This is a genomic window from Amycolatopsis pigmentata, from assembly GCF_042684065.1.
Taxonomy (GTDB): domain Bacteria; phylum Actinomycetota; class Actinomycetes; order Mycobacteriales; family Pseudonocardiaceae; genus Amycolatopsis_E; species Amycolatopsis_E pigmentata.
Map to the genome: position 1 here is coordinate 1 of NZ_JBHUKR010000002.1, position 57671 is coordinate 57671.

Genomic DNA, 57671 nt, shown 5'->3' on the forward strand with positions numbered 1-57671 from the left:
GCGACAAGCACCCACTGTGAAAACCCAATACACGATCAAACCACCAACACAAAGTCAAACTGCGCGAAGTGCGGCCGCGCCCCAACCGGACCCGGCGGTGTCCTCTGCCCCGCCTGTCGCCAGGCAATAGAGAACAGGTCAGCCAGCAGCTACTACGACAACCTACTCTAAGCCGCCAGATAAAAGCATGTTCAAGAGCTGGCACTGCGCACCAGCACAATACTCTTGCGAGTGGCCGCCACGCTGCGCCTTCGGGAACCCGGCTGTCGAGGCTGCGTGCTATGACTGGTCAGTTCCGACGCCTTGGTGCAGATGAAAGTGTTTACGTCCCGGGTGTAGTCCTCCCAACCGTCGTACCGAAAGTCGGCGTGCTGGACCTCTCGGTCGATCACGTGGAGTGCGGGCGAAGGGATGGTCGCTCACTGTGGCACGGTTCTAGCCGCAACCTCAAAGTCAACCGGGGTATCAAGTCTGTTAGACGAGCATGTTTCCAGCGTGGTCGCAATCCAATCAGACGAAACTGCCTTGAAGAGGTCTCGATGGACACTTACTATAGCCACCTGTGCATGCTCGGCAGCACACTGAAGATGTTCCAGCGCGGCAATCACAATTCCTGAATTCAAGAAACTCGTGAATCCATCGAGCAGCAGAAAGGTCGGCTCAACGCGCGCGTGGTATCGAGCATGAATGCCCGCTAGTTCCAGGAGAATTAGTGATTGCAGATTGCCGCTCAACTGAGCGCCGGTCGACTCCCATTTGCGCCCATTAACCTCCACGGTCCAGTACACCTGCATGTTTTCGTAGCGAACATCTCTTACTAAGTTGCTTTGACTTGAAAAAAGATCAAGTGTTGCCTTCATTGACGACACACTCAGGTCAAATAGTTGAGCGAGATGAACAATGTTGCAGACAGCGCCTGGCCGCGGTTCCCCTAGCAGGATTGTCTTATATGGTCGCACAACATAGGGTACAGGAACGCCATCTAGAATGTGAGTGACGTCGCCCGCGCGCCCCCTTGTGGCAACATCATGAGTATGTGGGTCAAACCATCGCACTGCCATGTCGACATCCCGACTACGTGACATATTTGCTACGTGATCAGGGTAGGCTACGCTTGCAATGAGGCGGGTTAGGACTGTCTTCCCGCTAGCATTGGGTCCGGTAATGAGATTCCGCATGCCGAGGTCGAATTTTCGGCCCTCTAGCGACGTGACTGGCGCAGAATTGACCGATATAGACTCAACAAGTCCAATATGATGCAGCGCTCCACCGTTTACCTCGGCAGCCTTTCGAGCCTCGTGCAGCCTCTTCCACGCTCTGAGTTGAGCTGCCGAATAAATACACCCACCATCCGAATCAATGGATTTGCCATGAGCAAAGCAACACCAAATCCCATTCTCAGGCTCGCTACGCTCCGCGACGGATAGACCACCCGTTCCTCGCGGACCTTCCGGCGACGCCGCGTAAATGTGAGCAGCCACGCCAATATTCACTGTCTGCCGCGACCCCACCCCCGGACCGATCGTCAGCCGCCCACAGTTCAGAATAGAACATTGATATCCGGCCCTCTCCGCCATTATTCTCTTGGTGGCTGCAGAGAATTCCGCCCTGACGCTCACTCTCGGCCCCTTCCTTGAACCGGTCGCACATTGTACGGTGAATGAACGACAAGAGGTCCATCAAACGTTGACACGGCCAGTGCTGGAGTCAAGGTCTCTGTGCGATGACGGCAGACGCAAGTGCTACGCATCCAGGGAATCGACTGAGCGCGCATGTATGAAGGCTATCCCGCTCCACGCGGGTCCCCTCGTAGCCGTTCACCGATAGCTGTCCGAAGAACACCGGGGACGACATCGTCGCGCAGCGTTCCGACTAGTACCGGCTCGTGTGCCGTGACGTGCTGGAGCGCAGCGTTGAGCGCCGGTGCACCGCGCTCATCGGTGAGGGCGGTAATGATGGCATCGACGTCTCCCTCGCTCGCTGTGCCACGTTTGGTGATGTTTCGAATCGACACGGCTGCTTGTCGTACCTTGGCCAGGATCTCCTCCGGCGCGGGGTAGGTCGTGACTTCATCCTCGAAGTCGGGCCAGCCGTCGGGCAGCGCCGACGGTGGCTGGCTGCCCGGCCGTTTCCGGACGCCGCGAAGTCCGCGTGTGGCCGTTCGCGCATGGATCTCGGCGGCCACGGAGCCGATCAGCGCTTGGAGTTGCTCAGCAGTTGTGCGTGCGGTCCCCGATGTGCCGAGCGCATCGCGTAGTGCCTCTTCAATGGCCTTCCGTTGCTCGTCGCCGGTATCAGCAAAGCGCACCAGCACCCTAGCCACCGCTGGGAGATCGGGGGGCGTGGGCTCATGCAGGATTCGAAGTCCGCATCGGATCAGCCGGTCCCGCCAAATTGGGAGTGATCGGGCCATGCCGTCATCAACGAGATCGAGAGCTAACCGAGGTCCGACAGGCACGATGTCACCCAAGCGACCGCTGGCACCTTTATCTATCGACTCCACGAGTTCGACAGCCGCCCGATGCTCGTGGTCTTGGGGCGTAGAGAACAGGCGACCAGCCGCGAAGATCCACGTATTCCGCCAATGGGGGCTGGGGGCAGCGATCCGCAGACGTGTCGTGACGACGTCCAGCGGCCCCGTCGTGAGGTACGTGGCCGCCATAAGTTCCTGCAGTGATCGCACGTCGAACCCATAGCCGTGATCGCCGCGGGGCGCGATGAGCACAAGACGGTGTGTAGCAGATGTGAGGATCTTTGCATGCAAGTCCGCATCCGCGCCAGACGGCTTGAAACCGGCGTCATGAAGCACTTGCCAGGTCAGGTCCTCCAACTCCTGACCCGTGAGCGTCGCATGAGAGCGGTCACCAGCTTCGCTGCGCACCTGGAGTTCAAAGCCAACGCGCGCGTGCAGTTGCTGGATCTGCTGTCCATGATTCTGGAGAATCCAATGGAATCCGGATTGTTTGTCTCGCTCCCGCTTGAAGACGGTGTCGTAATAGCCCCAGAACAGGCTGAACCGGTCGGGTGCGAGCTGACCAGCAGCACCCATAATGATCGTCATGATGAGCACCTGAAGCGGCGTACGCAGCAAGTTTTTCAGCGCGTCGTCCTCGGCCGCTCGGGTCAGTTGCCGGACAACTTTCTCGAATCGGTCGAGATCGTTCCGCAGTCGTACCCTCGTCACCAAGGTGCCGTAGGACACCGCTTCGGGGGGTTCAAGATAGTCCAGATCGACACGCTCAAATTGTGTAGGAGCAATGTTCTCTACATAGCCGATCGGCCGGGTGGTGAGAACGACGAAGACATCGCAATCATCGGCCTCAGCAGTGGTGACGAACTCGGTGACCCGCTGAATCAACCGCTTTCGTACCGCCGGTTCGGTAACCTCGTCAAGTCCATCCAGGACCAGGAACCATGGCCATTGCCTCATCCAGGAGACAAGCGCTGATGGCTTGACATCCCCCAGATCTGAACGCTTAGATACCCGCTCGGCAAGATACCTGATCAGCGTCGAGTCTTCATTGAAACCGTTTTCTTGGGCATACTCGGCCAGGTCAATGCGCATCGCCCACCGCCGATGACGGGGTAGCGACCTGCCCATCCGATTGAGCGCGTCTTCCGTGCCAGAGATAACCCGCACATGGTCCCCGCTCAGATCACTCGCCCCAGCGAGCATAGCAGCCCGGTAAACTTGGACGAGAAATTTCGAGATCGTGGTCTTCCCATTACCGGGAGCACCCGCGACAACAAGGTGACGCGGACCGCGGCGTACAGTTAACTTGGGTCTCAACATGCGCTCACCCCGATCAAGCACATTCCCAATGACACTGGCACGTTCACCCCCATTTCCAGAAGTCACCGGCAGATCAATGACGACCTCATGAACAGGTATGCCACTGCCATCCCCACTGCCAGCCTCATCAAAGTAGATGGCACTTTCGCCTATCAATGTCGTCCGAGCGTGCGCCCGAAGGCCCGGCCCAAGTTGCTCGATTGGCAAAGCGTTGGTGAACTGTGTCAGGTGAGCGAACACGTCTGCAGCGGTCAAAAAGCCGGGGAAGGCATTCCGGACACCCTTGTATCGTGTCAGCAGTATCTTTATCTGGTTCTCATCCCACACGCGCCACTTCTGGATTTTCGATATTCGAGCATGCCTCGCCCTGCGCTCGGAACCGTCGTCTACATCGTGACTTGAGTCTTCGAGCTTGTCGATGTAATCCTGAATAGCCTTGCGCAGCCGGTCATGTCCACCTGCCCCAGGTACCGGAGTCAGCGGAACGTTCGTGACCACGACGAGAAAGTCCGGGACGGGGTTTCTGCCTGATTTCGGGTCGGCCCACTCGTCAAGTTCCTTGCGGATTTGGCCCCACAGCCAGCTCGCGTCGTCTTCCGGGCGCGAAGACAGACGCGCCTTGTGCTTGACCTGAAAGACAGTGTACCCCTCCCACACCTCACCGGTCCCGTCTTCAGTCGCTTTCCAGACAAGCGGACCGTCGTGGTACAGGTCCCGGCCACCATCCCGGCCCGCCCCCATCACCTGGACACCAACGCCAAACGACTCCAACACAAGAGCAGCCGCTAGATCTTGAAATCCGATCGGCCCCAGTTGCTCCAGGTTGTAACCCATCACGCCCGCTGTCCTTCCACCGATCGGTGCTCCCGTCGACCACCGACGCCCCAATGATCAATCTACGCCCCGCGCCCTCGCGGATGTCATTAATCCCGAGGAACTGGCACAGTTGGTCTGCTTGTCTCAGGACCGAGGTCGCAGTGATCACGCCCGTTTACAAGCATGCCCAGGGAAGCCAGTTCACGATCCCTTTTTCCGGAGAGACTCTCCGGAAAAACCACGTGGGGGAGGCCCAGGATTCCTCAAACTCGGCCCGGGCCAGCAGTTGCTTCCAGTTCCTCCAGCATGTGCTCACCCGCTGGGAGGCTTCCTCGGGCACGGCGTCACGGCTCTGCTTCCTCGGGTGTCGGACTCGACGATACCCGCCGCTGTCGCCTGGTCGTCCCTGCTGGCGGCGCCCCGCCGCGCCGGGCCTGGTGACTGCCGGATCTCATCGGCAGATCTCAATAAGGACCCGAACACAGGCGGGCGCCCCTCGGGCGCCCGCCTGTGTTAATCAAGCAGATAGCAATGGCGGCTCGTTCTCGCGGGGCTCGGCTTCCGGTCGTTGTTCGGATCGGATCAGGGCGACGAGCGTTCTCGATCGGGCGGCACTGACGTGGAGGCGCTTGCGCAGCGTCTCCGCGGAAATCGGCCTGCGACACGTCGCCCAGTGCCGGGCATCCTCGACACGAGCCCGGGCAAGCAACTCGTCCTCGGCAGGTTTCCCAGACACCGGAGCCCGGTCACGCCGCACGTCTCCGGTGGCCACGGTGAGCAGTGGTGAAGGGCGGGCAGACACGTCCAATTCGCCCTGTCGCTCTGCCCCCGTGGTGATTGCCTGCAGCAGGCCGGGGCCGACTTCTGCCCATCCCATCAACAGCAGCGGCCCGACCGCGTCGAACAACGCCCGGCCGATATGCCCAGCGATCAGGGGCTCGGCCACGTTCAACGCCAAGGTCACGACGCTGGCACCCAGCAACAGCCGCCGCGCCGGCTTCAACACCTCGCGGCCGACGCCGCTCAGGGCGAGATGCCGGGTCGCGACCAGCAGGCCCAGCACCGTCAAATCCAACGCCGGTGCCACCAACGGCGCAATCCACACCGGAACACCGAGCCGAAGGGCGAGGTCGAGCACATTGCCGAACCCGAAGAGGAACGTCAGCCCGACCACCGTTGCCATGATCACCGATACCGACCGGACCGTCATGTCTGTGTGCCGGGGGTTAGGCATGTTCACCGATCCCCATCCGCAACTGGGTTTCCTGGGCACGTTCGGCCGCGGCGCTCGCGCCGTAGTGCCGCGGCATGTCATCCGAGGTCCAGCCCAACAGCAACATCAGATCGCCGGTGTCGCCGCCGCGGCGCTTCCACTCATGGGCGAAGTTGTGCCGCCACCGATGCGCATGCACCCCGGACAGCCCCGCCGCCAGGCCCCGCCGCTTGATCATGATCTTGATTCCGTTCGGCGCCAGCCGCCGGCCACCACGCTCGGCCAGCCACAGGTCCGGCAACTCCGCCTCCTTCCGCTTGGCTCGCGCCCGCAGATACCGGCTGATCGCCCGCGCGGTCTTCGGCCCGAACCGCACCCGCCGGTCCCGGTTGCCCTTGCCGCGATACCGAACCGAATCGGTGTCGAGGTCCACATCGTCGAGGAGCAGGTTGCCGACCTCTGACAGGCGGGCACCGGTGTTGTAGTACAGCCGGATGATCGCCTCGTCCCGGAGCCGCACGAAGTCCTTGCCCTTGCACGTGCCCAGCACCTTGGCGGTGTCGTCATCCTTGATCACGGGGATGAGCTTCTTCTGCGTCTTGGGCTGCTTCACCCGCTCCATCGGCGAGCGCTCGATGTCCTGCTCGTCCACCAGCAGCCACTTAAAGAACTGCTGCAACCCCTTGTGCTTGTTCAACGCCGTCGACGCCGAGCGGGTCTCGATCATCCAGCCCTGGAACGCCTCCACATGCGCCTTCGTCACCGCACAGGGGTCGTCCGCCGCCTCGTCGGCGTCAGGGTCCGGCGAGTACTCCTCCAGATACCGAGCCAACTGGGCGGCGGCGAGCAGGTAGTTGTAGCGGGTGGTCTCCGGGTGATTGGCCGACCGCAACGTGCGGTCCCAGTCCCGCAGATACCCGGCCCACGTCGTCGACAGGCCGAGCGTGAGCTTGTTCAGGTCCAACAGAGGCATCGGTGAAACCCTCCGAGTCAAGGCGTCCATGAGCGGCGTGCTCGACCTCGAAGAACTCACCAAGATCACAAAAAGAGGGCTTCCACAGGCTCTGACCTGCGAAAACCCTCTCGACCGTCGGGACGACAGGATTTGAACCTGCGACCCCTTGACCCGCGCCGATCGAACACCCCCGCACCGAAGCCGGATCACCAGACCGTGCTGGAGAACGCCGCGCAGGACCGGGCGATCGTCGCCAAGCAACGCGGCCCGCAATACGAAACCATCATCCGCTACGCGGTCGCTACCCTCCTACCCGCCGACTTCGCCCCCGCCGACCGGACAATCGTGCGCGACCATCTGCGCGGACGGGCCCACGCGATCGCCAGCGCGTTCGCCACCTTCACCGAGCACAACTACTACCGCCGCGGGAAACTCCGCCACCCGATCCGCGCGGTAGCCGAGCGGCGCCTCGCCGCCGGTGACCTGCTCTCGGTTCCGGAACTGGCCGCGCTCGCGCACGTGCCCACCGACGAGAGCATCCCCGGTCTGCAACGCGCGGGCGCCAAGGCCGTCCCACCCCCACCCGGCATTCCCGCAGACGGCGACGGGATCAAACCCATCGGGATCACCGACTCCGGCCATCCCCGCCCGGTCGGGTTGCAGGTCGCCGACGCCCGGCATCACGTGCACATTCTCGGCGCCACCGGATCCGGCAAGTCCGAACTGATGGCGCGCATGATCCTCGACGATGCCGACGCCGGCCGCGGACTGGTCGTCATCGACCCCAAGGGTGATCTCATCCAGGACATCCTGATGCGGCTACCGATCCGGCTCGGCGAACGGGTAGTGCTCTTCGACGCCACCAGCCGCACCCGCCCGCCAGTGCTCAACCCCCTGGAGGGCGAGGACACCGCCCGAACTGTGGACAACCTCGTGTCGATCTTCGCCCACGTCTACGCCGCCAGTTGGGGGCCACGTACAGAGGACATCCTGCGCTCCGCCCTACTGACCCTGCGCGCGCTGCCCGGCACCCCGACCCTGGAAAATCTGCCCAAGCTGCTCACCGTGCCCGCGTTCCGCCGTCGCGCCCTCGAGGCGATCAGCGACGACGTCCTGCGCGGCTTCTGGACCTGGTACGACGAGCTCTCCGAGGCCAGTCGGGCCCAAGTGGTGGCACCGCTGATGAACAAACTCCGCGGCCTGCTGCTGCGCCCCTTCGTCCGCGGCGCCCTTGCCGGAGGAGAATCCACAGTGGACATGGACCGTGTGCTCGATGGACAGATGTGCCTCGTGCGCCTCAGCAAGGATGCGCTCGGCATGGATACCGCGCGGCTGCTTGGGTCCATTGTGGTTGCGCGCACCTGGCAGGCCGCCACTCGCCGCGCCCGTATCCGCCAACGCGACCGCCGCGACGCCGCCTTATACGTCGACGAGTGCCACAACTTCCTCAATTTGGCCTACCCGCTGGAAGACATGCTCGCCGAAGCCCGCGGCTACCGGCTATCCATGGTGCTCGCGCACCAATACCTCCGCCAACTCCCGCGCGAACTCGAAGAAGGCACCTCCACCAACGCCCGCACCAAAATCATCTTCAACGCCTCACCCGAGGACGCCCGACACCTCGCCCAACACACGATGCCCAGGCTGTCTGAGCATGATCTGGCCAACCTCGGCCGCTTCCACATCGCCGCCCGCCTCGTGCTCGACAGCGAAGAAGCACCCGCTTTCACCGCCCAGACCCAGAAACTCCCACCGGCGATCCCTGGCCGTGCCCGGAAAATCCGGCACCTCGCCACGATCAAAACTCGGCCAACGACCATTCCCGGCAGCGAGAACACCGATCCGCCGACCGCGCACGACCCACGCCGCGCCGCCTAAACGAGACCGCCGATCGTCACACGGAAAGGACCATCCAGTCATGGCATCCATTCCTGCGCCCCAGCGCGCGCTGCGCGGCCACCGCGCCCAGCGCCCCATGCCGCGTGTCCGGAATTCGGCCGAGCATCATGCTTGGCTTGCTCAGCACCTCACGCCCCGGGATCGATGGTTGGTGCGGATGATCTTCGAACACAAGGTGTTCACCACCCACCAGATCATCGACCTGTGCTTCCCCAGCCGCCGCGCGGCCAACCTACGGCTGCACAACCTGCACCAGTGGGGTGTCCTGCACCGCTTCCAGCCCCACCGCGACAGCGGGTCCCACCCCATGCACTACGTCCTCGACACCGCCGGGGCCACCCTGCTCGCCCACGAACACGGCCTGGAACCCGCCGCCCTGCGCTACAGCCGCGACCGCGAAATCGGCCGCGCCTACTCCCTCCAACTCGCCCACACCGTCGGCTGCAACAGCCTGTTCACCACCCTCGTCCGCCACGCCCGCTGCGCCGGCGCCACCGGCGAGCTCACCGCGTGGTGGTCGGCCGCCCGTTGCGGCCGGCACTGGGGCGATATCATCACCCCTGACGGCTACGGCCGCTGGCGCCAAGCGGGCCGGGAACTCGAATGGTTCCTCGAATTCGACTTCGGCACCGAGCAACTCTCCCGTCTCGCTAACAAACTCACCCGCTACGAACAGCTCGCCACCACCACAGGCATCACCACCCCCATCCTCATCTGGCTGCCCACGCTGGAACGCGAAGCCACCGTCCGGCGCACACTCGCCGACACCCTCCGCGCGCTCGACCACCCGGACCGGGTTCCCGTCGCCACCACCAGCGCCCCAGCCAGCGCCGATCCGCTCGACATGACCCAACCCCGGTGGCTCGGCGTTGGCGACACCGGAACCGGCGGCCGCGTCGCTCTGGCCGATCTCCCTGCGCTCTGGCCTGGGCTCATGCCACCGGCAGCACACGCACCGGATACCCGCGGGCTCGGTCTACCGGTCGAGAAACGCGTCGACCTAGCGCCGCCGCACCCGATGCCACCACCCCAACCCGCCTACCGAGGCTTGAGGTGACCCGTCCTCATGGGCAAGGCCGCCGCCATCGGGACCGCCCTCGTCGCCACGGTCATCCTGTTCATCGCTGGCGGCGCGATCGCCGTCATCCAAGCCCTCCTCGGCAGCAATACCAACGCGACCGCCTGCACCGTCACCGGAACCACCGCCTCCCAGATCGGCTACGAGCCCGAACAACTCGCCAACGCCGCCACCATCGTTGCCGTCGGCAAACAACTCGGCGTGCCCGAACACGGCTGGGTCATAGCGATCGCCGCCGCCCTCCAAGAATCCGGACTCCGCAACCTCGACCACGGCGACCGCGACAGCCTCGGCCTTTTCCAGCAACGCCCATCCCAAGGCTGGGGCAACCCCGACCAGATCATGAACCCCGCCTACGCCGCCACCCAGTTCTACCGCCATCTGCTCGCCATTCCCGGATGGCAGAACATGAGCGTCACCGAGGCCGCCCAAGCCGTTCAGCACTCCGCCACACCCGACGCTTACACCGAGCACGAACCCGTCGCGCGCTACCTGGTCGACCTTGCGCAAACCGCCACCTGCATCAACGGCGTTTCCGGCACCGGAGACTGCACCAATATTCAAGCACCCAACCCCGCCGCACTCGCTGCGATCAATTTTGCCTGCGGTCAAAGAGGATTGCCCTATGTCTGGGGCGGCAATGGCGCTGACGACGGCGGTTTCGACTGCTCTGGCCTGACGAAGGCCGCCTATGCGGCAGCAGGAATCACGCTACCACGAACGGCACAGATGCAATATGATTCAGGTGCACGAGTCCCAGATGGACAACCGCTGCTGCCAGGCGATCTTGTCTTCTACGGCACCCCCGCAAACATTCACCACGTCGGTCTGTACATCGGCGCGGGTAAGATGATCGATGCGCCGACGTTCGGACAGTCAGTGCAGATTGAGCAATATCAATCCGGAGAATTCGCTGGGGCAACGCGCCCAATTGACTTGAGCAATCGTCCAGGGTGACCAGTGGCCTTTACCAATTTGTGGGGTGGTCGTCGAATGCCCGGCTCATGACCTATCCAGGAGCCGGTCAAAGAACTCCGAGACTGTGTTTGCAGCGCGATCTTCGCCGAGCTCGTAGCCACTGAAGCGGTAGACCTCGTAACCGGCCAATCGGAGGTCACGATCGCCGCGTGTGGTCTTGCTGTAGATGCGCGGGCTCGGCTGACGGGCAGAGGTCGTGTAATGCTGCTCCCCGTCGACCTCAAGCACGACTCGCCTCAGCCTCGGCAACAGCATCAGGAAATCCATGCGCTGGTTGAGATAGGCGTCCTCCCCTCGTTGTCTTCGCGAGACTGGGTCCCAGTGCAGCCAAACCTCGGGCAACAACGCGAACAGCGGGTCGTGGTCCTTCGCGTAGTCGTAGTACGCGACAAGAAGAGCACGCTGGGCCGGTGACACGTCACTGCAGACACTCGTCAGACGTCGCCAAAGCTCACGTTTGGCCTGCTCAGGTGGGACGCCCTGGCGTCGCGACCACCACGACTCGACGTCACGCCAGGTCAGACCGCGTTCAGTGACGGGTACGTCGTACGCGAGCACGCTGTCATCTCCGGTGAGTACCTCGATGCTCTGATCGAGTACGTCGCGTACCCGTAGACTCGGCTTACCGTGCTGGCCTGCAAAGAGGATGAGTTGGGCTGGGCGAGGGCGTGTTCCCGCAGCGACGATCGTGAAGTCCGGGTAGCCATCCGTCGTGCCGGACTCCACGATCTTCAGGCCAGCACGGGCAAGAATCGGTGAGATCGCCGCGGCCAACTCACGTTGTCGCGCCTCCTTCGGGTTCACCGAACCGGACAGCAGTCCCTCAAGGAACAGCACGAACCGGCGATCTCCGCCGTCGAGAGCACCGATTTCTTTGAAGAACTCCATGGTCGTCCAGTCGCCGGGGTTCCGGATCATGTGCTGGACGACCGACTCGTAGGGGTCCTTCCAGTCGAACGACCACTCGGGCGAGGACAGCACCCAGTGACGCTTGACCAGGTCGAGCAACTTGTCGGACTCCAACCAGATCGCATCAACCTCGTCCAGCGCCTCGGCGACTTCGCGGCGGGTCCGGACGGTGATCGACGGCCAGTTCTCTCGTGACCAGAGCAGATCCTCGACCCGGTTCTTCAACTCGATCGTCAGATCGCCATGCTGGAGGAAACGAGCGCACACGGCGTCGTATTCGCTCGGTGCGATGGCCTCGAAGGCCAGGTCGAGCCGCTGCCGTTTGGACAGTGACTTCACGGCATCGGCGGGCGACGGGTCCGGATGCTGTGCGGGTATGGCCAGACGCAGAGCCCCACCCACTGTGTCCAGATCGACGTGCCGGAGATAGTGCAGACTCGACACGAGTTCGCGGACCAGGTCACGGGCCTCGATGTCTACCGCAATCGGATCGCCTGCCATTTCAGACCCCAGCCCCGCGCCGACGAGCGGATACGGCATCCAGTCCAGCCGGTCGCATCAATATGGTCAGTTTAGTCTGAAGGCTCGACAAGTTCGCCGTCTTCACCATGACCTCATCGTGCACCGTGACCGGCGTCGAGCGTGAGCCACCTTCGGACCCGACGTGGTCAGCCGCGACTGTATGCAGCCTGCCCGAGGTCGACCGCCGGACGACCGACACCGAGGGGGTCACCGATACCCTACGGCTGGGTCGATGCAGCGAGGAAGGGGGCCGACCCGATGAAGATCACGACGTTGCGGCTGAGCAACTTCCAGTCCTTCGGTTCACAACCGAAGGCGATCGATCTCGATGATCTGACGTATGTTCTCGGTCCGAACGGCTCGGGCAAGACCACTGTCCTGGAAGCGCTGTCGCGGCTGTTCAGCCCGCTGGAATCTCAGCGGAAAATTCGCCTTGAGGACTTCCACGTGCGCGTCGACCAATCCGCGGACGAGGTGCAAGCCGCGGAGCCGACCTTATGGCTAGAGGTGGATATCGAGTTCCCGGAAGCAGGTGCGGACGGGCAGCATGCGTCGGTTCCACCGAACTTCTGGCATATGGCGATCGACACCGCCGATGGGGTTCCGCGGACCCGTGTGCGGCTGACTGCGTCGCTGGCCCCGGACCGTGTCGTCGACGAGAAGATCGAGTACGTGCTGGAGGCGGACGGGACGGGTGAGCCCACTCGCTGTGCCGACATGTCACGGTATGACCGCGGGCACATCGAGGTGCACTACCTTCCCGCTCGTCGGGACCCTGCCGATCACGTCTCGTACACGACGGCGTCGCTCATCGGACGGACGCTCCGGGCCGCTGACTGGACTACGGAACGCGAGACGCTGAGCGGCCTCACCGCTGAGATCACCGCATCGCTCGGCAAGAACACCACCGTGTCGAGCATCGGCGTTCGACTCACCGACGAGTGGCACGGGCTGCACCACGGCGCGTACTTCAAGGACCCATCGATCGCCTTCGGACGAGGTGACCTGGAGGGTGTACTGCGCCTGCTCACCGTGACCTTCTCGCCCACGCACGACGGGGCGCCGCTGAGTTTCGAGCGGCTGAGCGACGGACAGAAGTCCTTGCTCTACATCTCGCTCGTGCTTGCCTGGCAATCCCTGGCTCGGCGGGTCAACAACGGCGAGGAGACCTCCGTCGACGCCGACCGCCTGCGCCCACCCGTGCACACCGTCATCGCGCTCGAGGAGCCCGAAAATAGCCTCGCACCGCAGTACCTCGGTCGGATCATCCGCCAGCTACGCGGTGCGTGTGCACACGGTGACGTACAGTCCCTCATTGCCACGCATGCACCCGCTCTGTTGCGCCGTGTCGATCCCGGCTCGATCCGCTTCTTGAGGCTGAATACTGTCCGGGAGACGACCGTCCACCGCATCGTCCTCCCCGAAGGTGACGAGTCGGCCGCCAAGTACGTTCGGGAGGCGGTGCAGGCCTACCCCGAGTTGTACTTTTCCCGGTTCGTCGTGCTCGGTGAGGGCGACAGCGAGCAGGTGGTCCTGCCCCGTGTCCTGGCGGCTGCCGGCATCGCCGAGGACGACGCATCCGTATCGGTGGTCCCCTTGGGCGGCCGGCACGTAAATCACTTCTGGCGCCTTCTCAACGAGCTAGAGATCCCGCATGCGACACTTCTCGACCTCGACGCTGGCCGCTTCCACGGTGGCTGGGGACGGGTGCGCAATGCGCTGAAGCAGATCAACGCCGTCCGCCCACAGACCTACACGGACGAGCAGATCAGCAACCTTCCCAAGTGGAATGACGACCACGACTTCCCAACACTGGTCGACCCCGGCTTCGAAGACGGGCACGGGCCCGTCGAGGTTCTGGAAGGGCAAGGCGTCTTCTTCTCCCACCCGGTCGACCTCGACCTGATGATGCTGGCGGCATACCCCGGTGCCTACGACATCGACCCTACCGAGCCGTGCGCGTCGACCGCACCTGACCAGGACACCATCGTGGCTGTGCTCGGAAAAAGTCACGTGAACGAAGACCGCCTCCCCGAGGACGTCCTGGCGCTCTTCGACGACTACCACGACAAGTTCGATCTCGGTAGCAAGCCCGCTGCGCACCTGGCCGCTCTCGCTGCCCTGAATGATCAGCAGTTGCTGGCTGACCTCCCCGACGTGCTTGCTCGACTGGTCGAACACGTGCGCACGAACCTCGCTGGGCTGCCGGAATGATCCGCCGCGATCAGTGGCACCCGGTCGACGGCCTTGTCCTCGAACCAAACGCGATGTCGGCTGTCACCATGCCAGACGAGAACGTCGTCGTCGCCGCTGGACCTGGGGCCGGGAAGACCGAACTGCTCGCCCAACGGGCGGACTTCCTGCTACGTACCGGACAGTGCCCCTACCCGCGCAGGATCCTGGCGGTGTCCTTCAAGGTCGACGCCGCCCGCAACCTGCGAGAGCGAGTCCGCCGTCGCTCTGGCTCACGGCTCGCGGCCAGGTTCGACAGCTTCACCTTCCACGCCTTCGCCAAGCGCGTGATCGACAACTTCCGGCCCGCACTGACCGGATACAACGCCCTCAACCCGGACTACCGGATCGATCCCGACACCCGGATCGAGGGTGAGCAGATCACCTTCTCCGACCTGGTTCCCCTGGCGTTGGAGATCGTCGAGACCAACGCCTACGCCCAAGGAGGCATCCGCCAGACATACAGCCACGTGTTCCTCGACGAGTTCCAGGACTGCACCAGCCAGCAATACCAGCTGATCAGGGCAGCATTCGGCCACGCAACAGCCGTCCTGACTGCAGTCGGCGACACCAAGCAGCGGATCATGGCCTGGGCTGGCGCACTGGACGGGGTAATGCAAACCTTTGCCGAGGACTTCTCGGCCCGGCCGCTTCCTCTGTACCAGAACTTCCGCTCGGCGCCCCGGCTGCGACGGATGCAGAACCGAATGATCGCGCAGATGGACCCCGCGGCTGTCAGCCCCGACGAGGAGCTGGCCGGAGACGACGGCGTCATCGAGGTGCTCGACTTCGACACCGAACACGACGAGGCACTGGCTGTCGCGGACCTCATCCACGACTGGCTCCACCAGGGTGTGCCATCACGCGAAATCGCCATCCTCGTGCGCCAGCAGCCGCATCTGGTCGCGGCAGCGCTCGGCAGGAAGCTCGTAGACCGAGGAATTCCCTTCCGCAACGAGCAAGAGAGCCAGGACCTCACCGCGGAACCAGTAGCTGCACTCGTCTTCAACTTCATCCGCGTGATCGCCGACGACAGGCAGCCCGACGCGTATACCGAACTCATGAGGGTCGCCAACCGATCGAGCGCATCCGAGGACGAGGCATCACGCTTGGACAGCCAGTTGAAGCGAATGGTCGGCACGACCCGAACGACCGTACGCAGCCCCAAGTTCAAGACCGGAGAGCCTGCTGCATGGAAGACCCTCGTCCACGAGTTCCTGCAACTGGTGTCACGACCGGTTCTGACCGCCTTGTCGACCGGGTACCAGCAGGGCACACGGCTCGACGACCTGATCGAGCAGGCACTTGAAGCTTTCGACCGGGAGCTTGCCGTTGACGGAGACGCCGTCCAAGCACTCCAGCGCCTTTCAGAGGTAGACGCTATCCGGTTCCTGACCATCCACAAGTGCAAGGGCCTGGAGTTCGAGAAGGTCGTGGTCCTCGGGATCGAGGAGCAACTCTTCTGGGATCCCACCACGGCGACGTCCGAGTTCTTCGTCGCGATATCCCGCGCGAAGCAGCATCTTGTGTTGACTCACACCAAGCACCGCGATCGACCAAAGGGACCCACGAAAAGATGGGACGAATGGCGTACACCACACCAAGGGTTCTTGGACTTCGCCCGCGAAGGCTAGTGTGATGTTCAGTAGTAATTGCCGGGTTGGGGCAGCCTTGATCCTCTCCATATAATTTCCGAATATTCGATCGAGTCGATATGCCAACTCTGCTCGGGTGAGGAATTTCGGGGACAATGACTCTAGGGCGGCGCCCCGCCGACCGCGCATATGAGCACCTGGACCAGGAGCCAGACCCCAGGCAGGCGACGGCGACACGTGGTGGCGTTCCTTGGCTGCTGGGCAGTGCGCTAGACTTGAGATCCGCCCACCCTCAGTCGGTGAGCGGTGTTGGATGCCCGGCGGGTGAGTTGCTGCGCCTCTACGGAGGTGTTCACCCGCCGGGTCTAAATAGTGAAGCGTAATTCCATCTTCTGAAACCAGAGGAAATACAGAGCATTTTCATCGATCAGAAAATATCCATCGGGAACACTACAGTTGGCCCTCGAAAGACACATTACATGACCTTCCCTGCATAAGTGTGGAAACAGGTCTATGGGTGTCCACGGAGCACGCTACAGAGGTTGAATGGTTGGGGTTACGGTGGTTCCAGGCCGGTGTGGGTGAAGAAGGCGTCGAGGAGTTCGGGTCGGTATTGGATGCGTTTGAGCCGGTTTTTGATCACGGTGACGAGGTGGTCGATCCCGTGGACGATGAGGTTGCCCAGGCTGCGTTTGATGTGGGACCAGACGTGTTCGATGGGGTTGAGGTCGGGGGCGTAGGCGGGAAGCCGGATGACGTGCAGCCAGTCGCGTGCCGCGATCAGCTCGCGCATCGCCGCGCTGATGTGGGTGTTCAAATTGTCCCAGATCAACACGATGGGGCCGCCCAGTTGCTGGTGTGCTGCGTCGAGCAAAGCGGCGTAACCGGCCTCGGCGAAACTACGCCGCTCACCCTTACGGCCGCGGTGAGTACGGATGCGATAAATCAACCGGGACCGCCGGCCGGGCTTGAGACACACCAGCCCGGCGACCGAGATCCGGCCGGATCCCTTGCCGGACACCGGAACCTGCGGGGTGTGTCCGCGACGGCCCCAGGTGCGGGCTTTCGGCGGACGCAGAGTCTGACCGGCCTCGTCCTCGAAACACAGCCAGGCGCCCTGCTCCGCCGCTACCGTTTTCCTGCCGGCCACGTCTCCTTCCGCCACGTGGTAATCGCTTGGTCGTCGCGCTCCGCTGCCCCGCCGGAACCTGGGGCGAGAACCCCATGCGGTGCAACAGATACGACACCCCGCGCAGGGTGTAGCGGACATGGAACAACCGGGCGATCAGATCAGCCACCCGCGCCAGCGTCCAGCGTTGATCCTCACCGAACCCATACGCGGCAGGACCGGCCTCCAACGCCCGCGCCAGCCGGGCCCGCCGCTGCTCATCCAACTGGCAGGCCGATCCGCTCGGGCCCTTCGACACCAACGCCTCCGGGCCACCCTCACGCCACCGGCGCCGCCACACATACACCGCATTGGCCGACACCCGCAGCCGCTGCGCGATCTCGCGGACCGGTATCTCCTGGGCGAACCACTCGCCCGCCTGCAACCGGACCGACTCCCGTTTGGCCCTGCCCTGCTCGGTCAGGCCACCTCCATCCGCGTACCTCATCCACCCCTGGGTAGATCATCAGCCGATCACGATCAACGAGGACACGCCGATCAGGCCAAGATCAACCCCGACGCTTCAACCTCTGTAATGGCCCGGGTCATCATCAGTAGTCAGGTGACCAGTCGTAAGGTCATGGCAACGCGGCGAGCGTCCTGCGGGCTGCCATCGGTCCCACTCCTGGCGCTCGAGGTGATCGAGAAGAGCCTGTTCGGCCGCGGTGATCGCGTCGGGCCAACTCTCGCCGTGGGATTCGCGCTCTTGCGCGACATCCGCCACGGCTTGAGCCCGGGGTGAGAGTTGCCAGCCGAGGGCATGGAACAACTCGGTGGCACTGGGCTCGGCCAGGTAGGTGGCGGTGACGGCGTCGACGTGCAGGTCCGCCGCGGCGTGCCCGAGCAACGTGGTCGGGTATCCGTCGATGAACAGCGGAGTGTCATGAGGCAGCCACCCGGGCAGCGGCGTCATCTCCGATGGTTGACGGTGTGCGACATAGCGCAGGACAGCAAGCAGGGCGGCGTCACCGAGTCGACGGTCGGCCTGGGTGTCGTCGAGTTGGCGTGCCAAGCGAGCAGCGGTCTCGACGGCGTCACCCCATACCCAGGATTCTTCGAACTCCTGTGAGAACTGCGCCAGACGCAAGGCTTTCTCCGTCAAGGAGAAACCGCATTCCCGGTAGACAACGTCGACACCTTCCATACAGAGGGCGCCAAGCGTGTCGGCGGTAACGCCGAGGGTGTGCAGCACGTGGCCGTGCAGGTCCACAGGGCTACCGTGTTCGGTGAAGTAGGAAAACACCTCGGCAGGGAGGCGAGTTCGCCGCTGGGCGCCCATCTGGTTGACGGCATAACGCAAGCGGCCATACAACTCAGAACATCCTAAAATTCGCGCAGGCATTACATGTCCTTTATGGATTATCGAATGGGATGTTGACTGGAAGCGGTTCAGGTGACAAGGAATCCGTCGGTGCACACGGTCAGGAAGGTGATAAACGGCTCGGTTCTATAGGACGTAGCCATTGATCAACTTCTCTGAGGGTGATGTTGGCCGGTGTCGGGCAAACGGCACCGCCGACATGGGGCGTGCGACGGTGAAAGGTGGTGACCAGACGGGACCTGGTCACGCGACCGCGGCGGGCACGGCGCGCTGCGCAACATCGACGGCGTTGCTGTCCGTGTCGACCGTGGCCGGTTGACGCGGCGCCCGGTCGAGCCGTTCGAGGATGGCGTCCGCGACAGTGAGCACGCGCTCAGCCGAAGCACGGGCGGTGTCGCGATCGGCGGCCCATCCGACCGCGTACGGCACGGAGTAGGCCAGGGTGTCGAGGCCGCAGATCGCGGCCACGATGCACGCCACCGATTCGGCCTCGACTTCTCGCAGCGGGCGCGGGGTGTCGGTGCGGGTTTCGTGGTCGCACAGGATGTGCGCCAACTCGTGCGTGAGCGTCTTGGCCGCTTGAGCGCAGTCGACGTCGGCGCGTACGGTCACACGCCGCTCAGCCCAAACGGTCTGCCCGAACGCGCCGCCACAGTCCCCCGGCTCGATCCGGTAGCCGCGCGCGGTGATCTGCGCTGCGATCCCGTCCCAGAGCCCGGCGGGGGCGTCGCCGGACAACTCAACCGGCAGCGGCGGAGCCGGCCGATTCGCCGCCGGATCGCCCTGTAGCTGGGAGACATCAACGACGGGCACCAGCATGAAGCCGGACAGTGCGGCTTTCCCCGACGTCTCCTCATCGCTGGTGGAGTCGCTACCGTCGTCGGCATCGAGCATGCGAAAGCGAGGCTTCCAGATCTTGATCTTGTGAGTACCCTTGCGCATGTACCCGTACCCCTCTTTCCGCCACTCCGACAGCGGGCGAACGTCGGTGGCTTCCGGGCATTGCTGCAAGATCATGATCAGATTGTTCAAGCTGTAGCGGCGAAGCCACGCGCGCGAGGTGATCAGTTGCTGCCAACCGTCAGCGGTCATGAGCTTGTCCACGCCGTCGAGTAACTGTTGCCGGGCGGCCGACAATCGTTCGGCCCGTTCCTCAGGCGACAGCGTGCGGCGGGAGGTCCGGCGGTCGGTAGACGCGCGGCGCTTGGGTGTGCGAGTCATCGCAGTCACTTCTCCTCAGGGGTGGGTGCGGTGTTGGGTGCGGTGTGGCGAATCGGGGTTGCTGTCCCGAGACACCACACAAGTAATGTCGCTTGTGGACGGACGCGGGCTCAGTCCTGGGGTGCGCGGACCGGCACGATCACGTGGCAGAAGGCGGCACGGTCGTTGATCCCGTCCGGAGTGTCGGTGAGCAGCACGGGACGGGTGACCGTCGTTTGGGTGTGCAGGGTGACCGTCTCGCCGGTGAAACTGGTGAGGGCATCGGCGAGATACGCGGGCTTGAACCAGAACGCCGCCGGGTCAGTGATCCCGTCAACGGTGGCGGCTTGCTCGGGTGCGGCCACGGCGTCGGCGTGGTGGCCGAGCACGGGTGCGACCGACAGCGACTCACGGGTGACCGTCAAAACAATGTGCCCGTCACGGTCGCGTTTCGCATCCAACACGGCCGCCGCGCGTCGTGTCGCTGCCAACAGCGCGGCACGGCCGGTCTGCACGGTGCCGGCCGCGGTCTCGGGAATGAACGTCTGATACGGCGGCATCTCGGCGTCGAGCGTCCGAACCGACACGATGACATCGCCACATGCCAGCGATACGACCGACGGACTCGCGGCGTCGTCAAACCCAAGGTGCACGCGGTCACCGCCGAACCGTTTGACGACTGGCGCGACCAGGTGCCCGGGAACCAGTGCGCTGGCTGTCTGCACCGTGCGCCCCGTGGATTTGGCGGGCAGGGGCGCGATTGCCAGTCGATACCGGTCGGTGGCGGCCAAGGTGACCGCATCGGCGGTGATCTTGAGGTTGATTCCGGTGAGCATGGGCACGGTGTCGTCGGTGCCGACGGCGATCATCACGCGCGCCATCTCCTGGGTGAACCGTTTTCGCTCGACAGACGCGACAGGCCGCGCGACATCCGGGATCGTGGGGTAGTCCGCGGCGGGGAAACTGGTGACCGGCATCGTGTACCCGGCAAGATCAACTACTGCGGTGCCGTCATCCAGAATGCGGACAGTAACCGGCAATGCGTCGGCGTCCCGCTTGCGGGAACCCTTGACCAGAGCCCCGAGTAACCTGATGAGTTCACTGTGATCAACAAGCACGGTACCCGCGGCCTGCACCGCACCTGGCACGCGAACGGTCACGGCGGTCTCGTAATCGGTGGCGCTGACCGTGAGGTGACCGTTACGAGCCTGCAGCAGTACACCGCCCAGAATCGGCAAAGGCGGCCGCTTGGGCACGACCAGCCCGACGGTCGTCAACGCGTCGGCCAGGGCGGCGCGATCGGTGGTGAAGCTCAGCCGGGCAGCCGACACGGTGCGCACGGTGGCCGGACGGTCGGTGGTGATGGTCATCTTGAATACCTCCGTAGATCAACAGTGGTGTGAATGAGCGGAAAGAGGGTGCGGCGGCACGGTTCAGGCCGCACGCAGATGGCGCGCCGGAGCGTAGGGTCCGACTACAAAGGTGCCACCGTGCAGCGGTGTTAGTTCCTTGTGCGGCAACGGTTGCCCCGCATACGGGGTGTGCATGATCAAGTGACCCGCAAGGTTGCTGCCGACGTCATCAGGTACGCGCCGTATCGTGAAGGTGAACGCACCACGAGGGTCGCCGACCGAAATGGACACCGTGACGGAGTCCTCCGACTCGTCGGTGTGCACCGCGGCACTGTTGCACCACGACAACGGGATTCGTTCCGGATCGTGCGGGCCCTCGCCACTGTCCGGGTCGATCTCCCCGACCGGTTCGAAGTCGGCGCATGTAGCCTCGCCCGATGCGGTTTCGTAGCCGTCCGGCGATTCGGTCAACTCTTCACCGCAAGCGCGGCAACGGTGCGTCGCGGAGTCGGTGTTGAATTCCAGGCAGACCGTGCCCGGCATCTCATCGCATAACTCGGCGGAGTTACCGTCGACAGACAGTGCAGCAAACATCACAAACCTCATAAGGCATAGAGAACGGAATAAAGATCAGAGGAGGCCCGCGGGCACGCCCTGGAAGTGACCTGCCCGCGGGCGACAGGAATCAGAAGATCATGAAACCGACGCGGCCGATGCGGCATGCCGGGCACGCAACGGTGTTGGTGGTCTCGTCGATACCGTCGGCGTCGTCGAAATCCCAGGGGGCAGTATCGCAGTCGTCGGGCTCGAAATGCCACGAATCAGCGTAGGCCAGCCACCGAGCACCACACGCCTGACAACCTGCGGCACACTCCGACGCGTCGAAACCCTCGAGCTCGAACACGACGCCGTCGGGGTCACCGTCCATACCGGCAACGCCGACCAGCTCACTGGTGTAGTCGCCGATTTCGCCGACCAGGTACCACCCAGCAGGCACTATGTACGACCGGCCGGTGATCTCCCACCGGTCGGCGTAGGCATGCCCGTACCGGACCGCGCGCGAGTGTGCCTCGCGTGAAAATTGATACTCGACCCCGACCAGCGCGAACGGCCTGTGCACCTGCACCGCGGTCACGGTGCGTCCATCGGAAAGATACGTCTCCGACGATGTCTCGTGGAACACCGTGCGCGCCGTCGTATAACCCTCGGCCTGCAGCTTGTCCAGCACGTCGGCCACGAAACGATCGGCCACATCGTGTCGAGTGGGCGCGTCCGGCCGGAAGTCCTCCATACCGACACGCTCATAAGGGGTGACCACACAAGCCGACTCGGCGCACAGCGCGAAGTCCAAGGCATCGTGCAGCCGACGGCCCCACGGATTATCCGCGTTGTCCACCATAAGAGTGATCGTGTCGCGCGCGTCGACAGTCAGCGAGAAGCGCGACACAGACGCCTCGAGAATAGTCATCACCGACTACCCTTCCAGTCCGTATATAGCGATGTTGGATTAACGATCAGAACCCGGGGTTGCCGTCCCGTCGCCTGACTAATTACCAGCCTAATCCCCTTGTCGCGAAAAATCAAGAAATCTCACTATGCCTATCCGCACTTCACCCGAATAACATGGGCCCGATTCACAAATGGAACAAATGCCGAAGTGTGCTCCACTGGCAATCCAACGACCAGAGAAGAAGAGAAATAAAAAGAAGAAGGCGGCCAATCAGAAGGGCCGGGAGAGAATTAGTTTGCAATCTCATTTATGTGGAATATCGCAACATAAGCAGTCGTTACTAACGTATCCGCGATCCTTCGCCCACGCATTGTCCTACTGATCATGTGCCTGTTGGCACTCAAGTTGGGGGACGCATCGGAAGGGCGGCCACCCTGTGGAACTGCAGCAAGGCAGGACCGGGCCCCTTCCCCCTGGCGGGTATCCAGGCGGGAAGGTAGAGAGGAAGCGACTTGGGAAGGTGGTCGGGCTGTTGGTTCTCACAGCTGACGCCGTAGGCCCACCATCAATGTCGTAGGGACGCCCCACGCGATACCGTGATGAGATTCGTTGCCGCGGAAGTCAGACGGGGTCGGTGGCCGGTCAGAGGACCGTCGCGGACGGCGGTACCTGACAGACCCGGGGGTGACTCTCAGCCCGCTGAAGACCCTATGATAGCTGCTGTCGACGGCACCGAGTTGTACTCATAAGGATTGCTCGTCCGGCTCCTCGTCAAGCCGGGCGAACAATGCCTCGATCGCGGCCCGCTCTGCGGCGGGCGACATGCTCGGCGAATCCCGGGCAGGTTCTTCGTCGTCCGGCTCGTCTCCGCTTCGTGGTCGCTGAGCGATCTCTGTCGCGATGCGTTCGTGCAGCTCTTCATGTGCCCAGACGCCCAAAGCTAGGGCCGATGATCGGATGTCGTTGAGTTCATCGATGTCATCGATGACATCAGGAAAGGCGAGCATTCGGTTAACCCACTCTGCGCAGTCAGCGACGAATCTTTCGTTGATCTGTGGCGGGAATGCCTCGGGGGCAATAGTACGCAGCTGTGCCAGTTGCGACCAGGCGTACCCATAAGTGGGTGTGCCGAGTCCATCGCGTGCGGCTTCGATGACGACGGCCGGCACTGGACAGCCCTTTTGACGAAGCGTCCTGATTAGCCTCACTGGTCGGCCGGCGTCGCGCAAGTGGTGCTGCCGCCAATCTTCGGCCACGGTCCGAAGCTTCTCTTCGAACCAGGATATGAGGGTTTCGTCTCCGGCCACGGCGATAAGGTCGTGTACGAATTGGAGCCGATCTTCGCGGTACGGCCATTGTCGCTGGTGATCGACGGTGGCTGACCCGCCGAATCTGACGTGCACGTCATGCCATCCGGGGTGGTCGCTATCGAAGCACCGACGCACGCCGTCCAGTAGTGCTGTCCGAGCTTGTTCTGTCATCTGACTGGCTGGTTCGAGCCGTCGATACAGCCAAACCAACTGCTCGAAGAACACCGCACCGCTAACCGCTGCCAATGCCTGGTCGGGATTGCGGATCAGCCAGTCCGCGACGAAGTCCTGCACCGACGGGTTGGCGACGTTAATGAATGTGTGCTCGGCTTTCTCACTGCTTAGCAGAAACGAATCGTCCAACACGCGCAGCGCCGACCGGAAGTCGTTTCTGGTTGGCCTGCCACCCTGCTCGGAGACGAGGGACTCGAACGCCCGCCAGGCGTCGTCGACCACCACGTCGGCGCCGAAGGTGGCAACGGCGACGAGCAAGGCGCGACAATGCTCGTCCAGTTGCCGTTCGAACGCGTGCTCCCAGATTCGATCGGGGTTGTCGAGGATTCCGAGCGCAAAATCGAGGTAATCAGCCTGTATCTCCCCATCGAGGCGACGTGAGGCCAGTCCGGTAATGTACTCGATCAGGCGTGGGTTGTAGTTGGGGTGGTCGACGATCTTCAGATATGCCCTGTTCCGCAGCAGCGCGCGGCGAATGGGCGCGCTGGCCTGTCCGGAATGCCAGATGTGGTTGTAGAAGATCCGGGCGCGATCGAAGCGCGTGTAGGCCGATAGTTCGAGCAGGAATCGACGCATAGGCAACCCGGCCCGGTCCAGTTCCTCATACCATGAGGCTGCCTGCTGCAGGATGTGCTCACGGGTGGTCAGCACCAGGAGATTGTTGTCACTCTGCGTGCATCGCCGCATGAACGACGTCAGGCGCTTGTCCTCATTTTTCGCCAGACGATCCTGTAGAAACGTGCTCCCAAGGAAGTCATCGTAGTAGAACGCGCGAGCTTCCTGGTCATTGACGATCTCGAAACCTTCCTCAATGTCGGAAGACACCTCAACCGGTTGGTAGCCGTCGACCGCGGCGTCAGCGAGCAGCATCCGGGCCAGCGTTGTCTTCCCGATCCCCGGTGGCCCGGAGATGACCAACACCCGCTCGGACCGCAGCCGCTTTCGGGCCTCCCAGAACGTCTGATTCTCAACGTAGCGAGGCAGCCACGCCTTGATCTCTGCGTGCAGTTGGTGACTGCGAGCCCAGGTCGCGGCGTGAAGCCGCTCGTCAAGCTGTGCCGCACTGGCCAGCCACAGTTTGACGTGCGCTCGTTCCACCTCGGGGTGGCGGTTGAGAAGTCCTTCGAGATCGTCTGCGCCGAGAATGTGATCGTCAGAGTTGATCCATGGGACCAGGACCTTGGCAAGTTCCGTCTTACGTAAGGGGGTCAGCGGCTGACTGGTCACGAATCGGTAACGCCAAGGCCTTGGGGTCAGCGCGCCGACACGTTTGGCCTCGGTAGCGGCAGCCGATTTCAGCTGAGCGTAGGTAGATCCGAGCATATGCTTGCACTGGATGATGTCCGGCCCACCGGGTGTCAGTCGTCGGAGATCAATCCCCTGGTCGGCACCACGGGCAAACGCCTCGTACACGACGCCGTCCTCTGCTCCCATAAGGTCGGCCACGAGCAACTCGAAGTCGTGATCGGACAGCATGCTGTACGTGCGCACGAGACGAGCTTGCCAGAGCACTCGACTATGTCGAGCGGGGACTCCAGGCGATCAACCTCCGCCAGTGGAGCCCGCGGGCATCTCCGTGGTCCAGTTCTTCCTGCCAGCCGTGTGTTCGGGCCATCGACGCGCTGATGGGCGGGAATGGTGAATTTCTGCGGCGACACCAGACTGACGGATCCTGGCCGGTTTCGAGGCCGCGGGCGTGGCGCACTGTTTCCGGGGTCAGCGCGGGCGGGCGAGGCGGAACACGAGTCGCCCGCTGGAATTGTGTTGTCCAGCGCACTTCGTGCAGGGACAGGAATCCGATGCCGCGCTGGCGGAAAGCGTCGACGACGGTCGGCGGGTCGGCCGGTCCCAATCATGAAAGGTGGCGATGACCGATACCAAAGGCGTCAACTGCTCGATCAGCGGCTACTCTCAGTGACACCGGGATCGCTTGCGAGGACGTGAACGGTGTCACCGGTGCGCAGGGGCGCATTCTGTGGGCCTTTGACGTGGGGGTTGATCCAGACGGGACGGTGCTCGCCGCCGGCGGGATACCACTGGTTGCGCCAGTGTCCGCGGACGGTCCAGCGCACCCGATAGCTGCGGTCGGTGTGCGGTTCACGCTGCGGGGTGTCGGCGCGGTCGCGGATGCGTACGACGCGCACGGCATTGGGGTTGTAGCCCTGGCGTTCGGCGCGGCGGCGGACAGTGCGTGACAGCGGTTGCTCGTCGACGGCGGTAACGCCGGGCTGGGTAATCAGCAGCCAGGTCGCGCGCACCACCTGGCCCCAGGCGACCGTGGTGTTCTTGATCTGCTCCCAGCCGACATGGGTCTTTTGGAAATCCGCGCGATGCACGACGGTGCCGGACCGCGTGATTTCCTTGATGCCAATTCCGGCGGCGCCGAACCTATTAACCAACTCGTTGTCCCAGTTCAGCTCGGCGTGAGTGCGGCGGTAAAGGGCTTCGGCCTGCGACCGCGACATGCCGCGGTGCTTCATGAGCAGCGGAATTTCCGTGTCCGGATCGTTGTTCTACCAGAACGTGATCCACACTCCCGGATCGCCTTCGAGTACCCCGTCCAGTGGTCCCCACGACGCGGCGGCAATCGTGACCATCCCGGACGTCTCGGTAGCCACATACGAGGGAGTACCGGGCAAAGCGTCGGGTAGGTAGGAGCCGATCGGCTCGGCGAACACCACGAACCCGGTCTCAGCGGGAACGTCTTCGGGGTGCAGGTTGTGCACCGGAAGTGTTTCCGCGGCGGCGAGCGCAAGCCTGGTCATGTCCTCGGTGACGTAGAACAGCGCCGCCTCGGCGAGCCGCCGACGTTCCTGTTCGAGCAGTCGTGCTGCCTCGCCATATAGGTCACCGCTCATCGCGGGCATCGTGCCGCGCTGGTTGGCCAGGTTGTAGACCAGCGCCTGCATCTGGAACGGGCTGCGCAACGAGTCCGCCAGCGCCTCTCGCACCGCCGACAGCTCCCGCGGCGCGGGCGCGTTCCACTGCGGAGACTGCGGGAGGTCACTTGAGTTTGTCACAGGAATTACTGTAAGGGATCACCGAAGCACATTCAGTGATATTCGACTCCTATCCGCCCGGGGCGAAGCCGGGTGTCGAGAGTCAGCACTTGCGCGCCGGCGGCGGGGAACCGATGACCGTTTAGGTGTTGGCGTGCCAGCGTTTCACAGGCCCGCCAGCGAGGGTTTCGAGCCGGTGGTGGTCGAGGAATTCGCACGCGGGCTCGGCGAACGGCTTGGTGAACCGAACAGGCGGCTTCGACCTCGCCACTTCGCGGTACCGCCCAACAGTCTGCGTCCGGATACGCCAGCACCCACGCGACGGCGTCGGACTTTGCGTCGCCGAGCATCACCCCGGCGTCGGTCGCGGCGAGTTCATCCGACCTGGCAGCGACACGCCAGGAATCTTCCCGGGGTAGGTGCAGACCTCGAACACCTTTCGACTCCCCGCCACCAGGCCCCGATCTTCCGGTCGGCGTGGTTACCATAGAGCTGCCTGTACTTGTGCTAAGACAAGCCGGTGTCGTCCGTAACCATGGCCTCCCTTCGCTTCGGGTCACTCGGTCGAGTGGATCTGATCTTCGGTGATGCCTACCTTGCCCCGGGTGTCGGGACGCATCGCTTCGTCCTCCCGGTCAAGACCATCGCCAGCTGGCTGGATCCAGAAGTCCCAGACTCGATCACACCAACCCTTCTAACCGGGACTGTCTGGACTGATCTACCGTCATTCCGCTGGGTTGCGGGGCTGCCGACTCAAACCTTCACGGTCCGCGGGTATCAGGTTAGCGAAGAGCTGTTCATCGACCTATCAGACGAGCAGCTCATCGCGTTGGAAGACGGGCGTGGAGAGGACGATGTCGCACTGCGCATCAAGCTCCAGGCCACCCTGCTCCAGGCTGACACATCTATACATCCGGTCGCTCATGAGGAGACGGCTGTTCGAATCTCGCGGGCGCGTTGGCTCGAGCAGCTTGATCAGATCGGCCACGAAGTTGGCATCGTCGTTCGTGTCCCTAGCCCACTCACCGACTCCGCGCTTCAGCTCCCTCCAGTGGCAGCCGTTGAAGACGCACCGTCCCTCGCCCAGGCCACGGCGAGGCTCCGGCAAGCGCGAGCTGAACTGCGTGATCATCAATGGGAGCACTGTGTCGCGACGTGTAGGCGGATCTTGGAGAACATCGGCCGGCTGGTCACCCTCCCCCCTGCGAAGCGGATCTTCGCCAAGTCGGTCGACACCCGAACCCAGGATGAACGCTGGGCAGCGATCTACTACGACACGAAGACCATGACGAGCGCCGCACACCACGACGACACGACCACGGACACCTTTAGATGGAGTCAAGCCGATGCCGAAGCGGTTCTCGCCACGACGGCCGGGCTACTCAAACGGTACGTCACACCGTCATGACCTTCTGTGTCCGAACCAGGTCATCGAGGAAGCTGCGGACCATCCGGTCGGAGATGCTCTCGGTCCGGCCCTTGTGCACCTCCAACACGATCTACTCGAGGACCTCTGCGGCCTCCCCACCGAGGCCGGCGTCCTGGAGCCGAAGATGTTCCATGGACTGTCAACGTGTTAGACCCGCCGCTCGCATGAAAACCTCCACGCGCTTGGCGGGGCTTCCTGGAACCATTGGGGGTGGAGGTATCTGAACGTGGCTATCAACTTCGGTGCGTTGAACCAGGCACGCGGGGCCGATGCGCTCATCGACCCGCGAGACATTTTCAATGCGCTTCCGACCAAGCCGAGCGGCATGAATTTTCTTCGCGGACCCCAAGACCAGGTCCTGGAGAAGTGGTTCGCCCGCCGGGCGCAGCGCGATGTCGTCGTTAAGCTCAACACCGGTGGCGGCAAAACCGTCGTCGGCCTGCTCATCGCAAAGAGCTCCCTCGCTGAGGGCAAGGGCCCCGTCGCTTACCTCGTCCCTGACAAGTACCTCGTCGACCAGGTGATCGCCGAGGCAGGGCGGCTGGGCATCCCGGTCGTGAACGACCCGAAGATCTTCGCGTACTCCCAAGGCTCGGCGATCTTGGTCGACACCTTCCAAAAGCTGTTCAACGGGAAGTCGGTCTTCGGTGTTGGTGGGAGCTTCGGAAGGTCGCCGTCGGCACGGAGGCCACACACCGTCATCATCGATGACGCGCACGCCTGCCTGAACAAGGCAGAGCAAGCCTTCCGGCTTGCCATTCCGAGCACTCATGACGTATACGACGAGCTGCTCGCGCTGTTCGCGCCGACACTGAATGATCAGTCGCCGGCCGGGTTCGTCGCGCTCGAAGCTAAGTCGAGCACCGGTGTACAGCAGGTCCCCTACTGGACATGGGCCGAGAAGCAGCGTGAGGTTCTGACTACGCTGCAAGGGCTCGCGGCGGAGGACGACTTTCAGTTCTCCTGGCCGCTGATCGCCGATGCCCTGCCGATCTGCCGAGCGGTCTTCACCTCCGATGCCCTGGAGATCGAGGCGCCCTGTCTTCCGTCCGACGTCGTCACCGGCTTCGGCCAAGCAGAGCGCCGTGTCTATCTGACGGCGACGTTGGCCGACGACGGCATCCTGGTCAGTCACCTCGGTGCCGACCCTGCGGCGGTAGCCGATCCCATTACCCCCGCCAGCGCTGGAGACATCGGAGACCGCCTGATCCTGGTGCCGCAGCAGACGCACCCGAGTGCTGCGGATGACGAGATCCGCGACCTGATCGTCGGACTGGCCGCGGACCGCAACGTGGTGGTCATCGTGCCGAGCCGACGCCGAGCGGCCTATTGGGAGCCGTACGCCCGGTTCGTCCTCGACAAGGACACGCTGACGCGAGGTGTCGACCAGTTGCGCCAGAATCCACGGCTGGGCTTGGTCGTGCTCATCAACCGGTACGACGGTGTCGATCTTCCGGGTGATGCCTGCCACGTCCTGGTGTTGGACGGCCTCCCCGAAGCCATGTCGGGAACCGAGTGGATCGACCAGGCTCAGCTCGCGGGCTCGGAGCTGCTGATTGCCCGGCAGGTGCAGCGCCTCGAACAGGGTATGGGGCGTGCGACCCGCTCAAACGACGACCACTGCGTGGTTTTTCTGCTCGGGAACCGCCTGGCAGAGCGCCTGCACGGGACGGGTGCCCGAGAGTGCTTCTCCCCCGCCACTCTGGCTCAGCTCGAACTGTCGGAGCAGGTCGCCGCTCAACTGGAGGGCACCGGCCTCGACGCGCTCACGGAGGCGGCGCTCCAGTGCCTGAACCGAGACCCTGACTGGTTGGCGATCAGCCGCGCCACGCTCGCGCCGCTGCGCTACGGCAGCGCCAACGTTAGTGAACTGTCGGTAGCGAGTCGAGAGGCCTTCGAGCATGCGGTTGCTGGGGACTTCAACGACGCGCTGACCTCGATGCAGCGCGCGATCGATGCAGCCGACGGACCAGCCGAACAGGGCTATGTGGCTCAGCAGTACGCGGCCTATGAGCATCACATCAATCCCGCGCGCGCCCAGCAGACCCAGAAGTCGGCCAACCGCAAGAACCGCAGCGTGCTGCGCCCGATGGATGGCGTCGAGTACGAGAAGTTGTCGTCACCGACGCTGGAACAAGGTGCCGCTGCGTCAGCCAGCCTGCAAGAGCGCTATACCTCGGGCAATGACCTGCTCCTCGGCATCAATGCGCTTCTTGGCGACCTCTCCTGGGGCATCCGAGCGGAAGCCTTCGAGCAGGCCTGGCAGGACCTGGCTGATCACCTTGGGTTCGCGGGCCAGCGTCCCGAGCGAGACACCGGTCGAGGCCCGGACAACCTCTGAGCGCTGACCGACGGGACCTTCCACGTCATCGAGGCCAAAAACGAGGTCAATGAGTCGCAGCCGGTCTACAAGAAGCACGCCGAGCAACTCTCCAACGCGATGGACTGGTTCCGACAGACGTACGGCACCAAGAGCACCGCGACGCCAGTGCTGATCCACTTCCGCGCGATGTTCGACAAGAAGGCCGCCGTGCCGACGGGTTGCCGAGTCGTCAGCAAGGACAAGCTTGCTGCCCTCCGGAATGCCATCCACGCGTACGCGACGGCACTTGCCGACGCCGACACCTTCCGCGATGCAGCTAGGGTCGGACGTCTACTCGCGTCCCTTGGGCTCACGGCGACCAACTTCGCCGACCGATTCACCGCGCCGCCACTCCGCGACACCTGAGGTGTCCCTGGGCGACGGGTGCTCTATAGATCGCGACGCGCGATTTCAACGGCCATATGAGCCACCTGCTACTGCAACTTGAAGATCTCGAGCCGCCGAAATTGCCCTTCCAATTGTTACAACGCTTGGGGTTCGCGTGCGAAGACGTCGAGGAGTCGGTCGCGGAAAGCATCAGTGTCGACTTTCTTGACGACCGCGACGGACGGGCGAGGTCCGTTGGTCGCCTCCGCTGTCGTCTTGCCTCGGACAGGATGCTCGTCGAGGTGGACACGAACCGGGTAATGGTCGAATTCGGCGAGCGCTGGTTCCAGGGCGAGCACGGCGGCAAGGGGATCGTGCAGGAGCAGCGGGGGAAGCTCGCCGGGCTGCTGAAGCAGTGCGGCGGCGGCCTGTCCCCAGAGGTGCGTGGGATTGGCCGCGAGCGCGGCGAGCCATTCGCGCGTGGCGACGGCTTGCCGTGTGACGTCGAGTGGTACGACGGTGCAGTCGAAACCGGCGCTCAACACGGCATCGGCGGCTTCGGGGTCATGCCAGATGTTGCTTTCTGCGTCGGCCGTACGGTTGCCGGCCGCGGCGAAAGCTCCCCCCATGATCACAATCCGGTGCAGCAGCCGCGGTAGATCTGGCTCGGCAGATAACGCAAGCGCGATGTTAGTGAGGGGGCCGAGCGCAAGCAGGCTGTGCGCTCGGGGTTGCTGTCGACTGAGTCGAACGATCTGCTCGGCGGCAGATTCAGCACTGGGGGTACGTGTCGGAATGCCAGCAAGGGCACCAACCGGGTCTTCGGGGTGCCCAAGGTGCAGCGGCTGGTTGAGCGGGGCTTCGGCACCAATCGCGACCGGAGTGGTCGTGTTGCCCGACAATTCGAGAATACGCAGCGAGTTGTTCGCAGCCGCTTGAGCGTGGACGTTGCCGTGTACGCTTCCGACGGCGACGAGGTTCACGCCACGATGTCGCGCGAGATAGCTCAGGGCGAGGGCATCGTCGAGTCCTCCATCGGTGTCGACGATGAGGTGCTCAAGCTCGTCGGTCATGGGTCTCCTTTACGGGTGTGGAACGGTAGGTGGCAACAACCGGAGAACGAGCGAAGGCCCGGGAGACGCGCTGTAGCCACGCTATTTCCGCGTCGATGTCGTCCAAACGCTCGGTCGGGGGGTCGGGTGGATCGTGTGCAGGTGGAGCACCGGCAGCTCGCGCCGTCAACGCGGCCGCGATTTGCACGGCTTCCACGACAGCGTCGCGGTCATCCCATCCAGCTTGCTGCGCGGTGGTGCGAACCTCGTGGGCAATAGCAGGGCTCCGGTGAGGTGCAAGGAGAAGCAGGCCGTCGCGGGTCTGGGCGAGGCGCTGCGCCAGGCGCCATTCGATGCCGCGTAGCTCGGTGATGACGCGCGGCGTGTTGGGCATGCGTGCGATCTCTGGGAATGCTTCGTGAAGGTGGCGCCATAGCGGCCCGATACGACGATAGGCACGCAACTGGTCCGCGCGACGGTGGATGTGGTCCAAATAGGTCGCGCCGCTCGCCAGCAGCACGCCCATCACGAGCGCAAGTACGGCGATACCTGGAATGCCGACAACCACCGCGCAAGCAGGGGACGCGAACGGCGCGTGACAAACTCCGGCCTCGTCGCCGGCTCCCTCACTCGAGTTGGTGACCACGTGCTCGATGACGATCGCGATCTTGGCAGCAGCGTAAACCACGCCACCCACGCCAGACATCGCGATAACCCGCAACCCAGCCCGTAGGTACCGTGACGCGTGCCGAGAGAACCGCCACAACATGATCGCCATGTCACCGGCGGCAGCACCAACGAAGAGTGAATATGCCAGCGTGTAGATGACCAGGGTGGGGTCGACCGAGAGGTAGGCGTCGAAACTTCCTACTAGTGTCACCGGATGTGGCCAGAAGAACATGGCAACAAGCACGCTGAGGACCACCAGGAGCACAGCGAGCCGCAACCGGAGCTTCTTCATGACCCGCTCTCGGGGGCAGCTGGTATACAAAATCAACGCTTCCCCGCAGAACCCGGCGATCAAGCTGGCGCAGTTTCCCACCAGCTTGAACAAATCGGGCGCCAACCGATTCACCCATTCCTGTGACGGCGTCGCCATCACGGCAAAGGTGACACCGAGCGCGGTCAACAACGCTACGTACGCTCTAAGGGCTGGCGTACCACCGTTTACGTCGGCACGCCGTGCCCTCACCAAGGCCGCAGTCAGCGCGGCGATAGCAACCGCATAGAACAGGACGGCAGCCATAACGGGCTACCCGAATGTCGTTTCGATTCGATCGGCAAGATCAGCGCGTGCCCCGACTGGCCGCGTCCGCCTGCGCTGGGCCGCGATACGAGCAAGAATCATGGTGGCGATCATCTCAGCTTCGTGCTCTTCAGTCGCGCCATGCACCCGATCGAGTAGGTGCGCAAACGCGGCCGGAGCCAGGTCGGGGGCTAATCGTTGCGCGTCTTCCACCGAAAGTACGCACTGTCCTTGGTGATCGAGCACCAAATGACCGACCTCGTGCAGAATGATCAGGTCCTGATGGATCGAGCTGGTATTGGCCGCGTAAGCGATGACGTCGTGGTCGGCGTAGCGCCTCCAGGCCCCGGTGCTCTCGCCGGACACCCACGAGACCGCGCACAGATCGATCTCGCGACCACGCAACCGCTCCAACCGGTCGATGAACTCGTCGGCCGACCATGGATCGGGAATGCCTACACCATGCTCTATCTCACTGACACGCCGTGCACACCGCTCCCGCAGCGTTTTCCAACTCCCCGCCCTCATGCCCCTCCCCTGGCAATCAGGATGATCGGATACGCGAGCCGTAAACAGCGTGATGTCGCAGCTACGGGCCCGGCGCCTCCGGCCATGCTCTCATGTGTCGTCGCTGGCCGTCGCTTTGCGCCGACGACGACTATCGCGAGGCTGACTCTCGTAGGCCCGCAGACTGTCGATCAGATCGGATACTGTGCGGCGAGCGGGAGGACTAAGCTCCATTACCCGCTCAGCGATCTTGGCCGCCTCTTCGTCGCGCCATGTCGTGAGTTCGGCTATCTGCGCGTCAACGCGCTCGGCCACCTCGCCATCGTGAAAGTACGCGTCGGGTACACCGAAGAATTGTGCTAAAGCATGCACGTACTGGCTCTTCACGCCACCGCGACCACGGGTCCCCTTGGCGAGTTGCTGGATGTACTGCTTAGACATGGGCGGACCGCCCTGGGCCGCAATCCCGGCCGCGATCTCGCCGTAGCTATACGGTCCACGATCTGCTGGATGCACCGTAGAGATCAGGTGCGCAAGCCGCTCTCCGAAGGGCCCCCGATCGTCCTCACCACTCACACGCACACCTCCACCCTTCTTCGCCGCGTCAACATTATGCCAACCACTCGCACCAACTGCAAACATCTGTTGACGACTGCCTAGCCCAGTGTTTACAGTGATCGCGTAGGTCGTCAACAGATGCATACGCCTGTCGGCGGAGGTCACACTGTCGTGTCGAGCGTCAGGTCCGGGGCTGGTAGGCGAGACCGGAGGTCAAGGAGTGACCCATGCCTCAGCCATCGTGGCGCGACGCCACCGGACGAGAATCAACATGCAACATCACGGTGATCCGACCCGAAAACTATCTCGAAAGACTGTGGGACCTGCGTCATCTCCTGAACGGTGAGTGGATCCCCGACGTCCTTGTAGCCCTGTCCTCAGGGCCTCTGCGCCGCGGCGAGTTGTTGGAGAAAATTCGGTCCACAAAGGTGCGCAACGGCTGGTCGGCCAGGGGTCGACGGAACATCGCTGACAGTGTCTTGAATCGAACGCTTACCAGGCTCGAGGCCGCGGAGATAGTCCTGCACAGCCGCGATGACAACGTGTTCCCACCTGTGTCCTTGTATCAACTCAGCCCAGCCGCACGGGAACTGTTCGAGGCGTTGATCGCGCCAGCACAGTGGGCGGAGAAACACGACGATTTGATCAAACGTGTGCAGCAACGACGTCGCTGCAGCGAAAACTGGACATAAGTCGTTTGGCCCGGCCGGTTTCGCCTGATCATCTGCGGGTCAGCCGGCATTTCGGTCGTGCACGCTTCTGGTGCGCGGCCTGCCGAGGAAGTCAGCAAGCGCGAATGTGTCTCGGGTGGGCCGTTCATCCAGTTGGGCGAGCGTTCGTGTGAGCAGCGTCAAAGTGCGAGGGACGCTATCGGTCCGGCCGAGGCGGGCCTGGGTGCGCATGAGGTCGCGGTAGATGGCCTCGTTGTAGGGGTCGAGTGTCCGGGCTTGTTCGAGCAACGCAAGGGTTTGTTCGGGGTCGTTTTCACCGACCACGCGGACCAGGTCGCTGAGCCCCTCGAGAACATCCCGTCGAAGCGCTTCGCGGGGCGCGTCGATCCACTCAGCGGCGATCTCCTCGGCAAGGCCTCCGCTGTAGAGCTCGACTACTCGTCGCATAGCAGCGACTCGGGCGTCTGCCGTTGACGCCCGACGGCGCTCGGTTAGTGCGTCTTGCAGGTGCCACAGGTCGACGGCGACCACGTGCTTGTCCAGACTGTAGTGCCCGTCGTCGTTGATCGTGATGTTGGCGATCGTATCCGTGGTGGCCCTGCGGAGCGCGCGACGGAGTTGCGAGAGCGTCGCGTGGAAACTGTTGTAGGGACGGTCTCCGGGTGCGCCAGGCCAGAGGGCTGCGGTGAGAGCTTCCCGGCGGCTGCCTCCACGGTGAAGAGCGAGATATACCAGGATTTCACGCTGTCGTGGCGCCAGAGCGTCGATCACGTCGGTGGGCTCCTGTGCAGCGTAGATCAGGCGGAGCCGGCCCAGCACCTGCAGGCGGAGCGCTGGCGTCTCCTGCCGGTTGTCCGGCGATTTCGGGGCGCCAGTACGTTCGGTCTCTTCAGCGGCCGAGGTCGGTGGTATGACCTTCGCTGTCGTTGGTATCGCCTGCCGAGGTGTTCGGGTCTCGAACGGCACGGATCGCGCGCTGAGGGAAATGTCCACTGCACTCGGCTCGCTCGCACCGTCCTGCGGCGCAGTGCCTGACACCGTAGCCTCGACCGAGCCCCCGAAGTCGAGCACGACACCGACCGGTGGGGCCTCCGGGGCACGAGGTGTAGCAGGTCCCGGCGTGTTGGCATCCGCGACCACAAACTCATAGCCGATCTGGACCGTCGCGGTCTCTTCGTCTGGCTTTCCATCTGGCGGCGTCGCGAAGTCGACCTCTGCGGTCTGCGCCCTTTCGCGTTCACCGTTACGGCCTTCCGCGGGGTTCTCCGGGGCAGGGTCGGCCGCGCGGAGGAGGTCCAGCAGGGCCGCGGTGTCGGCGTCCGGAAGAGTGAACAGTCGGGCTCCCGCGAGGTCCTCAGTGAGGGTCGGGCTCGTCGCGCCAACGGTGCCGTCATCGCGGACCCGGACCGTGCCGCCGGCACGCCATTGGCCAAGCAGGAGGCCGGCCAAGTTGAGGCCGGAGCCGTTGTCGAGGATCGCTTGTAGGCGGCGTTCGGCATCGGCAGTCGGCGTCGCGACTAGCGCCAGAGGGCTATGGACGGAGCCCTGCTCGCGGTCAAGATCGGTCTCGTCAGTGGTCTCGCATGCGCGTGCAAGGAGTTCAGCTTCGACGGTGTCCAGAGCGACACCCAGGTCGTCGACGATGCGCAGCCGCTCCGGTGGCCGGTGTGGGAGGTCGACGCCGAACAGGGCATGAGCGTCCGATGCGGGTATGACGAGCAGGGAGCCCTGACTTTCAGCGGCCAGCAGAGCGATCACGAGGGCGCGGACAGCGGCGTGAGCGCCAGTACCGATAAACCCCAGTCCCCGGCTACGCGCCAGATCAAGCGCGACCGCCTGCCCGTCGCGGGTCCCGAGGACGGTGTCGCCAGTGTTCGGCAGGACGGCGAAGGCGGTGCGCCGCGCACGGTCGCGCGTTTCGACTTCGGACAGCGTGCCCGGTGACAGGCGGATCGGCGCGCCGTCCTCCTCTTCGGGAAGCGAGGCGGCGTCGTGCGCAATCCGTAGCGCGCGCACCATCGGCGCCATGCTGGGATCGTCGGGCTCGGGTCGATTTGGCCGGTATCGGCGTCGCCGACGAAGGCGAACAGTGACGACGGCGAGGGTGACCAGCGCGGCGAAGCCGATGCCGACGAACGCGCCGGTCGATAGTGAGATCCCGGTTCCTGGATGCGTCGTCGACGGGGGCTGTGGGACGTCGGACGCGATCGGCGGGCTGGTCGGCGCAGGTCGGTCGCGGTCGGGAGTCGATGTCGTGGGGGCGCTCTGCTGACGGGGGCCTGTGTCGGCTTGGCCTTGCTCGGACGGTGCCGCTTGGTTTTGGACCGGTGGCGCGGGAAGCCTGACCGACTGTGTGGGGAGCCGGAGCGTCCAGCCGGGCCGGATCAGGCTCGGGTTTGTGAACACGCGACCGTCGACTTGGGTGACACCTTTGTTGAGGTTCCAGATTTCGGGCCAACGGTTGCCGTCGCCAAGGCAACGTTGCGCGATGCGCCAGAGGCTGTCATAGACACCACCTGCGGGTGGGCGCACGGTTTCGGTGTTCGACGTGCCTGTCTGCGCGTCCGGGTACATGTGTTGTTCTGCCGTGGCCGTCCTCGTGCGTTCGGTCGTTTCAACCACAGCCGGGTGATAGAGCGTCGAGGCGACGGGGGTGTGTCGGCCCGTGGCGAGTCCAACGGCGCCTACGTTCGTCTGGTGGGAGGCGGTGCGACTGCTGAGGATCGAGAAGACGATGGCGCCAACCAGGGCAGCCGCGACAGCGCGCAAAGGACCGCTACGCAGGCCCCGCGTCGGGCGCGGCAGAGACCTCGACCGAGCAGCATCGAGAATGGCGTCGAGAATGTCGAGCATGAACCGGGCCCACGTCGGCCACAGCACGCACGCGAAGACGTCGAGCAAGAATTGTGGCGTCATCGGCGCCAGCAGAGCCGTCTGAATAGCGTCCCACGTCGGCACGTGGTCCGGGAGCGGCCAGCCGATGTAACGAACGAGTCCGTACGGGACGCCCACAACCAGGGCGAGCAAGATGGCCAGCGCCACTGCTGCCCGCAGCACCTCTCCCACCGTGCGGATCGTGGTTAGTGCCGCTCGTCCGAAATGGACGATAGAACCGGTCATGGCATACCTCATGGTTCCGGCGTGGTGACACCGTGCTCGGGTTGCGCACTTGCCGAGACGATGGTGGTCAGCGACTTGACCCCGACCGCACCGAGCAGCAACGAATGGTGCGTGTCGGTAACCTTGACCGAGACTATATTGCGCGTAACGGTCACCTCGCCGCTGCGGCCTGCCGCGGCGAGGTACTGACTCGCGAGAGTTACCGCCTCGCCAGCGATTAGCCGCAGCTCGCCGGTAGAGCGATAAGCCGACAGATCGATGGCTTGGGCCCCAGCACGTGCGGCTTCTTGGGCCTCACCCATGGCACGGACCTTGCCGGCCAACGCAAGGCCGCCGTCGAGGACAAGGCCGCTGAACGCGATGACTGCGGCGACGAATACCACGACGAACGCGGTGACTCCGCCGCTTTCGTCCTTGTGCAACTGGCGGACCATTCCAGCAAATCCGGCGTGGTCCATCACGCACCCCTTCCGTTTCCTGCAGCCGAGCGGAAAGTGTCGACTGGTGAGGAGAACGACGCTCTGAGCGTCTTACTTCCTGGCACGCCGAGCAAAGCGAGATCCGACAGTCCCACGGTGCACGCCACGTCCACGCTGACGGGGGAACCGGGCTGCAATCCGGCGGCGGTGACGGCGACGGCAAGGGTCTGACAGATGATCCCGGCCTGAGCGAGCGCTTCCTGGGCGGTCGCGCTCGCGTCATCGCGTGCGCTGGTGACGGTGCGCGCGAGTGAGGCCGCCCGGGCGGCTTGGTGGGCGACATCGTTGAGCCGCGATGTGCAGTCTGCCAGTCGACCACAAAAGACGATAAACACGAGCATGACGACCAGCAGTGGTGTCAGCAACACCATTTCCACGGTGGCAGAACCGCGATCATCAGTGCGGAAGCTGCGCCAGAGTTCCTGGCTCGGTAGCCCAGCATAGAAATTCATGGCCGCGCTCCGCTCGTGAAGCGCTCGACCGGACCTACAGCGTCGCCAGTGGCCCTCAGGGTAAGGAACGGAAGGACGGCCGTGACGTTGCCCTCCACATGCACGGACGCCTGCGTGAGATCACGACTTACCTCCGTATGTGGGTTCCGCAGTGGCCCGCCGCCAAGTTGCTGAAGAACTTGGTCTGCTTGGATTTTCCCGTTGGTGACTGAACCACCTTGAACGCGAGTCACGGACAGCGCTTGCGCAGCGGCCGCTTGCGCAATATGAGTGGCGTGCAACCAGAGAGCGAACTGGGCGATCAGCAATATCAGAAGCAACAGAAACGGACTAATCAAAACCAGCTCAGCAGTGGCCGCACCGCACTCGTCAGCCCTCAGGGTGCGCAAGGCCGCCTGCGGGAACGAGCGCGACCTTAAGCGCACCCTGGGGTGGCTACGAGACCTGTTGGTTTTCGACATAGCTCTTCTCCCAAGGGAATGGACCGGCGCCAGTGATGTCGCGTGCCGCGGTGACGTAGGCGAACACATCCTGCGGCAACGTTTCTGCCTCAGCTGCAATCCGCGCAGCCCAGCCTTCGGGCAATGTGTCGAGCGCAGCTTGGGCACGAGCTTGGATGCCCGCGTGGCGGAGTTTTACCGTCCACGCTTGAGTGAGGGCGATACAAGCATGCAGGTGGGCCGCCACTTCGGCCACGGCTCGGTCGATCCCCGTAATGGCACCGTTCGCTGCCGCAGTCAACTGGCCCAATTTGTCCCCTGTACCTGGCTCGTGAACAAGAGCACGGGCGGCACGGGTGTGGTCGAGGCAACGTAACGCGTCCCAAGCCACTACGTGCGCGTGGCGTGGCAGCGCAGGGTCGAGCCACACGCGGGCTGGAGTGACGTGTAATTGATGAAGGGCTTCGACTACCTCGGAGACCGTGTCGCTTGTCGTAGTGCCAAGATCGGTAAAATCGCGTGTCCTATAGAAAAATTCGCCAGGTTGCCGTTCGAGACGACACCGTTGACCGCGCTTGTGTACGTGGTCGATCTCAAACCACGCGAGACTCACAACAGCGGCCAATGTGGCGCCGGCGAGGGCCAGGGCGCCGAGGACAATTGTCAGCACCGCGTCGAACCCGACTTCGCGGAGGGCGCCAACGACAACGAAAGCAATACCTGACAGTCCACAGAGGACGACTCGAGCTGACAGCATCGCGCGTAGCGCCTCGCGTCGCCGACTAGCACGAAAGAGATGCGGGTTCCAAAGCATGAGGTCTGGACCGTCATCGAACTCCCCGACGCTGACCGGCACGCCGTGACCTGGCCCCGGTGCGGCACGGTCAGGATGGAACGTGCTGAGCAACATCGCCTCACCTCCCCTGCGCCCGCGTCGGCGCACTCACAGTGCTATCGCGCAACGAGGGAGGCTCATGCAGCGAGGACGCCGGGGTGACCGTCTGATGCGCCACCGTGGACGGACCCTGGCTCGTGACACTTTTCGAGCCACCTGAAGGCTTCTTTCGCTTCGTGCGAGCCGTCTTCCGGTCGTTGAGCCATCGACTGAGGTCAGCGGCCGATACGTCGGTGAATCGCGCGAGCTCGTTGATCTCAATGACGTCGCTGGACTCCGCGAGCACATCGCTGAGTTCTCGCTCGATGTCCGTCAACTGCTCCGCGATCGCGGCCCGGCGTTTCGCGAGTTCGCCAACCCGCTTTGCCGCCGCGGATCGCCTCTCGCTACGCGCGGTGTCGGTCTCCTCGACACGGCGCTCGATCTCCTCAGCTGTTGCCATCCTGGCCTCCCTTCCGTTGACGTGCCACACCCCTCGTGAAGAGACACGGCATGGCCATCGGATTACTGCATCGGTTGACTCAAAATTACGGCAAATTGACCCTCTTCCCGAGGCATATGTCAATTCACATCTGGATACTATTCGCCTTGTCCGTGACGACCTTGATCAAGATCGCAAGCACCAAGAGAGCGAGGGTGACGAGCGCGGCCGTGACGAGTACGGTTTCGGTCGTGTAACCGCATTCGTCCTCGCGTAGTCGACGTACGTGTGCCTTGACACAAGCCCACAACAATGTAATTTGCACTAGCATGATCTACTCCATGAAATGTCCATCGTGGATAGATTGTCTAAATTCCTCCTAACACTTGCGCGATAGCCGGATATCCGATGAAAAGAAGGAAACCAAGAAACAAGGTGATCACCGGCACGCTCATGCGCTCGGTGGCTGCTTGCGCGTCCCCTTCAGCGTCCGCCAGTTCACGGGTACGCAGCGCAGCGGCCTTCGCTTGGAGGGACGCCCGGACTTTGGCGCCTTCGGTTCCTGCGAGGCTGACTGAGGCGGACAGTTCGACAAGTTCGCGCACGTCGAGCTCTTCCCCGAGGGCGCGGAGGGCAGACCAGGGCGTAACGCGGGTGATCTTGGCGACGGTCAGTGCCCGCCGTATTTGGGTGAAAGACCAGCCGCGCCCGACGGTCGCTGCGTCGTTGAGTGCGCCTTCCACCCCGGCGCCGCCGGCGAGGGTGACCCGGACCAAGTTCAGATACCCACTCAGCGCAAGCCGGAAATCACCGCGCCGACGAGCGGCGTCGCGGCGGACGGCGAAGTCCGGAAGGAAAAATCCGACTACGCCCCCGACCAGGCTGATTGCCAATGAAACTTCCCAGGGCAACTGCATTGTCAATCCGTAGAGAGCGAGTGACACCAGGATCGGCAGCAGCAGTCCGACGATGCCGAGCGATGACTTTCCCGCGAGGTGAGTCTGGATTGAGCGACCCGTGATAGCCAGGTCTCTGCGTAGGCTCGGACTCGGTAGGCCGAGCGTCGCGAGTGGTGCGACGAACGGTTTGCCCAGAGTGGCGGCCCATCCGGTGCGTTCCTGGGTGGCGATCGCGGGCGCCTCGGCTGCGGCATCGGGGCGATGTAGCAGGGCGCCGAGGCCAGGGCGCGGCGGGATCGCCCACACGGCCAGTGCCCAGAGCCCGAGACCGAATCCGGCTCCAATGATGAGTGGCGTAATCACGTCCCGGCTCCCATCGACTGTTGGGCGTCGTCGGTCAGCGTGATCGCCGGACGCAGCGCTGCGAGATCTACGAGGAATCGATCCGGCGTCCGATGGCGGGCCATTCTTCCGAGCCACCAAAACGACAGGGTGAACAGGCCGCCAACTCCGGCAAGGATGAGCTGCCCAAAGGCGCCGTCGAACGGGGCGAGGTAGCCGCGGTTGAGGATCACCAGACCGGCCGCGAAGGCGAGGGTCACGCCGACGATCAGTCGCACGCTCGTGCGTGTGCGAGCTCGGCCAGCTTCGACGCGGAGGCGCATGGATACCTGCTCACGAGTTTCGGCAGCGAGTTCGCCAAGGAGATCGGCAAGTTGTCGAGCCTGCTTCTCTGAGGCGAGCACCAAGGCGCTAACAATGAGGTCAGCGGTCGGGTCGGCGAGTTGATCGGCCAGGTGCCGCAGGCTCGGCGCGAGCCGGTCGCCCCTTACGAGCCGGAACGCCAACTCGTTGATCTCGGAGCGTATCGCCTCTGGCACAGTCGAGGCCGTAGCGATGATCGCCTGCTCCAACCCTGCGGCAGCGGCCAAGGTATCGCGAAGCATTTCGCTCCACGACGCCATCGCCTCAATCCGGGCCACAGCGCGGGCATGGCCGCTGTTCGAGCCGAGCACTCGCGGCAGCCCCCAAGCCGCTATCCCGGCAAGAACTCCGCCTACAGGCCACCCGGTGGTAAGGGTGACGCCGAAGGTCAGAATCCCGGCGGCGAGGAACCAGCGTGCCCGATTGGGGTCATGCTCTGCGCTGCTGGCGGCCCTCCGTGCCCACGCCGGTATCCGCACCTGCGCGCCGCGCCAGCCGGCGACGATGAGCAGGAGTCCCAGCCCTGCGCCAGCGCCAAGTAATCCCATGACTGCGGTCGTGGTGGTCACGGGGCCCACCACCCCTCGATCCGTTCCCGGAGATCAGGATCGAACCCTGCGTCGATGAGGTCGTCCATCGTGTCGGTTCGCAGTGGGACGCCGGGAACCGCTCGAAGATCGGGACCAGGGCGCCACACCTCGTTACTGATCACCTGCGGCCCATCGGCACCCACGACCTCCCGAACCGAGGACACGACACGCTTGCCGTCCTCACCTCGCGGTTTACTCAGGTGTACGACGAAGTGCAGGGCGGACGCCACCAACAGGTTCGTCGCTTCCAGCGACAACCGCTCCGGTCCCTGCACGGCATACGCGGCCAACTTGGTGAACGCCCCACCGCTGGTGGAAGCGTGCAAGGTACCCATCGACCCGTCGTTGCCCATGCTCATCGCGTTGGTCAGCGGGATGACCTCGGGGCCACGAACCTCGCCGACGATGACGCGGTCGGGACTCATCCGCAAGGACTGCCACACCAAATCCGACTGAGTGACCGCTCCCCTGCCCTCCACGTTGGGTTCACGGGCCTGCATCGCCACCACGTCCGGGTGGCCGTCAGGGTCCTGGCCGAGACCGAGTTCGAATACGTCCTCGATGGTGATCAGCCGTTCCCACGGCGGGATCGCCGAGGCCAAGCCCAGCAGCAACGTGGTCTTCCCGATGGCGGTACCTCCGGTGACCAGCACGTTCCTGCGGGCGCGCACGATCGCCGCAAGGAACGACTCGAGCGCGTGATCGAGGGTGCCTTTCTCCCGAAGGTCGCGCAACGTGATGCGTTGAAAGCGGTGGCGGCGAATGGACACCGAAGGCCGCGCGGTGACGGCCATGACCGCGGACGCGCGTTGGCCACCAGGCAGGGAGAAATTCACGATCGGCGAGCCCCGGTCGAACCGACGTTCCTCGACGCCACTGCGGGCAGCAAGTTCGCGGATCAGCTCGACAAGCTCGGTGTCCGAACCAACGATCGGCGGGAGGCGGTCTCGCCGGCCAGAGGCGTAACGGACGAAGACCCGGTCACCGTTGACGTTGATGTTCTCGATTTCCGGGTTGGCCAGCAGCGGTTCCAGGCCCGCCATGCCGAAAATCTCGTCCAGCACCGCGGCGATGATCCGCTGCTCAACGTCCTCCCCCACGACAGCACCGCCGGTGTCGAGCTCGTGCTGAGCCTGTTTCTCGGCGGTATCAGCAAGAATGGCCTGCGCCATCCAGCGCCGCGCTCCTGGCTCCATCGCCGGACGCCCAGCTTCCTCGTCCGCACGAATACGGTCAGACAGCTGGTTCGACAGCGCGTCCCGCAATCGGTTGCGCAGGCGCTCGACGGCCGCCGTCTCGTTGGGATCGCGGCCGGGCACCTGCGATGGTCCCGGCAAGGCCGCCATCTCCGGCAGCTGGCTCTCCTGCTCGGGTTTGTCGGAGAGGCCCGGATCGAGGTGCCGTTCCGTGTGCGACGATGTCACGGCTGCCTCCCGTTCGTCTGCATTGGTGAGACACCGCCTGTCACGACGCGCAAGGGGCTCGCCGCAGGTACGGTCACCGCTCCTTGCGGCGCGCGGTTGCATGTCGGAACATCGGTAGCCCGCTGAATTGCAGCCCCGCGGCCGACGGCGTTGATGACGCCGTGCGCCAGCCGCAGGGCTGCCCTGCCGAGAGCAGAACGATCAGGCCCCGTCCCCTTTCGCGATCCACAAAGGACGGCCGCACCTTTGGGATCGTGTGGAAGGCGGCCAAGCACGCCGATGTGCAGTTCCCGCTCCACCTCGGTCGTGGCGTAACCCTGACCAACCAGTACGAATCCGGGAAGCCGGTTCCAGGTCGCCGCGGTCCGGACTTTCCCTGCTACATGAGACAACTCATCGTCGCGGGGGTGTGCGAGCAACAGCATCGCATCCGCGGCACGGATGATCGGCAAAGCGAGAGAATCGGGGTCCACCCGACCACAATCGGCTAGCACCACCACACCCGGCTGATCACCTGCAAGCCGTAAAACCGGCGCACGATGCGACGCCATAAGGCCAAGCGCAGCGCGCGCTTGCTCACTACCGACCGGCCCTGGGATCACTGCGAGCCCAGCCGGGAGGCGTTGCACGTGCTGCCACAGCACGCTGCCGTCATTATTGCGGCGGGCCGCCGCAGCCAGACTGACCGCACTGGGGTTCGCGGGTAGGCGAAAACGCGCGGCGACATCTCCGCCAGCCGGGTCGCACTCCACGACCACCGGGGTCTGTACGCCTGGCCACCGTGCGGCCAGCGCCAACGCGGTCGTCGTCGCGCCCGGCGACCCTTTCAGAGAACACAACGCCACCAGCATCAGCTGCCACCCCCGCTCAACGCGACGAGACTGATCTGGCCCACGGGCGCGACGGCGAGTTGGCGTGCATCGACCTCCGGCAGTTGCAGTGACACGACGGTTGTCTGCTGATCCTGCGCAGAACCGTTGACGTCGGCGACGTTCGCGGTCCACGCCGCGATCGGCGCGGCAACAGTCGTCCCGCTGGTGCTGGGGGTGCCCACAGTTGAGGACGCCGCGGAGATGAGGACGGCGACCCGAGCACCCCGCGCCAACGCGGGCGGAAATTGACCCGCCTTCAGCCCCACCGCTGCAACCGCCTGCCCCTGTGTCGGGACCGCCGGGGCTCCCACCGAGCCGTGGGTCACCAACGCGCCCCCGGGCAAACTGTAAGCTACTGGACGACCGACCACAGTGGATGATTCGGCCGACGGGATCGCGTCCAAGCCCACATCGACGGCGATCGCGACTTGCCGCAAATCCTGTGTAGACAAGACATGCCCTACGTTGACCGGTCGTGCGAGCACCAACACCGACTGCCGATGGTCGATTTGCATCGACACGATCACCGCGGCGGCAGCACACCCGACCACGAGGACGACGCCCAGCAAGAGATACGGGATACGCCTTGATAGGCGGGCAGATTTCCATCGCGACGGCGCTTGCTGTTTGCCGTCGCGCTGCGTCCAGACGTCCGGTGGTGCGGTCGCATCCTGGGACGCTCCCGGTCGCGTCGAGATGGGTGTTCTCATTCTTCCTCTTTTCGGCATGGGGCCACCGCGCCGCGATGCCATCGGGTAACGCGGTAGCCAACTGGACAGGATCTGCGGTTATCCGGGTGGGGACGCGGAGCGCGTGGGGGCAGGCTCAGCCTCCGCCGATGTTCAAGGCTTGGCTTTCGGCGACGCGGAACGCAGCCGTGGCGGAGGTGGTCATATCGGGAAACACGCCGGCCTGCCCTGCACCCGACCATGTGATCGACCAGTGCACCGTAGCCGAAACCGGATACGCGTTGTTCGGTTGACCAGCCGACGACACCCGGTAGATATACCCGCAATCCGGGGATGACGCTTTCGGATCGATACTCGCCGGAAACGGCGTACCTCCCGTGGAGCAGGTCACGGTCGATCCATCACCCATGGACCACACCAGCGATGTCGGCCGCGCGACCGCCGTCACCTCAACCCCCGGCACTGAAGCTGTCGCCGACTGCTGCGCCCACCCACTCGACAGCCAGAGCCAAGTCGGCAGGGTCACAAGTTGTTCGCCGGCCGGATTCGCCGCGATCCTCGGACCCGGAAGCCGCAACTGGCTACGAGCGGTCTGCGCCAACTGAGCCGGAGACGGCACACCAGCCTCCTGGCCATCCGGAATCCAAATCGGCGTCCGATAAAGCCCGTCAGTGAACCCAGGGCCGGAGCACTGGTACAAGTACCACGCACCAGGTCCCTGACCAGGCTGCGCCTGCACAGGGCGCAATCCACCAGCGACGGTCGCCATCACGCGAGCGCGCGACGGACGGTAATTCACAGGCAGTACCGTTGTCCCCCGCCCCCGTTTCGACGAAACGTAAGCAGCTGTAACCGTTCCGCCCTCAGGCGGCCGATAGTCCGACCGTTGGTACGAACAGTTCGCGGTCTTGTCGCTGGACCCGACGATGCTGTCGCCAAGATTACCGTTCTGTTGCCCGGGATCCTGACCTTCGCCTTTCTGTCCTGGCTCTGGAGCAGGCTGTCTGCCATCCGTAGCGCCTCGCCCAGCACCAAGGTCGCATGCCGGCGATGGAGTTTGCGTACAATCTGCCGATCCCCACGGACCGGAGGCCAGCGCTGGCAATTCTTCGGCGAGCAGGAGGGACCCAACCAGCCCGCCGATGAGTACGACTCGTCTCAGCATGACCCAACTCCATGAACGCCGAAATCGGTGACTCGCCAAACCCCGTCCTGCTGTTTCTCCACCACAGCATTGATCTGGCGACGACCGCTGGGTCCATCGTTCGCTGACTGCCCATTATCGAGCCGATAATGCTGCCACTGGCTATCGTCGCCACAGTCGGTGACGATAGCTTTGGCCGGCGCCGACAGCGGCTCGACGGAGGAAACCTGGGGAACATTCTTCGGCCGCCCCTTGGTAATCAGGCCGTTCGCTTTGTCTGCGTAGAGCCCGCGGGTGATGTTGGTCAGTGCCACGCCGGTGGCGTGCTGACCCAAGCGCGGGTCCTGCCAGTTGGAAGTCTCCGCCGCAACTGCCATGTCGTCCCACATCCCAAGGTACGCTGCAACTGCCTGTCGACCTGCAGCATCAGCGGGTGCCATAGTTGACGATGGCGGCATCGCTGCCGGGCTGGTCTCAGTACCGGGCGTCGCGGCGGAACCGGACGACGAGCTTGAAGTACAAGCTGCTACCAGTTCTGCGGCGAGGACAATGCCCGATCCAGCCACCGCAAATCGAAATGAACCTTTGGAGACCACAGACCTCACCCCTGTTCCTCTTGCTCGATGGCGGCTACTGCCGCGTGCTCTAGACCACGTCTACTCTGCACCCCCATACCGACTGCAAGGTGCCAAAGCACCGACCAAAAAGTCGGGATGGACATCTGACCCAGTTTTCACCCAAACGGTTTAACCAGAAGGCGATATTCAACCTTCCCCAGTCGGGTCTGGTAGTCCTGAGGGCAGGCCAACAGGGCTTTGAAGGCGAGTCGCGAGCATGGATAGTCGTATATGAAAGTCGTTCACAAATGGTAGTCGAATGCCAGTCATCCTCGTTGCAGGCTGGGCACTACTGGGCGCGACGCTCGCGCTCACATTGCGCCCGGCCGTAGTGCACTACGCAACTCAAACAGAACCGAGCGCAGAAGCACCCCCGCGGTGGCTCCTCGAAGTAATCACGGCCGGCTTATTCGCCGTTCTCGCATGTCGCTACGGAGTACACCCTGAGCTGATCGCATTTAGCGCTCTGGCCACAATAGGCGTGCCGCTCGCGGCCCTTGACATCTTCACGCAACGCCTCCCGAACGTCCTCGTCGGCGCGACCTACCTCGCCTTACTCTCGTCATTCGGGCTGACCGCCGCCCTCACCGACAACGGGCCTGCGCTACTGCGGTCGGTACTCTGCATAGTTGCGAGCTTCGCAATTCACCTCGCCGCCTATGTTCTTCGTTCACTCGGCGGCGGAGACGTCAAGCTCGCCGGCGCGCTCGGCGCGGCACTCGGGTGGATCAGCTGGCAAGCCTTCGTGGCCGGACTGGCCCTCGGCTGGATGCTTGGCGCACTCGCGGTAGTAGGGCTTCGGCAGGTTCGTCGCGACAATCTCGCGAACACGTTCGTTCCGCTTGGTCCGTTTCTGCTCGCTGGAACGTTCACAGTCGTGCTCCTTACCGGTGCCCGCCCAGAACCGTAGCTGGTTTCCCGCAGAAACTGCGAGGACAAACACGCCGTTGCGAGCCCACATACGGATCGGCCAGCAGCGAGTCCCGAGGTGGCTCGCTCGATCGGGATGCTCCATCAGAGTGGTAATCGCGCGCCTGGCTGGAGGCCGAGTCGGTTGCCGACAGACTGAGAAGCGTGATCGATCGGGAGAGCGTGGGGAACACGATCAGCGGCAGTGTGACCGGTGCGGTGGTGCAAGCAGGCACCATCCAACAGGTAGTTCTGTCCCCGCACGCGCAGCGGGACCCGATGCCGGTACCGCGACAGTTGCCCCCAGCGGTCGCCCATTTCACCAATCGGGCGGACGAAATGGCGGTTTTGGATCAGACCGCGGTCGGCCCCGAGGTCGGCGAGGGTCTGCCCGGGCTCGTGTTGTTGACCGGTCCAGGGGGCGTGGGCAAGACCGCTTTGGCGGTGGCCTGGGCGGTCAAGAACCGGGACCGGTATCCCGACGGCCAACTCTATGCCGACCTACGGGGGTTCTCCGTTGACGGCGCTGTTCGTCCGCACGAGGTGTTGGGGCCCTTTCTACGGGCGTTGGGGACGCCCCCGGATCGGGTTCCGGTTGAACTCGCCGAGCAGGTGACGTTGTTCCGGTCGATGACTGTTGGCAAGCGGCTGGCCGTGGTCCTGGACAACGCGCTGTCGGCGGCTCAGGTGCGGGTACTGCTGCCGACATCTCCGGACTGCCTCGTGCTCGTCACCAGCAGGATGCGACTGCACGGGCTGCATGCCGAGGGCGCGCGGTTCGTGGACGTGGCGCCGCTGCCCCCGGCACACGCGGAGGAGTTCCTGGCCCGGTCGGTCGGCTCTGAGCGCGCGACCGGCGAACTGCCTCAGTTACGGGAGTTGGCCTCGCTGTGCGGCCGGTTGCCGATCGCGTTGTCGGTGGCAGGGGCACGGTTGGCCTCTCGCCCACGGTGGACGGTGGCGCGCGTGGTCGCCGAATTGTCCAATGAAGGCCAGCGGTTGGGTCGGCTGTCGGTTGGGGGAGATGCGTCCGTGAGTGCTGCCTTTGATCTGTCGTATCAGGCGCTGCCGGACGAACTGGCGCAGCTGTACCGGCTCGCGAGCGAGCACCCGGGGCCTGAGTTCGGCGCAGGCGTTGCCGCTGCGGCGGCACAAATCAGTGAAGACAACGCCGAGGACGGGCTCCAGGCGTTGGTGGATGTCAACCTGTTGGAGGAGGTCGGCCCGGACCGATACCGCTTCCACGATCTCGTCCGACTGCATGCCCGCACCCAGACCGACGCGGATCGCGATCACGCTCGGCGGCGGATCGGCGAGTGGTTCCTGCACACCATGACCAGGGCGAACATGATGGTCATCCCGATCCGCTGGCGGGTGGCGACCGTATGCGAGCTTTACCAGGACGCGCCCGCCCGGTTCGCGAGCAGGCAGGAGGCGGTGGAGTGGCTGGACTCCCAGTTGCCCAACCTTCTGGCGGTGATCGAGGACGCGGTGGCGCGCGGATGGGACGAGTTGGCCTGGCAGGTCTGCGAAGCGCTGTGGGAGTTGTTCGTATTCCGCAAGCACTACCCGGAATGGATCGCGTCCCACGGCCTCGGCATCGAGGCGGCCGCACGGTGCGGAAACGAAGTGGCCGAATCCCGGCTGCGGTGCCAGTTGGGGCGCGCCTACTTGGACCTCAAGCGTTTCGACGACGCCAGGGAGGAGTCAGAGAAGGCCGGGCTGCTGGCCGTTCAGGTAGGCGACCAGCGTAACGAGTCGGTCGCTTTGCAGCAGCTGGGACTGGCGGCCGAGGGCCTCGGCGACATCGACGCTGCTCTCGACTACCTCGGGCGAAGTCTTCGAGCCGAACAGGAGTTGGGTATCGAACGTGGTGTCGCCTTGCGGCACCAGCGCATCGGTGAAGTGCTGTTCGGCGTCGGGCGTGACGCCGAGGCAGCCACGCATCTGGAACAGGCTCGTAGCGTGTTCGCCAACCTGTCTGATTCCCGAGACGAAGCGCAGGTGCTGATCAGCCTCGCTCGTCTCGATTCCCGCGCTGGCCAGGTCGAACAAGCGATGCGACGGCTGGACCAGGCGCTGGAGGTGCTGTCCGGGCTAGGCTCGGCGGTATTCCATGCGGACGTGCTGATCGCCTACGGAGAGATCAGCCACGATCACGGCGACCTTGCCGCAGCCCGCCGCTACTTCTCCGAGGCATTGGCGTTGTGCCAGGACGTCGACGGCCCGCTGCAGGAACGCATCCGCGCACAACTCGCCGCGCTCGACGAGGCCCCGTCCGATTGACCGACCGCCGATAAGCCTGCCGCAGGCCACGACCCCGAGGTACCCTGCGATCGCCCATCCCACGGTCGACGCACCCGGTACGGAGACCGTCTCGCCGCGCGACGCCGCCAGGAGATGGTGGCCGTCGTCGTATTCGGCTGCGGCCAGCGTCACTCCAGGAAGCCGGGATAGCGTTGCAGCCAGCGTGGACCGCGCATCGGCCAAGCTTGACTGCCTCGGAAGAACGAGGACGTCGGCCAATGGCTCGTGACCGGCGTCCCCTTCGTGGGCGACCACAAATTCCCCGGCGAACGCTTGCCGACGCAGCGAACCATCGCTCACGAGACCAGCCTCGGAGGCGGGACAGGACACACGCACGCCGGACGAGCGGGCTCGGGCAGATCCATCAACCGGTACATCGTGCGCCGCAGGATGGCGGCAGCATGGCCAGGGCGCGAGGTCAACCGTCGGCGGACCTCCGCGTGGGTGTCGGGAGTATGGTTCGCGGCCAGCTTTTTCAGTTGCGGCAGCAGCGCCTGCTCACGTTGCCAACGCGGCGCGTTGTCGCACAACGCCGCTGCCGGGCTGCCTTTCAGCGGAGCATCGTCCGGCTCTGCTGCCAGGAGAACCGGAGTGCCCAAACCTGCGGCGTAGCCGGTGACCGAGCCGTAGTCGCCGATCACGAAGTCCGCGGCGATCAGCGCTGCGTGCCACCCTTCTTCCGGCGGCACCAGCCCCAGGCCTGCGCGGAGGCAGTCGTCCAGCCATGCTCGCACCTGCCGTCGACCGTGGTGCGACCAGATGTTCGGGTGCAGTAGCCCCACCACCTGGTAGTCCTCCGACGGCAATTGGTCCATGATTCGCTCGAAGAGATCCGGATGTCGGCCGAACGCCGACTGTGATGTCCACGTCGAGCTGACCACGACGAGGTTTCTGTGCGCAGGCACTTTCAGCGCCCTGCGGTATCGTTCGCGTGCTCCCGCACTGGCCATCAGACGATCGAAGGCGATATTTCCGCCTACAACAACATGATGCAACGCCTCTGGACAAGTCTGAGCCAGAATCTCCCGCTCGGACTCATGGACCAACACGACGATGTCCGCACGCACCCGGCCGTCCCGCATCAGCTGCTCACGATCCAGATTCATCATGGCTGCCCGGTCGTCCCCGGCCGGGCGGGGACGGAGACGGTATTGCCCGAATCCGTACCCGTGCGGCACCAACATCACCGGTGCGTCGATCTCGTCGAGACCGAATTGGCCGGCCGCGACCGCTAAGTCGAACCGGAGATGACGTGCCTGAGACCAGGGAATCACGACACCTCCCTGCGCCTCGACGAATTCGTGGCTGGCATGCCACGACTCCGGAGGTTCGGGCACCGTGAACACGACCTGAACCCGATGGTCTGCCTCCAGCAAGGGCAACAGATCCAACAACCGCGTGCCCGACACGATCTGATCCATCATGACCAGTACCTGCTTGCACCCGGTACGTGTCAGCCACGGCAGGCCATGACGCCCGACCGGATTGAGCACCCAGCGACGGTCCTGCATTCCCCCTCCTCGTAGCAACGCCCGTAGTCGTGTATTGCGAATTTCGTTCGGACGGCAAGAAAATCACGCTGAATTGCTATGCTCCAGAGCGCCGATGATGCAGTAATGTTGCATGAATGCTGCAGCACTTGCCCTGACCTCGGCAAATAGCGGCCCAGCGGTTATCGTGGTAACACCTGGCACCCCGGGAAGGAAGAGCGGATGACGACAAAGCGCGTGCGGCTCGTCCAGCGTCGTAAATCGGCGGGGTATACCCAGGAGAAGCTTGCCGAACGCCTCGGTGTCGAGCGATCGACCGTGCTGCGCTGGGAAAGGGCGGAGAGCGAACCGCAGCCGTGGGTGCGGCCCAAGCTGGCCGCCGCACTCGGTGCATCTCTCGACGAACTGCAGGCGTTGCTCGACGACGTTACGGTCGTTCAGACCCAGCCGAATGACCGGATGAGCTACGTGCTCGAACACCCGTCGTCGGCTGACCTGGTGACTGTCGGCTACCTCCACGAGCGCATTCACCAGCTTGACGAGCAGTACGACCGCACACCGTCGACAGCTCTGCTCGGACCCGCAGGCCAGCTCCACGGGCAAGTGAAGTTCGTTCGGGAAAATGTGGCCAACCCCCGCGTACGCAAGGCGCTTTTCGAAGTCGAAGCCGAGTCGGCGACGTTCATGGGACAACTCGTTTGGGACGTAAGCCAACGCCGCGACCATGCCGCACCGATCACCTACTTGGATGACGCGGTCGCCGCAGCTCGGCAAGTACGCGACCCCTATACCGAGGCATACGCCGTCTTACGCAAGGCTTTCGTGGCACTCTACGGCGAGAAGGACCCGCGGAAAGGGCTGACTCTCGCCGGCGAAGGCGCGGAGATCGCGAAGGTTGTCAGTCCTTCGCTGACCGGCCTGAACCTCCTGCATGTCGCCGAGGGCCATGCCATGACGGGTGATCTCACGACGTGCGAGGAGGCTCTGAAACGCGCCGAGGCCCAGCTCGACCGCGCGGACGCCGACGACATCGCCGCATCGGCCTACACGATCAACGAGTTCAACCGATTGGCTGGTTCGTGCTACCTCTTCCTCGGCCTGCCTGACCGTGCGGAGCCTATCCTGCGTGCCACAGCGCGGGCGCTGGCCGCGAAGCAGAAAAGCCAGGCCATCGCACTCGGTAACCTCGCCCTGTCGCTGATCCGCCAGGGCAAGTTGGACGAGGCAGCGGCCACCATGCACGGGACGATCGACGCTGTGGAGATGACGCGCGGCGGCGGTGGACTTAACCTGGCCTTTGCCGCCGGGCGAGAGCTTCGTCAGTGGCGGCACGAGTCGTGGGTGCAAGATATCAACGATCGTCTGCTTGCTCTCATCGCAGCGATCTAGGTAAAGGTGAGGCGTGACCAACATCGACGAGGCCAAGACAGCCGTCCGTGACCGGGTATGGCGTCTGCTGGAACGCGAAGGTGCTGTGCCGGAGGGCTCTTACGGCAAGATTCCCGGCTTCTACGGTGCGGAAACAACAGCCGAGCGCCTGGCCGCGCTCGACGTGTGGAAGCAAGCCAGCACGATCAAAGCGAACCCTGACTGGGCGCAACTATCGATCCGTGCCCGCGCGCTCAAAGACGGCAAGCTGCTGTACATGGCCGTCCCGAAGATGGCCGGCCTCCAGCCGTTCTTCCTGCTAGACCCGACCTCTCTCGGTGTCCCGCCCGAGCAGGCTGCCGAAAAGAGAGGGGCTGCGCAGGTGGCACACCGCATCGGCATCGAGGACATGCGCCCGATTGATCTGGTCATCTGTGGCAGCGTGGCGGTGAACCGATCGGGCACTCGTATCGGCAAAGGCGCCGGGTACTCGGACCTGGAGGTTGCTCTCCTGATCGAGGCAGGCTTGGTGACGAACGAGACCACCATCGTCGCCCCCGTTCACCAACTCCAAGTGGTCGATGAGGAGATCCCCGAAACCGAGCATGACTTCAGTGTCGATCTCATCATCACCCCGGACGAGGTGATCGAGTGCCCCAACCGACGCCGACCGCAGGGACTTGTCTGGGAGGACCTCACCTCCGAGAAGATCGAGGCGATCCCCGTCCTCGCCATGCGTGCCCGAGAACACGGATAATGCCAAAAATCTGATCGAAGCGCCATCAAGCGCCGATCACGAATTACGGTATCGCGGTTTGCCGTGGAGACACCCTTCCGGGAGTTTTCCCTCGCTGCGAACCGACGCCGCTGATGAGGCGACACGGGTTCGCTCAGACAGGTTGTGCGTGACCTGGTGAAGCGACTGCGCTCTGGCTTTCAGCATGTGAGCGGCACTGCGAACCCGGTCGCACACTGTTCCTACCCAGGCCACTCGTCCGATGTAGGGATCGTGGGGACGCGTTCCGGCAGGTCAACCGCGACAACGCTTCATTCTTGCACCAATTTCGCGACATGGTTGCTCTGTTCGCTTCCGCGTACTGATTGTTTAGTTGGTTTTGGTGATCGTGTAACGGCGACTACCAACGTTCGGAAACGAGCGGACATCGTCTCGCTGAAACAGCAAAAGACGGCGTGCGCTCAAGGAACGAATCAACCAGAGGGACTCGCTGATTTTTGGAGTTTGAGGATGCTCTTGCAGCGATTCGCGACACCGTGTGTGTCGCGGTTCCCCCAGCTTCGGCTCGCTGTACCGCGTTTCGCCGGACGGCCAGCGTGGCGACGGGAACGGGATGGGAGCACCGCTGATGGCGGTGTGGCATGGCGACCAGCGGCTCACGGACACCCGCATGCCGTGATGTCGCGGGCCAGCGACCGGGCCCTACGGATCGTCGTGCGTGGCGCCGGGACCGACATCGTGACTCTCCTTGCCGAGTTCACGGTGTACGGGCCCGTCGCGGCCATCCCCTTCCGTTCCCTCGGCCCGCACGCAGCGCGGGCGGTTGGCGTGTTCGCGCCAACCGCGCCGGGCAGCGCCGCGGTGGCCGGTGCAGCGAGCACAGCAGAGCAGTACCGCGGCGGTCCGTCCCCAGCCGCCGCGGGGCGCCGGGCTCTGCTGTCATGTCGCGGCGGGACCATGACCCCGATACCGGGTCCCGCCGCGACCCCCTCCCGTAGTGGGCGCCGATGATTGCCTTGATCGCAATCGGCGCCACGTCCATGTCGGTGACGTGTGTGGTGTGCGCAGCGCTGCGCCGTCGACGACAGACGGAATCGGCCTATGCCGGATCCCACCGCATCAGTCGTACGTCACGACCGGCCCCTGCTGGTGGCGTGCATGGTCCTGGCGCGAGCAGCAAGGACCTCCGGCGATGACGGCCGCCGTTCGTCGGGAACCCGCAGCGTCCCTGCTTCGACGGCTGGGCTGGCTGCACCGGAAAGTCCTCTGCCGCGACAGCGACGGGCGTCGGACAGCGTTGCACCTACGGCGACGAACACCCGAGACGGTCGAGATCGAATTCCCCGGCGGCCGAATCGCCCGCCTGACCAACGTGGAAGCAGGACGACTGCGCGCAGCGCTCCGCGAAGTTCTGCTCGACGAACATCCGCCCCACCAAGCCGAAGACGCCCGCAGTCGACGCGCGGGCGGCCAGCAGGTCACCGCGTTCGCGTCCGCGGCTGTCTGCACACGCTCCGCCGACCGAAGCCTGGCGGAAACCGACGGCGGTACCCGTCCTGGGCAACGCCCATTACCAACCCTGAGGAGTACCGGTTCGTGACCACTGACATCGACCACTCGTCCTTACACGACCAGCCCGATCTTCCTGTCAACGTGGCTCTCCTCGGCGGCCAGGTGGAACTTGGCGGGAGTGTCGACGCGCTGTTCATGGGCGCCGGCTTCGCCAGCGAGGTCAACAGTTTCCTGGTCAGGCACCTGTTCTGGGCGCCGATCATCGTGACGGCGGGCGAGCCCTCCGAGTGGATTTTCCTGACCCAGCCACGCACACCGATGCGGACAGCGGTGTGGGAAGACCTCGTCCGCCTCCAGATCGGTTGGAAACGACACGGCGAGACGATCACACTGCCCGCACCCGGCGCCACGACCCAGGGTGTCCGGTGGCTCCAACAGCCCGGTCGACATACCACGCTGCCACCGTGGACCGCCGTCGTCGCCGCGGCCCGCTCAGTCTCCTCACCGAGCAGGACATCGTGAACCGCGTAGATCGACGTCTCGTCGCGGTGCTGGATGTCGACACTGCGCGTGGCCGTGCTGCGAGGAAGCCGAGTCACCGCTGACGCGAGATCGCGAAAAACCTCACTCCTTGAGGACTCAACTGGACCCCGCAGTCGATGAACGTCGCCGCCCATCCCTACTACTGATGAGGACACCTACAAATGTTCGCCCAAACCCACCAGGACCGCGCAATTAGCCCGCGCATGAGCCAAGTAATCGACCGCGACGCGCTGGCTGGCTACCTGTACGTACAGGTAGCCGATCATCTGGCACAACGGATCGCCACTGGCGAGCTGGCGATGGGCACCGGGTTACCCTCGGAACTGAAGTTGGCGCGGGAATACGGCGTTTCCCTTGGCACTATGCGACACGCGACCCAGGTCCTCCGGAAACGGGGGCTCGTGATCACCGTGCAGAGCAAGGGCACCTTCGTCGTGGCCCAGCCAGAGGTCGACACCAATGACGACCGCAGGGAAGACGAACCGCAGGCCAGCCGTCGTCTTCCGTGTGGCAGCTCGACGCCTTGACACCGCCGGCGATCCCCCTGCGACCGAAACCGGGCCGCCCCGCGGCTGCGACCGGATGGTCGACTGCCGCAGTGCTCAGGGCTTACGAACCGGGAGACGCACCCCGCATCCCCGCCGAGGTGCGTCTCCCGGTTTCTCTCCACACCAACCAGAGTCTGTCGCCGTGATTCCGAACCGTCCAGCCCCATGAGCCCGGGGACCAGCAGATCGCTGGGTCGTCCGTGCACGTCAGCCGCCCGCACCCGACCCGGCGCCGCCAGTGTGTCGAGTCCCAGTCGTGCCGGGGACGATACAGAGGAACCCCGTAAGGTCGCGGTGGACGTCAACGGCCGACCGAGCTATCTCGTCGAGGCGCT

48 protein-coding genes and 1 pseudogene are annotated in these 57671 nt (G+C 64.0%); 15 read left to right on the forward strand and 34 right to left on the reverse strand.

Going from position 1 to position 57671, the window contains the following annotated elements; genetic code table 11:
- Positions 1–419: 419 nt before the first annotated feature.
- The 4 genes from ACFSXZ_RS00435 to ACFSXZ_RS00450 all read right to left on the reverse strand — a co-directional run bounded on the left by ACFSXZ_RS00435 (position 420) and on the right by ACFSXZ_RS00450 (position 6795).
- Complete coding sequence (locus tag ACFSXZ_RS00435; RefSeq protein WP_378260007.1) at positions 420–860, reverse strand: hypothetical protein; 441 nt, start codon at positions 858–860, stop codon at positions 420–422.
- 923 nt (positions 861–1783) lie between these two features.
- Positions 1784–4627, reverse strand: coding sequence for an NACHT domain-containing protein (locus ACFSXZ_RS00440; protein WP_378260009.1), 2844 nt, complete (start codon positions 4625–4627; stop codon positions 1784–1786).
- 499 nt (positions 4628–5126) lie between these two features.
- On the reverse strand, positions 5127–5843 hold the full coding sequence (locus ACFSXZ_RS00445; protein ID WP_378260011.1) for a hypothetical protein: 717 nt from the start codon (positions 5841–5843) through the stop codon (positions 5127–5129).
- Positions 5836–6795 (reverse strand): tyrosine-type recombinase/integrase, encoded by a 960-nt coding sequence (locus ACFSXZ_RS00450; protein WP_378260013.1) that lies wholly within the window; start codon positions 6793–6795, stop codon positions 5836–5838. Before ACFSXZ_RS00450 ends, ACFSXZ_RS00445 begins: the two co-directional genes overlap by 8 nt.
- A 198-nt stretch (positions 6796–6993) precedes the next feature.
- On the opposite strand from ACFSXZ_RS00450, the gene ACFSXZ_RS00455 reads away from it, so the two are divergent.
- From ACFSXZ_RS00455 to ACFSXZ_RS00465, 3 genes are read left to right on the forward strand one after another with little or no spacing between them, the layout of a single operon-like run.
- The gene (locus ACFSXZ_RS00455; RefSeq protein ID WP_378260015.1) at positions 6994–8655 is read left to right on the forward strand and encodes a type IV secretory system conjugative DNA transfer family protein; all 1662 of its coding nucleotides are present in this window, start codon (positions 6994–6996) and stop codon (positions 8653–8655) included.
- A gap of 40 nt (positions 8656–8695) precedes the next feature.
- Positions 8696–9733 (forward strand): replication-relaxation family protein, encoded by a 1038-nt coding sequence (locus ACFSXZ_RS00460; RefSeq protein WP_378260017.1) that lies wholly within the window; start codon positions 8696–8698, stop codon positions 9731–9733.
- Positions 9734–9742: 9 nt separating this feature from the next.
- Positions 9743–10711: a C40 family peptidase gene (locus ACFSXZ_RS00465; RefSeq protein WP_378260019.1), complete on the forward strand. Its 969-nt coding sequence runs from the start codon at positions 9743–9745 to the stop codon at positions 10709–10711.
- Between the two features lie 45 nt (positions 10712–10756).
- Here the strand turns inward: ACFSXZ_RS00465 and ACFSXZ_RS00470 are convergent, their stop codons facing one another.
- On the reverse strand, positions 10757–12181 hold the full coding sequence (locus tag ACFSXZ_RS00470) for an AbiJ-related protein (protein WP_378260021.1): 1425 nt from the start codon (positions 12179–12181) through the stop codon (positions 10757–10759).
- A gap of 240 nt (positions 12182–12421) precedes the next feature.
- On the opposite strand from ACFSXZ_RS00470, the gene ACFSXZ_RS00475 reads away from it, so the two are divergent.
- Both ACFSXZ_RS00475 and ACFSXZ_RS00480 read left to right on the forward strand, forming a co-directional pair.
- Positions 12422–14377, forward strand: a complete 1956-nt coding sequence (locus ACFSXZ_RS00475) for an ATP-dependent nuclease (RefSeq protein WP_378260023.1) — start codon at positions 12422–12424, stop codon at positions 14375–14377.
- Between the two features lie 53 nt (positions 14378–14430).
- Positions 14431–16029 (forward strand): UvrD-helicase domain-containing protein, encoded by a 1599-nt coding sequence (locus tag ACFSXZ_RS00480; protein WP_378260343.1) that lies wholly within the window; start codon positions 14431–14433, stop codon positions 16027–16029.
- A 517-nt stretch (positions 16030–16546) separates the two neighbouring features.
- On the opposite strand, the gene ACFSXZ_RS00485 is transcribed toward ACFSXZ_RS00480, so the two are convergent.
- From ACFSXZ_RS00485 to ACFSXZ_RS00530, 10 genes and pseudogenes are all read right to left on the reverse strand, one after another.
- Positions 16547–17140 carry an IS630 family transposase gene (locus tag ACFSXZ_RS00485; RefSeq protein WP_378260025.1) on the reverse strand — a complete coding sequence of 198 codons (594 nt, stop codon included), beginning with the start codon at positions 17138–17140 and terminating at the stop codon, positions 16547–16549.
- Between the two features lie 106 nt (positions 17141–17246).
- A pseudogene (locus ACFSXZ_RS00490) lies at positions 17247–17606 on the reverse strand (helix-turn-helix domain-containing protein); the annotation flags it as partial.
- 75 nt (positions 17607–17681) lie between these two features.
- Positions 17682–18470 carry a hypothetical protein gene (locus ACFSXZ_RS00495; RefSeq protein ID WP_378260027.1) on the reverse strand — a complete coding sequence of 263 codons (789 nt, stop codon included), beginning with the start codon at positions 18468–18470 and terminating at the stop codon, positions 17682–17684.
- 252 nt (positions 18471–18722) lie between these two features.
- On the reverse strand, positions 18723–19700 hold the full coding sequence (locus ACFSXZ_RS00500) for a hypothetical protein (RefSeq protein WP_378260029.1): 978 nt from the start codon (positions 19698–19700) through the stop codon (positions 18723–18725).
- A 110-nt stretch (positions 19701–19810) separates the two neighbouring features.
- Positions 19811–21049 (reverse strand): DNA polymerase III subunit beta, encoded by a 1239-nt coding sequence (locus ACFSXZ_RS00505; protein WP_378260031.1) that lies wholly within the window; start codon positions 21047–21049, stop codon positions 19811–19813.
- A 63-nt stretch (positions 21050–21112) separates the two neighbouring features.
- Positions 21113–21502, reverse strand: coding sequence for a hypothetical protein (locus tag ACFSXZ_RS00510; RefSeq protein ID WP_378260033.1), 390 nt, complete (start codon positions 21500–21502; stop codon positions 21113–21115).
- Positions 21503–21716: 214 nt separating this feature from the next.
- Complete coding sequence (locus tag ACFSXZ_RS00515; protein WP_378260035.1) at positions 21717–22499, reverse strand: hypothetical protein; 783 nt, start codon at positions 22497–22499, stop codon at positions 21717–21719.
- A 725-nt stretch (positions 22500–23224) separates the two neighbouring features.
- Positions 23225–25516 (reverse strand): nSTAND3 domain-containing NTPase, encoded by a 2292-nt coding sequence (locus ACFSXZ_RS00520; protein ID WP_378260036.1) that lies wholly within the window; start codon positions 25514–25516, stop codon positions 23225–23227.
- Positions 25517–25923: 407 nt separating this feature from the next.
- A complete protein-coding gene (locus ACFSXZ_RS00525; protein WP_378260038.1) occupies positions 25924–26505 on the reverse strand; it encodes a hypothetical protein in 582 nt (193 codons plus the stop codon).
- Between the two features lie 33 nt (positions 26506–26538).
- The gene (locus ACFSXZ_RS00530) at positions 26539–27045 is read right to left on the reverse strand and encodes a hypothetical protein (protein WP_378260040.1); all 507 of its coding nucleotides are present in this window, start codon (positions 27043–27045) and stop codon (positions 26539–26541) included.
- A 547-nt stretch (positions 27046–27592) separates the two neighbouring features.
- Here ACFSXZ_RS00530 and ACFSXZ_RS00535 point away from each other — a divergent pair.
- The 3 genes from ACFSXZ_RS00535 to ACFSXZ_RS00545 all read left to right on the forward strand — a co-directional run bounded on the left by ACFSXZ_RS00535 (position 27593) and on the right by ACFSXZ_RS00545 (position 31181).
- Positions 27593–28432: a hypothetical protein gene (locus ACFSXZ_RS00535; protein ID WP_378260042.1), complete on the forward strand. Its 840-nt coding sequence runs from the start codon at positions 27593–27595 to the stop codon at positions 28430–28432.
- A gap of 247 nt (positions 28433–28679) precedes the next feature.
- Positions 28680–30794: a DEAD/DEAH box helicase gene (locus tag ACFSXZ_RS00540; protein WP_378260043.1), complete on the forward strand. Its 2115-nt coding sequence runs from the start codon at positions 28680–28682 to the stop codon at positions 30792–30794.
- 99 nt (positions 30795–30893) lie between these two features.
- The gene (locus ACFSXZ_RS00545) at positions 30894–31181 is read left to right on the forward strand and encodes a hypothetical protein (RefSeq protein WP_378260045.1); all 288 of its coding nucleotides are present in this window, start codon (positions 30894–30896) and stop codon (positions 31179–31181) included.
- 116 nt (positions 31182–31297) lie between these two features.
- On the opposite strand, the gene ACFSXZ_RS00550 is transcribed toward ACFSXZ_RS00545, so the two are convergent.
- From ACFSXZ_RS00550 to ACFSXZ_RS00565, 4 genes are all read right to left on the reverse strand, one after another.
- Positions 31298–32215 (reverse strand): nucleoside hydrolase, encoded by a 918-nt coding sequence (locus ACFSXZ_RS00550; protein WP_378260047.1) that lies wholly within the window; start codon positions 32213–32215, stop codon positions 31298–31300.
- Positions 32199–33440, reverse strand: coding sequence for an MAB_1171c family putative transporter (locus ACFSXZ_RS00555; protein ID WP_378260049.1), 1242 nt, complete (start codon positions 33438–33440; stop codon positions 32199–32201). Before ACFSXZ_RS00555 ends, ACFSXZ_RS00550 begins: the two co-directional genes overlap by 17 nt.
- A 6-nt stretch (positions 33441–33446) precedes the next feature.
- Entirely contained in the window at positions 33447–33968 is a 522-nt protein-coding gene (locus ACFSXZ_RS00560) for a hypothetical protein (RefSeq protein WP_378260051.1), read from the reverse strand.
- A gap of 90 nt (positions 33969–34058) precedes the next feature.
- The gene (locus tag ACFSXZ_RS00565; protein WP_378260053.1) at positions 34059–34523 is read right to left on the reverse strand and encodes an XRE family transcriptional regulator; all 465 of its coding nucleotides are present in this window, start codon (positions 34521–34523) and stop codon (positions 34059–34061) included.
- Between the two features lie 209 nt (positions 34524–34732).
- Between ACFSXZ_RS00565 and ACFSXZ_RS00570 the strand changes: the two genes are divergently transcribed.
- On the forward strand, positions 34733–35197 hold the full coding sequence (locus ACFSXZ_RS00570) for a winged helix-turn-helix transcriptional regulator (RefSeq protein ID WP_378260055.1): 465 nt from the start codon (positions 34733–34735) through the stop codon (positions 35195–35197).
- 39 nt (positions 35198–35236) lie between these two features.
- Here the strand turns inward: ACFSXZ_RS00570 and ACFSXZ_RS00575 are convergent, their stop codons facing one another.
- The 13 genes from ACFSXZ_RS00575 to ACFSXZ_RS00635 all read right to left on the reverse strand — a co-directional run bounded on the left by ACFSXZ_RS00575 (position 35237) and on the right by ACFSXZ_RS00635 (position 47695).
- On the reverse strand, positions 35237–38296 hold the full coding sequence (locus ACFSXZ_RS00575; protein ID WP_378260057.1) for a BTAD domain-containing putative transcriptional regulator: 3060 nt from the start codon (positions 38294–38296) through the stop codon (positions 35237–35239).
- A gap of 8 nt (positions 38297–38304) precedes the next feature.
- The gene (locus tag ACFSXZ_RS00580) at positions 38305–38754 is read right to left on the reverse strand and encodes a hypothetical protein (protein ID WP_378260058.1); all 450 of its coding nucleotides are present in this window, start codon (positions 38752–38754) and stop codon (positions 38305–38307) included.
- Positions 38754–39227, reverse strand: coding sequence for a TadE/TadG family type IV pilus assembly protein (locus ACFSXZ_RS00585; RefSeq protein ID WP_378260060.1), 474 nt, complete (start codon positions 39225–39227; stop codon positions 38754–38756). Before ACFSXZ_RS00585 ends, ACFSXZ_RS00580 begins: the two co-directional genes overlap by 1 nt.
- Positions 39224–39757 carry a TadE/TadG family type IV pilus assembly protein gene (locus ACFSXZ_RS00590; RefSeq protein WP_378260345.1) on the reverse strand — a complete coding sequence of 178 codons (534 nt, stop codon included), beginning with the start codon at positions 39755–39757 and terminating at the stop codon, positions 39224–39226. Before ACFSXZ_RS00590 ends, ACFSXZ_RS00585 begins: the two co-directional genes overlap by 4 nt.
- Entirely contained in the window at positions 39663–40577 is a 915-nt protein-coding gene (locus ACFSXZ_RS00595; protein ID WP_378260373.1) for a hypothetical protein, read from the reverse strand. Before ACFSXZ_RS00595 ends, ACFSXZ_RS00590 begins: the two co-directional genes overlap by 95 nt.
- Before the next feature lie 4 nt (positions 40578–40581).
- A complete protein-coding gene (locus ACFSXZ_RS00600) occupies positions 40582–41004 on the reverse strand; it encodes a hypothetical protein (protein ID WP_378260062.1) in 423 nt (140 codons plus the stop codon).
- A 124-nt stretch (positions 41005–41128) separates the two neighbouring features.
- Positions 41129–41314 (reverse strand): hypothetical protein, encoded by a 186-nt coding sequence (locus ACFSXZ_RS00605; RefSeq protein ID WP_378260064.1) that lies wholly within the window; start codon positions 41312–41314, stop codon positions 41129–41131.
- A 37-nt stretch (positions 41315–41351) separates the two neighbouring features.
- Complete coding sequence (locus ACFSXZ_RS00610; RefSeq protein WP_378260066.1) at positions 41352–42245, reverse strand: secretion system protein; 894 nt, start codon at positions 42243–42245, stop codon at positions 41352–41354.
- Complete coding sequence (locus tag ACFSXZ_RS00615; RefSeq protein WP_378260068.1) at positions 42242–43156, reverse strand: type II secretion system F family protein; 915 nt, start codon at positions 43154–43156, stop codon at positions 42242–42244. Before ACFSXZ_RS00615 ends, ACFSXZ_RS00610 begins: the two co-directional genes overlap by 4 nt.
- On the reverse strand, positions 43153–44523 hold the full coding sequence (locus ACFSXZ_RS00620; RefSeq protein WP_449224264.1) for a CpaF family protein: 1371 nt from the start codon (positions 44521–44523) through the stop codon (positions 43153–43155). The genes ACFSXZ_RS00615 and ACFSXZ_RS00620 overlap by 4 nt, the downstream gene beginning before the upstream one ends.
- A gap of 928 nt (positions 44524–45451) precedes the next feature.
- The gene (locus tag ACFSXZ_RS00625; protein ID WP_378260072.1) at positions 45452–46042 is read right to left on the reverse strand and encodes a hypothetical protein; all 591 of its coding nucleotides are present in this window, start codon (positions 46040–46042) and stop codon (positions 45452–45454) included.
- A gap of 256 nt (positions 46043–46298) precedes the next feature.
- The gene (locus ACFSXZ_RS00630) at positions 46299–46610 is read right to left on the reverse strand and encodes a hypothetical protein (protein ID WP_378260074.1); all 312 of its coding nucleotides are present in this window, start codon (positions 46608–46610) and stop codon (positions 46299–46301) included.
- Between the two features lie 710 nt (positions 46611–47320).
- A complete protein-coding gene (locus ACFSXZ_RS00635) occupies positions 47321–47695 on the reverse strand; it encodes a hypothetical protein (protein ID WP_378260076.1) in 375 nt (124 codons plus the stop codon).
- A gap of 709 nt (positions 47696–48404) precedes the next feature.
- Here ACFSXZ_RS00635 and ACFSXZ_RS00640 point away from each other — a divergent pair.
- Together ACFSXZ_RS00640 and ACFSXZ_RS00645 are read left to right on the forward strand one after the other, a co-directional pair.
- Positions 48405–48833: a prepilin peptidase gene (locus tag ACFSXZ_RS00640; protein WP_378260077.1), complete on the forward strand. Its 429-nt coding sequence runs from the start codon at positions 48405–48407 to the stop codon at positions 48831–48833.
- 164 nt (positions 48834–48997) lie between these two features.
- Entirely contained in the window at positions 48998–51118 is a 2121-nt protein-coding gene (locus tag ACFSXZ_RS00645) for an ATP-binding protein (protein ID WP_378260079.1), read from the forward strand.
- Positions 51119–51435: 317 nt separating this feature from the next.
- Here the strand turns inward: ACFSXZ_RS00645 and ACFSXZ_RS00650 are convergent, their stop codons facing one another.
- Positions 51436–52650, reverse strand: coding sequence for a hypothetical protein (locus ACFSXZ_RS00650; protein WP_378260081.1), 1215 nt, complete (start codon positions 52648–52650; stop codon positions 51436–51438).
- Between the two features lie 201 nt (positions 52651–52851).
- On the opposite strand from ACFSXZ_RS00650, the gene ACFSXZ_RS00655 reads away from it, so the two are divergent.
- Complete coding sequence (locus ACFSXZ_RS00655) at positions 52852–54018, forward strand: helix-turn-helix transcriptional regulator (protein WP_378260083.1); 1167 nt, start codon at positions 52852–52854, stop codon at positions 54016–54018.
- A 13-nt stretch (positions 54019–54031) separates the two neighbouring features.
- On the forward strand, positions 54032–54754 hold the full coding sequence (locus ACFSXZ_RS00660) for a 5-formyltetrahydrofolate cyclo-ligase (RefSeq protein ID WP_378260085.1): 723 nt from the start codon (positions 54032–54034) through the stop codon (positions 54752–54754).
- A gap of 1282 nt (positions 54755–56036) precedes the next feature.
- Here the strand turns inward: ACFSXZ_RS00660 and ACFSXZ_RS00665 are convergent.
- Positions 56037–56297: a hypothetical protein gene (locus ACFSXZ_RS00665; RefSeq protein ID WP_378260086.1), complete on the reverse strand. Its 261-nt coding sequence runs from the start codon at positions 56295–56297 to the stop codon at positions 56037–56039.
- Positions 56298–56329: 32 nt separating this feature from the next.
- Here ACFSXZ_RS00665 and ACFSXZ_RS00670 point away from each other — a divergent pair, with 32 nt between their 5' ends.
- Both ACFSXZ_RS00670 and ACFSXZ_RS00675 read left to right on the forward strand, forming a co-directional pair.
- Positions 56330–56767, forward strand: coding sequence for a hypothetical protein (locus ACFSXZ_RS00670; RefSeq protein ID WP_378260088.1), 438 nt, complete (start codon positions 56330–56332; stop codon positions 56765–56767).
- A 182-nt stretch (positions 56768–56949) separates the two neighbouring features.
- The gene (locus tag ACFSXZ_RS00675) at positions 56950–57315 is read left to right on the forward strand and encodes a GntR family transcriptional regulator (RefSeq protein WP_378260090.1); all 366 of its coding nucleotides are present in this window, start codon (positions 56950–56952) and stop codon (positions 57313–57315) included.
- Positions 57316–57671 lie beyond the last annotated feature (356 nt).

Excerpts from the sequence above, each read along its gene's own strand:
- ACFSXZ_RS00655 (WP_378260083.1), top strand. The coding sequence starts at position 52,852 with ATGACGACAAAGCGCGTGCGGCTCGTCCAGCGTCGTAAATCGGCGGGG.
- ACFSXZ_RS00505 (WP_378260031.1), bottom strand. The coding sequence starts at position 21,049 with ATGACCATCACCACCGACCGTCCGGCCACCGTGCGCACCGTGTCGGCT.
- ACFSXZ_RS00580 (WP_378260058.1), bottom strand. The coding sequence starts at position 38,754 with ATGGACCACGCCGGATTTGCTGGAATGGTCCGCCAGTTGCACAAGGAC.
- ACFSXZ_RS00435 (WP_378260007.1), bottom strand. The coding sequence starts at position 860 with ATGAAGGCAACACTTGATCTTTTTTCAAGTCAAAGCAACTTAGTAAGA.
- ACFSXZ_RS00555 (WP_378260049.1), bottom strand. The coding sequence starts at position 33,440 with ATGGCTGCCGTCCTGTTCTATGCGGTTGCTATCGCCGCGCTGACTGCG.
- ACFSXZ_RS00590 (WP_378260345.1), bottom strand. The coding sequence starts at position 39,757 with ATGTGTTCGCCTACGTCACCGCGGCACGCGACATCACTGGCGCCGGTC.
- ACFSXZ_RS00445 (WP_378260011.1), bottom strand. The coding sequence starts at position 5,843 with ATGCCTAACCCCCGGCACACAGACATGACGGTCCGGTCGGTATCGGTG.
- ACFSXZ_RS00585 (WP_378260060.1), bottom strand. The coding sequence starts at position 39,227 with ATGAATTTCTATGCTGGGCTACCGAGCCAGGAACTCTGGCGCAGCTTC.
- ACFSXZ_RS00675 (WP_378260090.1), top strand. The coding sequence starts at position 56,950 with ATGTTCGCCCAAACCCACCAGGACCGCGCAATTAGCCCGCGCATGAGC.
- ACFSXZ_RS00600 (WP_378260062.1), bottom strand. The coding sequence starts at position 41,004 with ATGGCAACAGCTGAGGAGATCGAGCGCCGTGTCGAGGAGACCGACACC.
- ACFSXZ_RS00470 (WP_378260021.1), bottom strand. The coding sequence starts at position 12,181 with ATGCCGTATCCGCTCGTCGGCGCGGGGCTGGGGTCTGAAATGGCAGGC.
- ACFSXZ_RS00620 (WP_449224264.1), bottom strand. The coding sequence starts at position 44,523 with ATGGCGGCCTTGCCGGGACCATCGCAGGTGCCCGGCCGCGATCCCAAC.
- ACFSXZ_RS00440 (WP_378260009.1), bottom strand. The coding sequence starts at position 4,627 with ATGGGTTACAACCTGGAGCAACTGGGGCCGATCGGATTTCAAGATCTA.
- ACFSXZ_RS00525 (WP_378260038.1), bottom strand. The coding sequence starts at position 26,505 with ATGAAGCACCGCGGCATGTCGCGGTCGCAGGCCGAAGCCCTTTACCGC.
- ACFSXZ_RS00550 (WP_378260047.1), bottom strand. The coding sequence starts at position 32,215 with ATGACCGACGAGCTTGAGCACCTCATCGTCGACACCGATGGAGGACTC.
- ACFSXZ_RS00570 (WP_378260055.1), top strand. The coding sequence starts at position 34,733 with ATGCCTCAGCCATCGTGGCGCGACGCCACCGGACGAGAATCAACATGC.
- ACFSXZ_RS00450 (WP_378260013.1), bottom strand. The coding sequence starts at position 6,795 with ATGCCTCTGTTGGACCTGAACAAGCTCACGCTCGGCCTGTCGACGACG.
- ACFSXZ_RS00650 (WP_378260081.1), bottom strand. The coding sequence starts at position 52,650 with ATGCAGGACCGTCGCTGGGTGCTCAATCCGGTCGGGCGTCATGGCCTG.
- ACFSXZ_RS00575 (WP_378260057.1), bottom strand. The coding sequence starts at position 38,296 with ATGACCGGTTCTATCGTCCATTTCGGACGAGCGGCACTAACCACGATC.
- ACFSXZ_RS00560 (WP_378260051.1), bottom strand. The coding sequence starts at position 33,968 with ATGAGGGCGGGGAGTTGGAAAACGCTGCGGGAGCGGTGTGCACGGCGT.
- ACFSXZ_RS00475 (WP_378260023.1), top strand. The coding sequence starts at position 12,422 with ATGAAGATCACGACGTTGCGGCTGAGCAACTTCCAGTCCTTCGGTTCA.
- ACFSXZ_RS00545 (WP_378260045.1), top strand. The coding sequence starts at position 30,894 with ATGGACTGGTTCCGACAGACGTACGGCACCAAGAGCACCGCGACGCCA.
- ACFSXZ_RS00515 (WP_378260035.1), bottom strand. The coding sequence starts at position 22,499 with ATGACTATTCTCGAGGCGTCTGTGTCGCGCTTCTCGCTGACTGTCGAC.
- ACFSXZ_RS00500 (WP_378260029.1), bottom strand. The coding sequence starts at position 19,700 with ATGACTCGCACACCCAAGCGCCGCGCGTCTACCGACCGCCGGACCTCC.
- ACFSXZ_RS00635 (WP_378260076.1), bottom strand. The coding sequence starts at position 47,695 with ATGTGGGACGACATGGCAGTTGCGGCGGAGACTTCCAACTGGCAGGAC.
- ACFSXZ_RS00480 (WP_378260343.1), top strand. The coding sequence starts at position 14,431 with ATGTCGGCTGTCACCATGCCAGACGAGAACGTCGTCGTCGCCGCTGGA.
- ACFSXZ_RS00465 (WP_378260019.1), top strand. The coding sequence starts at position 9,743 with ATGGGCAAGGCCGCCGCCATCGGGACCGCCCTCGTCGCCACGGTCATC.
- ACFSXZ_RS00595 (WP_378260373.1), bottom strand. The coding sequence starts at position 40,577 with ATGTTGCTCAGCACGTTCCATCCTGACCGTGCCGCACCGGGGCCAGGT.
- ACFSXZ_RS00460 (WP_378260017.1), top strand. The coding sequence starts at position 8,696 with ATGGCATCCATTCCTGCGCCCCAGCGCGCGCTGCGCGGCCACCGCGCC.
- ACFSXZ_RS00605 (WP_378260064.1), bottom strand. The coding sequence starts at position 41,314 with ATGCTAGTGCAAATTACATTGTTGTGGGCTTGTGTCAAGGCACACGTA.